Source organism: Aeromonas sp. 601039 (genome assembly GCF_049174415.1).
Classification (GTDB): domain Bacteria; phylum Pseudomonadota; class Gammaproteobacteria; order Enterobacterales; family Aeromonadaceae; genus Aeromonas; species Aeromonas veronii_A.
In genome coordinates this window covers 1-56361 of sequence record NZ_JAAKTL010000026.1, presented here as the reverse complement: position 1 = coordinate 56361, position 56361 = coordinate 1, and the positions used below count along the sequence as shown (strand labels likewise).

At 57.6% G+C, this 56361-nt stretch carries 54 protein-coding genes and 2 tRNA genes (1 of these 56 only partly in view); 27 read left to right on the top strand and 29 right to left on the bottom strand.

What is annotated here, in order from left to right:
- Positions 1-3566, top strand: the 3' portion of a protein-coding gene (locus tag G5195_RS17710; RefSeq protein ID WP_421236350.1) for a type I secretion C-terminal target domain-containing protein. Its footprint begins 1963 nt before the window's first position; 3566 of the gene's 5529 nt are visible here — the last part of the coding sequence; its start codon lies beyond the left edge, outside the window; the stop codon is at positions 3564-3566.
- A gap of 70 nt (positions 3567-3636) precedes the next feature.
- On the opposite strand, the gene G5195_RS17705 is transcribed toward G5195_RS17710, so the two are convergent.
- On the bottom strand, positions 3637-4131 hold the full coding sequence (locus G5195_RS17705; RefSeq protein ID WP_216952967.1) for a hypothetical protein: 495 nt from the start codon (positions 4129-4131) through the stop codon (positions 3637-3639).
- A 185-nt stretch (positions 4132-4316) separates the two neighbouring features.
- Between G5195_RS17705 and G5195_RS17700 the strand changes: the two genes are divergently transcribed.
- Entirely contained in the window at positions 4317-6269 is a 1953-nt protein-coding gene (locus G5195_RS17700; RefSeq protein WP_410489652.1) for a sensor domain-containing protein, read from the top strand.
- Positions 6270-6325: 56 nt separating this feature from the next.
- Here the strand turns inward: G5195_RS17700 and rraB are convergent, their stop codons facing one another.
- A complete protein-coding gene (gene rraB, locus G5195_RS17695; protein ID WP_421236351.1) occupies positions 6326-6661 on the bottom strand; it encodes a ribonuclease E inhibitor RraB in 336 nt (111 codons plus the stop codon).
- A gap of 265 nt (positions 6662-6926) precedes the next feature.
- Here rraB and G5195_RS17690 point away from each other — a divergent pair.
- The 4 genes from G5195_RS17690 to G5195_RS17675 all read left to right on the top strand — a co-directional run bounded on the left by G5195_RS17690 (position 6927) and on the right by G5195_RS17675 (position 9846).
- Positions 6927-7002: transfer RNA gene (locus G5195_RS17690), tRNA-Phe, on the top strand.
- Between the two features lie 4 nt (positions 7003-7006).
- A tRNA-Asn gene (locus G5195_RS17685) sits at positions 7007-7082 on the top strand.
- 426 nt (positions 7083-7508) lie between these two features.
- A complete protein-coding gene (locus tag G5195_RS17680; protein ID WP_421236349.1) occupies positions 7509-8783 on the top strand; it encodes an alpha/beta hydrolase in 1275 nt (424 codons plus the stop codon).
- 337 nt (positions 8784-9120) lie between these two features.
- Positions 9121-9846 (top strand): carbonic anhydrase, encoded by a 726-nt coding sequence (locus G5195_RS17675; protein ID WP_421236348.1) that lies wholly within the window; start codon positions 9121-9123, stop codon positions 9844-9846.
- 86 nt (positions 9847-9932) lie between these two features.
- Here the strand turns inward: G5195_RS17675 and G5195_RS17670 are convergent, their stop codons facing one another.
- The gene (locus tag G5195_RS17670; protein ID WP_421236347.1) at positions 9933-10841 is read right to left on the bottom strand and encodes a pseudouridine-5'-phosphate glycosidase; all 909 of its coding nucleotides are present in this window, start codon (positions 10839-10841) and stop codon (positions 9933-9935) included.
- The gene (locus G5195_RS17665; RefSeq protein WP_421236346.1) at positions 10835-11926 is read right to left on the bottom strand and encodes a PfkB family carbohydrate kinase; all 1092 of its coding nucleotides are present in this window, start codon (positions 11924-11926) and stop codon (positions 10835-10837) included. Before G5195_RS17665 ends, G5195_RS17670 begins: the two co-directional genes overlap by 7 nt.
- Before the next feature lie 204 nt (positions 11927-12130).
- On the opposite strand from G5195_RS17665, the gene G5195_RS17660 reads away from it, so the two are divergent.
- Positions 12131-12583, top strand: a complete 453-nt coding sequence (locus G5195_RS17660; protein WP_005348310.1) for an RNA methyltransferase — start codon at positions 12131-12133, stop codon at positions 12581-12583.
- 18 nt (positions 12584-12601) lie between these two features.
- On the opposite strand, the gene G5195_RS17655 is transcribed toward G5195_RS17660, so the two are convergent.
- Positions 12602-13351, bottom strand: a complete 750-nt coding sequence (locus G5195_RS17655; RefSeq protein WP_216952972.1) for a substrate-binding periplasmic protein — start codon at positions 13349-13351, stop codon at positions 12602-12604.
- A gap of 193 nt (positions 13352-13544) precedes the next feature.
- On the opposite strand from G5195_RS17655, the gene G5195_RS17650 reads away from it, so the two are divergent.
- Entirely contained in the window at positions 13545-13976 is a 432-nt protein-coding gene (locus tag G5195_RS17650; protein ID WP_216952973.1) for a universal stress protein, read from the top strand.
- Positions 13977-14052: 76 nt separating this feature from the next.
- On the opposite strand, the gene G5195_RS17645 is transcribed toward G5195_RS17650, so the two are convergent.
- The 4 genes from G5195_RS17645 to crp all read right to left on the bottom strand — a co-directional run bounded on the left by G5195_RS17645 (position 14053) and on the right by crp (position 17873).
- Complete coding sequence (locus G5195_RS17645; RefSeq protein ID WP_216952974.1) at positions 14053-14682, bottom strand: murein L,D-transpeptidase catalytic domain family protein; 630 nt, start codon at positions 14680-14682, stop codon at positions 14053-14055.
- Positions 14683-14858: 176 nt separating this feature from the next.
- Positions 14859-15965 (bottom strand): porin, encoded by a 1107-nt coding sequence (locus G5195_RS17640; protein WP_421236345.1) that lies wholly within the window; start codon positions 15963-15965, stop codon positions 14859-14861.
- A 343-nt stretch (positions 15966-16308) separates the two neighbouring features.
- Positions 16309-17109 carry a putative RNA methyltransferase gene (locus G5195_RS17635; RefSeq protein ID WP_247823346.1) on the bottom strand — a complete coding sequence of 267 codons (801 nt, stop codon included), beginning with the start codon at positions 17107-17109 and terminating at the stop codon, positions 16309-16311.
- 125 nt (positions 17110-17234) lie between these two features.
- On the bottom strand, positions 17235-17873 hold the full coding sequence (gene crp, locus G5195_RS17630) for a cAMP-activated global transcriptional regulator CRP (protein WP_005335304.1): 639 nt from the start codon (positions 17871-17873) through the stop codon (positions 17235-17237).
- 300 nt (positions 17874-18173) lie between these two features.
- Between crp and G5195_RS17625 the strand changes: the two genes are divergently transcribed.
- Positions 18174-18578: an OsmC family protein gene (locus G5195_RS17625; RefSeq protein ID WP_216952977.1), complete on the top strand. Its 405-nt coding sequence runs from the start codon at positions 18174-18176 to the stop codon at positions 18576-18578.
- 97 nt (positions 18579-18675) lie between these two features.
- On the top strand, positions 18676-18972 hold the full coding sequence (locus G5195_RS17620) for an MliC family protein (RefSeq protein WP_216952978.1): 297 nt from the start codon (positions 18676-18678) through the stop codon (positions 18970-18972).
- A gap of 159 nt (positions 18973-19131) precedes the next feature.
- Here G5195_RS17620 and G5195_RS17615 read toward each other — a convergent pair whose 3' ends face one another.
- Genes G5195_RS17615 through G5195_RS17605 form a run of 3 tightly spaced genes read right to left on the bottom strand, consistent with a single transcriptional unit; the run spans position 19132 to position 20827 of the window.
- Positions 19132-19665, bottom strand: a complete 534-nt coding sequence (locus tag G5195_RS17615; RefSeq protein WP_216952979.1) for a DUF4136 domain-containing protein — start codon at positions 19663-19665, stop codon at positions 19132-19134.
- 15 nt (positions 19666-19680) lie between these two features.
- On the bottom strand, positions 19681-20550 hold the full coding sequence (locus G5195_RS17610; RefSeq protein WP_157162054.1) for a phosphoribulokinase: 870 nt from the start codon (positions 20548-20550) through the stop codon (positions 19681-19683).
- 52 nt (positions 20551-20602) lie between these two features.
- A complete protein-coding gene (locus tag G5195_RS17605; RefSeq protein WP_216952980.1) occupies positions 20603-20827 on the bottom strand; it encodes a YheU family protein in 225 nt (74 codons plus the stop codon).
- A 145-nt stretch (positions 20828-20972) separates the two neighbouring features.
- Here G5195_RS17605 and G5195_RS17600 point away from each other — a divergent pair, with 145 nt between their 5' ends.
- Positions 20973-22076: a membrane-associated sensor domain-containing protein gene (locus tag G5195_RS17600; RefSeq protein WP_421221815.1), complete on the top strand. Its 1104-nt coding sequence runs from the start codon at positions 20973-20975 to the stop codon at positions 22074-22076.
- On the opposite strand, the gene G5195_RS17595 is transcribed toward G5195_RS17600, so the two are convergent.
- The 3 genes from G5195_RS17595 to G5195_RS17585 form a co-directional block, all read right to left on the bottom strand.
- A complete protein-coding gene (locus G5195_RS17595) occupies positions 22055-23041 on the bottom strand; it encodes a hydrolase (protein WP_421221817.1) in 987 nt (328 codons plus the stop codon). The genes G5195_RS17600 and G5195_RS17595 overlap by 22 nt on opposite strands.
- 64 nt (positions 23042-23105) lie before the next feature.
- The gene (locus G5195_RS17590) at positions 23106-24005 is read right to left on the bottom strand and encodes a chemotaxis protein (protein WP_227342036.1); all 900 of its coding nucleotides are present in this window, start codon (positions 24003-24005) and stop codon (positions 23106-23108) included.
- A gap of 153 nt (positions 24006-24158) precedes the next feature.
- A complete protein-coding gene (locus tag G5195_RS17585; RefSeq protein ID WP_421221819.1) occupies positions 24159-24818 on the bottom strand; it encodes a hypothetical protein in 660 nt (219 codons plus the stop codon).
- Between the two features lie 39 nt (positions 24819-24857).
- Here G5195_RS17585 and G5195_RS17580 point away from each other — a divergent pair, with 39 nt between their 5' ends.
- Positions 24858-25061: a YheV family putative zinc ribbon protein gene (locus tag G5195_RS17580; protein ID WP_005335287.1), complete on the top strand. Its 204-nt coding sequence runs from the start codon at positions 24858-24860 to the stop codon at positions 25059-25061.
- Positions 25062-25204: 143 nt separating this feature from the next.
- Entirely contained in the window at positions 25205-25876 is a 672-nt protein-coding gene (gene slyD / locus G5195_RS17575; protein ID WP_100645229.1) for a peptidylprolyl isomerase, read from the top strand.
- 100 nt (positions 25877-25976) lie between these two features.
- Here slyD and G5195_RS17570 read toward each other — a convergent pair whose 3' ends face one another.
- Both G5195_RS17570 and G5195_RS17565 read right to left on the bottom strand, forming a co-directional pair.
- The gene (locus G5195_RS17570) at positions 25977-26192 is read right to left on the bottom strand and encodes a SlyX family protein (RefSeq protein WP_158111350.1); all 216 of its coding nucleotides are present in this window, start codon (positions 26190-26192) and stop codon (positions 25977-25979) included.
- 14 nt (positions 26193-26206) lie between these two features.
- On the bottom strand, positions 26207-27175 hold the full coding sequence (locus tag G5195_RS17565; RefSeq protein WP_421221822.1) for a hypothetical protein: 969 nt from the start codon (positions 27173-27175) through the stop codon (positions 26207-26209).
- A 118-nt stretch (positions 27176-27293) separates the two neighbouring features.
- On the opposite strand from G5195_RS17565, the gene fkpA reads away from it, so the two are divergent.
- Together fkpA and G5195_RS17555 are read left to right on the top strand one after the other, a co-directional pair.
- Positions 27294-28097: an FKBP-type peptidyl-prolyl cis-trans isomerase gene (fkpA, locus tag G5195_RS17560; RefSeq protein ID WP_005335283.1), complete on the top strand. Its 804-nt coding sequence runs from the start codon at positions 27294-27296 to the stop codon at positions 28095-28097.
- Between the two features lie 151 nt (positions 28098-28248).
- The gene (locus G5195_RS17555) at positions 28249-29655 is read left to right on the top strand and encodes a sigma-54-dependent transcriptional regulator (RefSeq protein WP_076494970.1); all 1407 of its coding nucleotides are present in this window, start codon (positions 28249-28251) and stop codon (positions 29653-29655) included.
- 54 nt (positions 29656-29709) lie between these two features.
- Here G5195_RS17555 and G5195_RS17550 read toward each other — a convergent pair whose 3' ends face one another.
- The 3 genes from G5195_RS17550 to G5195_RS17540 all read right to left on the bottom strand — a co-directional run bounded on the left by G5195_RS17550 (position 29710) and on the right by G5195_RS17540 (position 31513).
- Positions 29710-30576 carry a hypothetical protein gene (locus tag G5195_RS17550; RefSeq protein WP_421236344.1) on the bottom strand — a complete coding sequence of 289 codons (867 nt, stop codon included), beginning with the start codon at positions 30574-30576 and terminating at the stop codon, positions 29710-29712.
- A 113-nt stretch (positions 30577-30689) separates the two neighbouring features.
- On the bottom strand, positions 30690-31025 hold the full coding sequence (locus G5195_RS17545; protein ID WP_005358483.1) for a hypothetical protein: 336 nt from the start codon (positions 31023-31025) through the stop codon (positions 30690-30692).
- Positions 31026-31168: 143 nt separating this feature from the next.
- Complete coding sequence (locus G5195_RS17540) at positions 31169-31513, bottom strand: DUF2956 domain-containing protein (RefSeq protein ID WP_167556727.1); 345 nt, start codon at positions 31511-31513, stop codon at positions 31169-31171.
- A 267-nt stretch (positions 31514-31780) separates the two neighbouring features.
- Between G5195_RS17540 and ushA the strand changes: the two genes are divergently transcribed.
- Positions 31781-33505: a bifunctional UDP-sugar hydrolase/5'-nucleotidase UshA gene (gene ushA, locus G5195_RS17535; protein ID WP_158114150.1), complete on the top strand. Its 1725-nt coding sequence runs from the start codon at positions 31781-31783 to the stop codon at positions 33503-33505.
- Positions 33506-33719: 214 nt separating this feature from the next.
- Here ushA and G5195_RS17530 read toward each other — a convergent pair whose 3' ends face one another.
- Positions 33720-34580: a Tim44 domain-containing protein gene (locus G5195_RS17530; RefSeq protein ID WP_005335275.1), complete on the bottom strand. Its 861-nt coding sequence runs from the start codon at positions 34578-34580 to the stop codon at positions 33720-33722.
- A 363-nt stretch (positions 34581-34943) separates the two neighbouring features.
- Between G5195_RS17530 and dnaB the strand changes: the two genes are divergently transcribed.
- From dnaB to G5195_RS17515, 3 genes are all read left to right on the top strand, one after another.
- On the top strand, positions 34944-36338 hold the full coding sequence (gene dnaB, locus G5195_RS17525; protein ID WP_421221829.1) for a replicative DNA helicase: 1395 nt from the start codon (positions 34944-34946) through the stop codon (positions 36336-36338).
- Positions 36339-36537: 199 nt separating this feature from the next.
- On the top strand, positions 36538-37611 hold the full coding sequence (gene alr, locus G5195_RS17520) for an alanine racemase (protein WP_185228398.1): 1074 nt from the start codon (positions 36538-36540) through the stop codon (positions 37609-37611).
- Complete coding sequence (locus G5195_RS17515) at positions 37611-38030, top strand: secondary thiamine-phosphate synthase enzyme YjbQ (protein ID WP_216950245.1); 420 nt, start codon at positions 37611-37613, stop codon at positions 38028-38030. Before alr ends, G5195_RS17515 begins: the two co-directional genes overlap by 1 nt.
- Before the next feature lie 123 nt (positions 38031-38153).
- Here the strand turns inward: G5195_RS17515 and pepE are convergent, their stop codons facing one another.
- The 5 genes from pepE to G5195_RS17490 form a co-directional block, all read right to left on the bottom strand.
- Positions 38154-38891, bottom strand: a complete 738-nt coding sequence (gene pepE, locus G5195_RS17510) for a dipeptidase PepE (RefSeq protein ID WP_421236343.1) — start codon at positions 38889-38891, stop codon at positions 38154-38156.
- Positions 38892-39134: 243 nt separating this feature from the next.
- On the bottom strand, positions 39135-40496 hold the full coding sequence (locus G5195_RS17505; protein WP_421236342.1) for an endonuclease/exonuclease/phosphatase family protein: 1362 nt from the start codon (positions 40494-40496) through the stop codon (positions 39135-39137).
- Positions 40497-40726: 230 nt separating this feature from the next.
- Positions 40727-41539 (bottom strand): heme ABC transporter ATP-binding protein, encoded by an 813-nt coding sequence (locus G5195_RS17500; protein ID WP_268012483.1) that lies wholly within the window; start codon positions 41537-41539, stop codon positions 40727-40729.
- 11 nt (positions 41540-41550) lie between these two features.
- The gene (locus tag G5195_RS17495; protein ID WP_005335261.1) at positions 41551-42582 is read right to left on the bottom strand and encodes a FecCD family ABC transporter permease; all 1032 of its coding nucleotides are present in this window, start codon (positions 42580-42582) and stop codon (positions 41551-41553) included.
- A complete protein-coding gene (locus tag G5195_RS17490; protein ID WP_040066746.1) occupies positions 42579-43430 on the bottom strand; it encodes a heme/hemin ABC transporter substrate-binding protein in 852 nt (283 codons plus the stop codon). The genes G5195_RS17495 and G5195_RS17490 overlap by 4 nt, the downstream gene beginning before the upstream one ends.
- A gap of 170 nt (positions 43431-43600) precedes the next feature.
- Here G5195_RS17490 and hutX point away from each other — a divergent pair, with 170 nt between their 5' ends.
- Both hutX and hutZ read left to right on the top strand, forming a co-directional pair.
- Positions 43601-44113, top strand: a complete 513-nt coding sequence (gene hutX / locus G5195_RS17485) for a heme utilization cystosolic carrier protein HutX (protein WP_040066748.1) — start codon at positions 43601-43603, stop codon at positions 44111-44113.
- The gene (gene hutZ, locus G5195_RS17480) at positions 44110-44667 is read left to right on the top strand and encodes a heme utilization protein HutZ (protein WP_005335257.1); all 558 of its coding nucleotides are present in this window, start codon (positions 44110-44112) and stop codon (positions 44665-44667) included. Before hutX ends, hutZ begins: the two co-directional genes overlap by 4 nt.
- 86 nt (positions 44668-44753) lie before the next feature.
- Here hutZ and G5195_RS17475 read toward each other — a convergent pair whose 3' ends face one another.
- The 3 genes from G5195_RS17475 to G5195_RS17465 are packed head-to-tail and all read right to left on the bottom strand — an operon-like array spanning position 44754 to position 46726.
- Complete coding sequence (locus G5195_RS17475; protein WP_005335256.1) at positions 44754-45137, bottom strand: hypothetical protein; 384 nt, start codon at positions 45135-45137, stop codon at positions 44754-44756.
- Between the two features lie 37 nt (positions 45138-45174).
- On the bottom strand, positions 45175-45729 hold the full coding sequence (locus G5195_RS17470; RefSeq protein WP_005348211.1) for a cysteine hydrolase family protein: 555 nt from the start codon (positions 45727-45729) through the stop codon (positions 45175-45177).
- 25 nt (positions 45730-45754) lie between these two features.
- Positions 45755-46726, bottom strand: a complete 972-nt coding sequence (locus G5195_RS17465) for a ChaN family lipoprotein (RefSeq protein ID WP_227274221.1) — start codon at positions 46724-46726, stop codon at positions 45755-45757.
- A gap of 192 nt (positions 46727-46918) precedes the next feature.
- Here G5195_RS17465 and G5195_RS17460 point away from each other — a divergent pair, with 192 nt between their 5' ends.
- From G5195_RS17460 to G5195_RS17435, 6 genes are all read left to right on the top strand, one after another.
- Positions 46919-49024, top strand: coding sequence for a TonB-dependent hemoglobin/transferrin/lactoferrin family receptor (locus tag G5195_RS17460; protein ID WP_421205053.1), 2106 nt, complete (start codon positions 46919-46921; stop codon positions 49022-49024).
- A gap of 306 nt (positions 49025-49330) precedes the next feature.
- Complete coding sequence (locus tag G5195_RS17455) at positions 49331-50041, top strand: LuxR family transcriptional regulator (protein WP_421236341.1); 711 nt, start codon at positions 49331-49333, stop codon at positions 50039-50041.
- 229 nt (positions 50042-50270) lie between these two features.
- Complete coding sequence (gene hcp1 / locus G5195_RS17450; RefSeq protein WP_010634242.1) at positions 50271-50789, top strand: type VI secretion system effector Hcp1; 519 nt, start codon at positions 50271-50273, stop codon at positions 50787-50789.
- A gap of 362 nt (positions 50790-51151) precedes the next feature.
- Positions 51152-53233: a type VI secretion system tip protein TssI/VgrG gene (tssI, locus tag G5195_RS17445; RefSeq protein ID WP_421236340.1), complete on the top strand. Its 2082-nt coding sequence runs from the start codon at positions 51152-51154 to the stop codon at positions 53231-53233.
- Between the two features lie 9 nt (positions 53234-53242).
- Positions 53243-55732 carry an N-acetylmuramidase family protein gene (locus G5195_RS17440; RefSeq protein ID WP_421236339.1) on the top strand — a complete coding sequence of 830 codons (2490 nt, stop codon included), beginning with the start codon at positions 53243-53245 and terminating at the stop codon, positions 55730-55732.
- Entirely contained in the window at positions 55722-56171 is a 450-nt protein-coding gene (locus tag G5195_RS17435; RefSeq protein ID WP_421236338.1) for a hypothetical protein, read from the top strand. The genes G5195_RS17440 and G5195_RS17435 overlap by 11 nt, the downstream gene beginning before the upstream one ends.
- Positions 56172-56361: the final 190 nt, after the last annotated feature.

Sequence of the window (56361 nt, the reverse complement as noted above, 5' to 3'; positions counted from 1 at the left end):
CTAATACCCTGGTCGGGAAGGATGCGGACGGCAACCTCATCTTCAAGCTGGAGTTTACGCCGGCCACAGGCAAGTGGGAGTTCTTCCAGTATCAGCGCATGTCCAAACCTCTGGGTGATGGCGACATCGACTTCCAGGTCCGGGTGGTGGATGGTGACGGCGACGCCAGCATTGGCTCCTTTGCAACCAAGCCTCTCTTCACGCCGCTGGTTCAGGGAGTCTCCAGTGAGAGCGTAACCGAAGGGGGCAATCTGCTGCACAAAGTCACCCTGTCAGATGCGACCCAGGAAGCGACTGAATACGATTTCGCCATTCGTGGTTCGGGCAACAACCCCGCCTCCAACCAGGATTGGGGCAATGCCCAGTTCAGCAATGGTGTGACCTATAACAGCACTACCGGCAAGATCACGGTACCAGCCGGCGTGTCGGACTTTACTGTGACCATCCCGACGGTGAACGATCGCTTGGTCGAAACGAACGAGACCCTCTCGGTGACCATCGGTGGGCAGAGCGGGACCGGCACCATAGTGGACAACGATCGGGCGCCGGTGACCACGGGTGGCTACAGTGCCGGCAAGGAGGACGCGCCACTGGTGCTGAAGTGGGCCCAGTTTGGTGCCAGCGATGATCAGGCCGCTTCTGACCTGAGCGTGCAGATCAACACCCTGCCGCTGAGCGGCAAGCTGGAATACCTGAACGCTGCTGGTCAGTGGATTGCAGTGAAGGTGGGGGATCTTGTCTCCTACGCCGATATCGACAGCGGCCATCTGCGCTTTGTGCCTAGTCTCAATGAATCCAGCAGCAATGCCCTCAATGGTGGCGGTACGACGACGGGCAACCAGCAAGGGGACTACGCCACTCTGGGTTACCAGATCAGCGATGGTGCCAACCTGAGTAACTCAGGCAAGCTGGTGATCGATATCACGGCGGTCGCGGACAAGCCGGTGGTCGACATCAGCCTGACCGGCAACGGCGTCCCGCTTTATACCCAGTACCCGTCGTCCGGCATCTCCACCGGGGCGTTCCAGAGCAGCAACTTCAACAAGGGCAACTTTGGCATCACCAATAGTCTGACCGACAGCACCACCAGTCAGGATCAAGTGGTGGGCGGCAACGGCAATGACTATATCGTCAGCGTGAAGGGCGGCGGCGATTACTTCGTCGGCGGTGCTGGCAATGACGTGCTGGTCGGTGGCAACTCCACCTCAGGTGACACCCTCGACGGCGGTACCGGCAACGATATCCTGGTGGCCGGATTGGGTGGCGACACCCTGTTTGGCGGCGCCGGTACCGACCTGGCCGTACTGATGGGCTCGCGTGCCAACTATGTCATCGAGCGCAGAAGTGACGGCGGTTTCAACTTCCTGGTGAAGGAGAACGGCGTCACCATCAGCAAGTCGCTCTACGACATCGAGTTGGTGCAGTTTGATGACGGCATTTACCAGTTCAACCAGACCGACGGCACCCTGACGGCGGTACAGCCGAGTGTGGTGGATTACCCGCTCGAGATCACTGCTTCCCTGACCGACCGTGATGGTAGCGAGCAGTTCGACAGCCTGGTGCTGACCGGCATGCCGACGGGGTCGACCCTCTATCAGGGCTCCACCGTGCTAGGTACCGTGGGGGCCGATGGCACGCTGACGCTGACCGGTCTGTGGAACCAGAGCGCGTTGGACGTCAAACTGACCGGTCTGACCCTGCGGGTGCCGGGCAGCAGTGCCGGCCAGTTCGACCTCAAGGTAGAAGCCATTGCCAAGGAAGTGGCGACCGATCAGACCAGCAGTGCATCGGATCAGGATTCGATCCGCATGAGCTACTTCCTTTCCACCGAAGGGGAGCCGGGCGATCAGAACCGCACCTATGGCAACGAGCACAATATCGTGGTCGGGGATCTGGATGGCAGCGTGGTACTGCCGGGCCAGAACTACAACATCGCCTTTATGGTCGACAGCTCGGGCAGTATCGGCACCAGCGCCATGAACACCATCAAGAGCCAGTTGGCACAGATCTTCGCCAGCCTCAAAGCGAGCGCAGGTAGCGAAGGGGCTGGTACAGTCAACATCATGCTGGTTGACTTTGATGCTCTGTCGAATGCCAGTATTAGTGTGAACCTGAAAGACAGCAATGCCTTGAATCAGCTGCAGGCTGTAATCGATTCCATGAGTAGCGGAGGGGGGACCAACTATGAAGATGTGTTCAAGACGGTTGCTAACTGGTTCAGTAGTTCTACGGCTCAAAGTAACAGTAATGCCAAGAATCTGTCCTATTTCATTACCGATGGTCAGCCAACTTATTACCTCGGTAACGAAGGCTCCAACCCGAGGGTATTGAATTTCTCAGGTAGCAGCTATGACGTCTATCTCAACAGTCTGCTTGGTGGCACCTATATTCCGGGTCGGGTATATAGCTCCAATGGCTACACCATCATCGACAGCGCTGGCCGAGTGTATGCCGATGGTAGATACAGCAACCCGATCGGTTTTATGCGTCCGGATGGTAGGGGGGGATATACCTACTCAACACTGGATGGTGATGGCGGCACTACCTCCAGCTCAACTATCAATAACTCGGTAGCAGGTTTTGGGCTGCTTACTGGGATGGGGGTTACGGTAGAAGCGATCGGACTGGGGGCCAACATCTCCTACAACGATCTCAAGTCCTATGACTCTGACGGCGTCATCATGACCGGCGTCAACGCCAGCGATTTGGCCAACGCCATCTTGGGCACCTCGGTGAATAACCTGCCGGGCAGTGACCGGATCGACGGCGGTGCTGGCGACGACATCCTGTTCGGGGATGCCATCCACTTCGCCGGTATCAACGGTGAAGGCTACGCGGCCATCAAGCAGTATGTGGCCGGCAAGCTGGGCGCAGGCTCGGTGACCGATGCCCAGGTCCATGACTACATCACGGACCATGCCAGCGAGTTCGATCAGTCCTCCAGCAATGACAAGGCGGACGTGCTGATTGGCGGGGATGGCAACGACATCCTGTTCGGTCAGGGTGGCGATGACTTCCTGTTCGGTGGTGCCGGCAACGACATCCTGTTCGGTGGTGCCGGCAACGACACCCTGTATGGCGAGAGCGGCAACGATACCCTGTACGGTGGCAGCGGCAACGATACCCTGTTTGGTGGTATTGGCGACGATAACCTGATCGGTGGTCTGGGCAATGACATCCTGGTTGGCGGGCTTGGCAATGACATTCTCAAGGGGGATAGCGGTGCCGATACCTTCACCTGGCTGCAGGGCGATACCGCCGCAGGCAGCGTTGCCAAGGATTACGTGGTCGACTTCTCCAAGGCGGAAGGTGACAAGCTGGATCTGAGCGACCTGTTGGATCACGACGGTTCTCGTAACCAGAACGATCTGAAGAGCCTGCTGTCGGTGTTCCAGGACAATGAAGGGGTACATCTACAGGTCAAGGAGAGCAGTACTGCGTCGGTGACTCAGGAAATAGTGCTGATGAACCATACTTTCGATAGTCTGACGGGGGGGGCAGGTACTACTGCCAACCAAGTGATCGATTACATGTTGACCAACAACATGCTCGATATCGACAAGTAAGCCCAACTCGGGACAGTAAAAAAGCGGCAGAGCAATCTGCCGCTTTTTTTATCTTGGCAGGGAGGCGAAATTAGTTGCCGAGTGTGGCAAACAGGCTCTGCTCAAGGGTGCCGCGGGAGACGCAGACCGGCTTGATGGACGGGGCTGATACGCGCTCGCCTGAGGATTCCACAAAGAACAGCTCGGTGTTGCCTTTGACGTTGACGGTGGCCACGCTGCTGTTGCCGCTCTGGGTGATGATCAGGTTGATCTGCAGGTCAGGGTTGCCCAGTGCTACTTTGGAACCCATGGTGCCGCAGTCCAGCCACTCAAGTCCGTCGGCCGACTGGTTGACATTGGCGGTCATCAGGCCGGCACCGCGCTGACTGTTTTCGATGGTGAGGCCGTGGTCGGTGAACCACTTTTCGGCGCGAGCCCACACCAGATCCACCGGGATCGCCATCTCCTGGGTATTGTTGGTCGCCTTGGCGACCGGCGGGTTGTAGCGATACTCCTCACCACCGTTATTGTCGCCAGCACAACCTGCCAGCAGCAGCGCCAATGCGCACCCCATCATCTTTTTCATCTTGCTTCTCTCGTCCATTTATCAGGCCATTGGCCAACCGGTGCCTATTATCACCTGAGCGACAACCTCTGTCAGCATGCGTGCTGCATCGGTGTAAACGGAGGGGTTACCGGGGGTGCTTTACAAAATTGGTTTGCTATCATAGATTTGCTCGAAATTCCTCCATAAGCGCCCCTGTGACCAACATGCTTACCCCGGATCTGCTTCAGCAGATCATCGACCAGTTGCCAATGAGTATCTTCTGTCGTGATAGGCATGGTCGCTACCTGTTTGCCAATCGTGAATTTGCCATTGAGGCCAAGCTGGGTTCACCCGCCGAGGTGGTCGGCAAGAGTGATGCAGAGATGCCATGGGGCGATGTATTTCGTACCGAGGACGCACAGTTGCTGACGGGGGGCGTTCCCTTGCTTCATCAACAGTTGCACTGTAATCGGGGCGGTGAGACCTGCTGGATGGAGGTGCACAAGATCCCGCTTTACACGGCTCAGGGTGAGCCATATGCCGTATTCGGAATGGTCAACGAGATTGCCCAGCGCAAGCACTTGGAACAGACGGTCAAAAAACAGCAGGTGTTGCAGCGTTTTCTGCTCGATGCCATCCCTGACCTGATCCGTTTCGATGATCACAACGGTGTGTTGCTGGAGTGCAACCAGGCGTTTCTCGACTTTATTGGTCAGGGGGCGGATGAGGTGCTGGGTCAGCAGCTGCCGTTCCGGCTGGCGGCACCCCAAGGGATGGGCCACGGCGAATGTTGTCTGCTGGATGCCAGAGGGCAGGGACGGCATATGGAGATCACCCGGGTCGATGTCCCCGATGGGGATGGTCACTCCCTCGGGATCCTGACGCTGGGGCGCGATATCACTGGCTTGCGCACCACTCAGGCACAGTTGCAGCAGGAGCAGCACTACGACAGCCTCACCGGGCTGCTCAAACTCTCCCGTTTCTTGCAGACCAGCCGCCATTTGGGGGGCCGCAGCGCCACACTGGTGCTGGTCGATCTGCACCACTTTCGTGAGGTTAACGATCGCTTCGGGATCCGGATTGCTGATCGCCTGCTGAGCCAGGTGGCCAAGCGACTACAGCAATTGGTTCCGCCGCGAACCTTGCTCTGCCGGGTGGCTGCCGATGACTTCTGTCTGTTACTCCCCGATTTCAACGAGCCGTTGCAGGAGTGGAACCAGCATCTGCAGCAGCAGTTGATGGAGTACTATCAGGTGGAAGAGCATCGTATCCAGATCCCGGTGTTTCTGGGGCTGGCTCAGGGTCGGGCAAGCGATGCCGAGCGGTTGCTCAGCCATGCTGAAGCGGCGCTGGCGCAGGGCAAGCGGCAGCAGCAGTACTGCACTCTGTTTGATCCGGCGCTGCACGCCCGGCTCAAGCGGCGTCAACTGATCGCCGCCCAGTTACCGCTCGCCATCAAGTCATCCCAGCTGGTTGCCGTCTACCAACCCATTATCAGCAGCACAACCCATCAGCTTTGTGGTGCAGAATTGCTTTGCCGCTGGCCGCATCCTGAACTTGGCATGATCTCGCCGGAAGAATTTATTCCACTGGCCGAAGAGATGGGGATCATCGGCCAACTTGGTCAACTGATGCTGGAGTTGGGGTGTGCTCAGTTGGCCCAGTGGCAAACCGATCAGCCGGATATGGTACTCTCCATCAACCTTTCGCCGTTGCAGTTTCGTGATCCGGCGCTCTGCAAGCAGGTGCAGGGCTGCATTGCCCGTCATGGTCTGAATGCAGGCCAGCTGGAGCTGGAGATCACTGAAGGAGTCTTGATGGAGAATGCCGATGAGATCGAGACCAACCTGGATAACCTGATCGCCGCCGGTTTTCAACTGGCCATCGATGATTTCGGTACCGGGTATTGCTCGCTGGCCTATCTGCCAAGGCTCAAGGTCGCCACGCTCAAGCTGGATCGCAGCTTCACCCAGGGGTTGGTCAGCAACAGTGCCACCACCGCCATCGTGAGATCGGTCATCGGACTTGGCCATGAGCTGGGGATCTGCATTACTGCAGAAGGGGTGGAAACCGTCGAGCAACAGTTGTGGCTGACCCAGGCGGGGTGTGATCGGCTACAGGGTTATCTGTTCAGCCCCCCGTTGCCGCCCGAGCAGTTTGCCGCCAGTTATTTGTGACAGTCTGCAATAACAGAGAGGCCACCCGCAGGTGGCCTCTCTGTTTGTGGCAGGGATCAATCCTGAAAGTAGGTGCCCCAGCCATCGTAGTCCACCCCGTATTTTTCCAGGATGGGCAGCATCTTTTCGATATCGGCAACGATGGCTTCGACATCCAGCTTGCACTCGATGGTGGCATCGAAGCAGAAGATGGTGGCGCCGTCATCCAGTTCCATCTCTTCGGCATCGGTCACTTCAAAACCGGCCTTGAACAGGTCAACCGCTGCTTTTTCCAGACGGTCGAAATCCTGGCAGGCGAAGTGGTGCTCGATGTCGTAATCCGTATCGGGATTGCTGCCATCGGCCAGCAGTTCGTTGACGATCTCGGTGGTCTCTTCACGCCACTCTTGCATATTCAGACTCATGTTGCCTCCAGGCGGTATCATTGCGGCAAAGCATACTCGCAGAGTGGATTCGGCTCAATGTGGCAAAGCTATAGAGGCCGTGATTTCCCGCGGTTTGGTGATCATTCATATATGAGACGGGTCACGGTTAGGCAGATTTCTGCTCCGAAACGGCTAATAACCGTTCATTGCGTTCAGTTGTTGAGCGAACGTGCTTTTTATCGTGCCATCATGGTTGACACTCTGCGCTGGAAAGGGTTTAATGCGCGCCGTTGCCCAGATAGCTCAGTCGGTAGAGCAGGGGATTGAAAATCCCCGTGTCGGCGGTTCGATTCCGTCTCTGGGCACCACAATTCCTCCTTAGTTCAGTCGGTAGAACGGCGGACTGTTAATCCGTATGTCACTGGTTCAAGTCCAGTAGGAGGAGCCAAATTCGAAAAGCCCGCTCAATTGAGCGGGCTTTTTCATTTCTAGTTGCTGTTGCATGCTGCCAAAAAGAGCGTCGCGCTACAGGTGGCACTGAACAGCAGCATTCCGGTCTGCAGCATGCTGCCAGGGCATGGCTTCTTCTCTCTTTTTCTGGCCCTGATCCACTTCGGTTTCATCACATTCCCTTATCTATTTTGTCGGCCTGAATGGCTGCACTCCTGTGCAGGCGAGCCATCTTTGTTGAATGGCGCCATGGCGTCAATCTCCCCCGCAAAACAATTAATTCAGCACCGTTGAAGAGCTGCTTGTCTGGTGATGTTTCGACCTTTAAGCCATTGTTAACATTTTGGAAAACCGGAGTGACCCTGTGGCTGGGCGAGGATATGATGGGGTCAATGATGTTCCCATCCTGACGGAGAGATCCCAGATGAACAGCCCCTTGAGCTATGTACTGGACGGCATTCATTGCGAGCCGCACTTTTTTACCGTTCCCCTCGATCATGATGAGCCGGATGGTGACAGCATTACCCTGTTTGCCCGCACCCTCTGCTGCAAAGACAAACTCGATGACAAGCTCCCTTGGCTGCTGTTTCTGCAAGGGGGGCCGGGATTCGGGGCGCCGCGCCCGACGGCTAACAGTGGTTGGCTCAAGCGGGCGTTGCAGGAGTTCAGAGTGCTGCTGCTGGATCAGCGTGGCACCGGGATGTCGAGCCCCATCCATGGGCATATTCTGGCCAAAATGACACCGACCGAGCAGGCGGAGTATCTCAGCCATTTTCGCGCCGACAGCATAGTGCAAGATGCTGAGTTCATCCGGCAGGAGCTCAGCCCCAAGCATCGCTGGAGCCTGCTGGGGCAAAGTTTTGGCGGTTTTTGCTGCCTGACCTATCTCTCGCTCTTCCCCGATAGCCTGCGGGAGGTCTATATCACCGGCGGTATCGCGCCGATCAGCCGCAGTGCCGAGGAGGTTTACCGTGCCACCTACCAGAGGGTGGCTGACAAGAACCGTGCCTTCTTCGCCCGCTTCCCCCACGCTCAGGGGATTTCCAACCGGCTGGCCAACCATCTGCACCATCACGATGTGCGGCTGCCCAACGGCCAGCGCCTGACGGTGGAGCAGTTCCAGCAGCAAGGGCTGGATCTCGGCGCTACGGGTGCTTTCGAGGAGCTTTATTACCTGCTGGAGGAGGCCTTTATCGGTGACAAGCTGAGCCCGGCCTTTCTCTATCAGGTGCAGAGCATGCAGCCATTCAATACCAACCCGCTGTTTGCCATCCTGCACGAGGCTATCTACGCCGAAGGGGAGGCGACTCGCTGGGCGGCGGATCGGGTCAGAGGGGAGTTTCCTGCGGTGAACTGGGCGCCTGGCAAGGATTTCGCCTTCACCGGCGAGATGGTTTACCCCTGGATGTTCGAGCAGTTCCGCGAGTTGCTGCCCCTGAAAGAGGCGGCCCATCTGCTGGCCAACAAGGCGGACTGGGGGGCGCTCTATGACCCGGCACAACTTGCCCGCAACAAGGTGCCGGTAGCCTGCGCCGTCTATGCCGAGGATATGTATGTGGAGTTTGACTACAGTCGCGAAACTCTGCGTGGCCTTGGCAACTGTCGCGCCTGGATCACCAATGAGTATGAGCACAACGGTTTGCGTGCCGATGGTGAAGCGATTCTTGATCGTCTGATCGCGTTGAATCGCGACCGTTAATTGCCGTTATCGTCAACCATCGCGGGAGCCCGGATTCTCGCGATGGTTGTTATGAAAGCGTGACACTCTGAACCTTGACCCGTATCCGCCAGACGATGAGTGGATAGCCGGCTGATTAATTTCCCCCTCTTTCACTGTCTCTGTCGATCCCTCACCATATACTTGCCAAACGACTCTGTATTGAGCCGCGGTCAAACCGATTGACCAACCCGTGCTCGTTACCATTAGAAAGTCGCTCCGATGCACTGTATTCCGCGTATCTGATATGCCATCTCTGCATGCCCCGCTATCCGGGGGAGGGGATGGTCGTGCTTTTCAATCAAGATAAGGATGTATGATGAGAAAGTCTCTATTGGCCTGCTCCCTGTTGCTGTGCCCTGTCGTGTTTGCTGCCACCCCCCATTGGGAATATAGCGGTGAGGCTGGGCCTGCCCACTGGGCCAAGCTGACCCCGGAGTTTGGTCAGTGTGCGGGCAGCAATCAGTCGCCGGTTGACCTGAACGGATTGGTCGAGGCCAAACTGGCCCCGCTGGTACTCCACTATCTGGCGGGTGGCAACACAGTGGTCAACAACGGTCATACCGTGCAGGTCGGTTATGCTCCGGGTAGCACCTTGCAACTCGATGGCACCAGGTTTGAACTCAAGCAGTTCCACTTCCACGCCCCGAGTGAAAACCTCATCGAGGGCAAATCCTATCCGCTGGAAGGGCATCTGGTGCACGCCAGTGACAAGGGAGAGATCGCCGTGGTGGCGGTGATGTTCGAGGCTGGCAAGGTCAATCCGGTGCTGGCGGCTGCCTGGGGTGAACTACCTGCCAAGGTGGGCGAGATCCACCCCCTCAAGGCGCCGCTCTCTGCTGAGCAACTGCTGCCCGAGAATCGTGACTACTATCGCTTCAGCGGTTCCCTTACTACGCCTCCTTGCTCGGAAGGAGTGCGCTGGCTAGTGATGAAGCAGCCGGTCGAGGTCAGTCAGGCCCAGATCGACGCCTTCAAGGCGGTGATGCACCACCCCAACAACCGGCCGGTGCAGCCCCTCAATGGGCGCGTGGTACTGCAATAACATAGCGTTGCAATAGCGCTGCAGATAGCAAAAACAACAAGAGGGCCGCGATGCCCTCTTTTACATGGCGAGGTATCGGTGTGCAATTAAAGCGCGGCGGCGATGCGGGCGCCAAGTGCCGCGTTGTTCAGTACCAGCTGGATGTTGGCGGCGAGCGAGTTGCCGCCAGTCAGCTCGCAGACGCGTGCCAGCAGGAAGGGGGTAGAGGCCTTGCCCTTGATCCCCTGCTCATCGGCTTCACGCAGCGCTTGGGCAATGGCTGCGTCGATATCGGCTTTCGGCATGGCGTGTGCGATCGGGATGGGGTTGGCCACCACGGCGCCGCCCGCCAGTCCCAGCTCCCACTTGAGGCGCAGCGCCTCGGCGATGGCTGCCGGACTCTCCAGTCGATAATCAACCTTGAAGCCGCTCTCGCGGGTGTAGAAGGCGGGCAACTCTTCGGTCTGATAGCCGATCACCGGCACCCCCTGGGTCTCCAGATACTCCAGCGTCAGGCCGATATCGAGAATTGATTTGGCCCCTGCACAGACTACGGCCACCGGCGTTTGTGCCAACTCCTGCAGATCGGCGGAGATATCGAAGGTCTCCTGCGCCCCGCGATGTACCCCGCCAATGCCGCCGGTGGCAAAGACCCGGATCCCCGCCATGGCGGCGATGATCATGGTCGAGGCGACCGTGGTGGCCCCCATACCCTTGCGCGCCAGTACGAACGGAATGTCGCGGCGGCTGCACTTGGTCACGTCGTGGCCAGCCCGGCCCAGCGCTTCCAGCGCCCCCGAATCGAGACCCACTTTGAGGCGGCCGTCGAGGATGGCGATGGTCGCCGGAATGGCGCCGTTATCGCGCACCACCTGCTCCACCTGACGGGCCGTCTCCACGTTTTGCGGATAGGGCATGCCGTGGGAGATGATGGTGGATTCGAGGGCAACGACCGGTTTGCCGGCGGCCAGTGCGGCAGCCACTTCCGGTTGGATATCGAGGTAAGCGTTCAGCATGAGTACTCCTCCAGTATGCGGTCAACGGCGGTCTTGCTCAGACCGGAAAAAACGGTATCGGAACAATTGACGGTGAGGGCGGCGCAGCCCAGGGCAAAGCGGGTGGTCTGGGCAATGTCGAGCTGTTGCAGCCAGGCGTGGGCGAGGCCAGCCATAAAGGCATCCCCGCCGCCGGTGACGTTGAGTACCGGACTACCCAGTATCGGCAGGTGACCCTGCTGCTCGCCATCGCTGTAGAAGATCCCCTGTTCACCCAGACTGAGGAACAGTCGTTTGACCCCGGCGCGGTGGAACCAGGCGGCCACCATGGGCCAGGTTTCGGGCCCGGCGATGGTCATGCCGCACAGCTGCTCGGCTTCACTGCGATTGGGTTTGAGGGTATGGATCTTGCCGAGCCAGGGGCGGATCTTCTCCACCTTGGCCACCGAGACGGTATCGACAAAAATGGCGTGCTCCCCCTGTCGTTCGAACAGCCAGTCGAGGGTGTGGATGGCAAGATTGGTGTCGAGCACCCAAAGCCGGGCACCGCCGAGAAAGCCTGCGAGGGGGGTCAGGCGGGCAGGGGTGAGCTGCTCTATGATGGCCATGTCATTGATAGCGCAGCTCATTTCGCCGCTGCCATCATGCAGGCTGAGATAGCAGGAGGTGGCGTGACCATCGAGCACCAGAGTCTGGCGCACATCGACGCCGGCCCGCTGGCTCACTTCCAATAGATGGTGGCCATACTGGTCGTTGCCTACCGCTGTCAGCAGCCGGGTGTCGCTGCTGAGCCGCGCCAGATTCTCAGCGATATTGCGGCCGACACCGCCTGCCGAGGTGCGCACCTTGCCCGGGTTGGAGTCGCCGAGCAGCAGGTTGTCATGGCTGGTGCCGCAAATATCCATATTGGCACCGCCGATCACCACTACGTAGGGGCCTTCTCGCAGTACATAACCTCTGCCTTGCACATATCCCTGCCGGATCAGGCTGGAGATGTGGCTGGCCAGCGCGGAGCGGCTGATGCCGAGGCGATCGGCCAGCTCCTGCTGGGCAATCATGGGATCCTGACGCAGCAGGGCGAGGATCTCTTGTTCACGCTCAGTCATAGACAAACATCCATTTACAAACGTTTGTCTATTATTGCTGGGAAACGTTTGCTGGTCATCAGCTTGTACAAAATTTGTCGGCTTGCGCACAAAAAATCGACATTCAAAGCTGGGTTGGCAAGCGGTTTAGCCGGGGAGGGGACTTTTAACGGGTCGGTGGCCCTGCAACGGCTTATAATGGTCGCCGCAAGATGAGGAGAGATGATGGAAAAGAGTGCATTCTGCTGCGTGGGGCTGGTCAATCCCAAGTCCCCGGAAAATGTCGGCTCCGTGATGCGGGCTGCGGGCTGTTACGGGGTAGACGAGGTCTACTACACCGGCAACCGCTTCGAGTTGGCGCGCCGCTTTGCCACAGATACCAAGCAGATGGTGGAGAAGATCCCGCTGCTCGGGGTGGATGACCTGATGGCATTTATCCCGCAGGGATGCGTGCCCGTGGTGGTCGATTTGATCGACGGCGCTACACCGCTCCCCGACTATGTCCATCCGGAGCGCGCCTTCTATATCTTCGGACCGGAGGATGGCACTCTCGATCCCGCCCTCTATGGCGCGGTGAAAGATGTGGTCTATGTGCCGACTCGGGGCTGCATGAATCTGGCCGCCTCGGTCAATGTGATCCTCTACGACCGCTTGGCCAAGGGAATGAGGGGAGAGTAATTAGCGCAACGTTATCATTCAGTCTGCAGGACTGGCAGCCACTTTCTGTTCCAGTTCTTCGATAAAACCCTGATAGTAGTCATAGAGCTGATAGTGCTTATAGATCTCTGCCAGACCCCCGCTGCGGATCAACTCAACCATTCCCTTATCCCAGAGCTGTAACATCCGGTTGCCTTGCTGGGTATCGGCAAAAATGGGATAGGTCGGGATCCAGCGCAGGAAGACGCGATGCAGCTCGGGAGGGATAGCCTCATCCACATAGAGCACGCCGGCAGTGAGGTAATAGCGATATCGCTCTTTACCAAGCAGTTGCAGGGCCAGCTCATCGCTGTCAATTTCATGCCACTGCATGGTGACCGCAATGTACTTGTCGAATGCCCAGCCCCGCCGCCATATCACGGTTTGCCCTTCCAGACTTTTCTCCCCTTGCCACTGGGGTTGCCATTTCTTGAGCATGAACACGGTCAGGTCATCCGCTGATGCCGGATAGCGAGATTGCTGGACGCCGGAGACTTCATCGCGATATACCCCCATGGCGATATCTCCCCCTTTTTTTGCAATGACAGCGAGAGCGCGCTTATAGGGCACAATATGGGGGGTTACCTGATAGCCGTGAGGCTGGTAGATGGCTCGCACCAGATCCAGATAGAGGCCTTTGCCATCCTTTTGACAAAAACCGGGCCAATCATCGCAATAAACGTCAATAGACTCTGCCCGGCAATTCGCCGCAGTGAACAGACAACAGAGCAACAGACAGATGCGTAGCATGGTCAGAGCTGGCCTCGCTGGGGCAGAGGAAAAAACACTGATACCCTACTTTATACCATGGCATTGATGGCGACGGCGTACAGAAAAAATCCCTGATGTTCATTTTGCGACAGGGTCGAGAGTTATTTTCAATCTGATGGTTATGATGAACTCAAGATTCAATAGTACCCCAATCAGTAGAGGAGACTGCATTATGCCATCGATCAAAACTCTGCTTTGTCCTGTCGATTTTTCCCAAATGTCCCGGGCGGTACTCGACTATGCCGTATTCATGGCGCAGAGCCATGAGGCCCAGCTCAAGCTGATCCATGTCGTAGACCAACTGCACGGCTTTGACAGTTACAAAATTCTTCATATGACAGCCGTTGAGATCACTCACGAAATGGAGCGTCAGGCCAGAGCCCAACTCAAAGAGCTGATTGCCACCCTGCCTATTCCGGCAACGTTTGATATTCGCTTTGGCAGGGCAGCGGATGAAATCATTATCCAGGCCAAGGAAGACGAGGTTGAACTGATCGTTATGGGGAGTCACGGCCGCTCCGGCATCAGCCATCTGCTGGTAGGCAGCGTTGCCGAATCCGTGGTGCGTCATGCTCCGTGCCCGGTCCTGGTGGTGCGCCAATAACTCGTCCCGTTTAGTGTGAGAGCGTGACAAACAAGGCCAGCGATTGCTGGCCTTGTGTTTTATGGTGTTGTGCCCGTTAGCCGTGGGCGTAGATGACACTGCCCCCTTTTATGGTATCTATGATGGCCCTGGCTTGTTCCTTTGGCAGGGCGGGACAGCCCCAGCTGCGGCCCAGTTTGTCATATTTGCGCAGATGGTTTGGGCTGGCATAGGCGGCGCCATGCACCACGATGGCACGTTTGCGGGCATTGCAGTTTTTGCCGGGGCTGAGCCCATCCAGCCGCAGGGAGTAGCCATGCTTGCCCAAGTAGGTTTCTGCGGTACGATAGACGCCGAGGGAGCTTTGTCGGGAGTTGAGCTGGTTGGAAAAGCGCTCTGCGGCTAGTTCACCTGAGTTGCGGCCATGGCTTACCCAGGTGTGATAAAGCAGTTTGTGACGTTTCATGTCGATGACGAACAGCCTGCGCTGAGTCGAAGGCTTGCTGTAATCAATGATGGTCAGGATGGATTTTTGCTTGCTGCGTACGCTTTGATAGCTGACAAGGGCTTTTTGAAAGGTTTGTCTGTCGAGTTTGCCGGCCAGCCCAAGCTGCTGATAGAGGTTGCGCTCACTACTGGCGGCGCTATTCCCGCTCCAGCCGATGCTCACCAGCAACAGTAACACTGGCCACAGTGGCCCCCACCGTTTTCCGAGTAACTCTGTCATCCCTGCACCCCTCTTTGCGCATCCTTGCTTGTCCAACGGGCTGAAATTACAGCTATCCGCTCGATAGTTATATGCAAGGTGCTGAAAACGCGCAATAAAAAACCGGCCGCAGAGCGGCCGGAAGAAATTCAAACAGTAGACATTGGTTTCACAGGGTATAACCGACAGTCAACCTTTTAGAAGTTGTACTGCAGGGCGACAGCAACAACGTCGTCGGTGTTCTTGCCCAGAGAGTTGGTGGACTTGCCATCAACAGAGTCAAGCAGGTTCAGCTTGTAGTCAACGTAGGCGTTGAAGTTCTCGGTAAAGTTGTACCAGGCACCGATGGATACGTACTCGGTGTAGGTGTCGTCAATGCCGTGGGCAGTATCTTTGACGTCAGTGCGCAGGTAAGCCAGAGAAGGCTTGAACTTGCCGATGGTGTACTGGGCAACGGCTTCGTAACCATCCATCTTCTCGGCGTAGCCGTTGTTGACGAACAGGTGGTTCTCACCGTGGGAATAGGTTGCCGCCAGATAGAGGTCGCCTGCAGCATATTTGGCACCGAAGCCCATCAGCTTGGCATCTTTCTCGCCGCCAAAGGCTGCGTAGCGGGCCTGTTCGGCAGTTTTGCCAGCCTGGTTGTATGCAACGCCCAGGCTCAGACCCATATCGAAGTCATAGTTGGCAGAGAAGGCAAAGCCCTCTTTGGAACCAGTGCTGTTCCAGCTCTCACCGTTGTAGAGGTTACCGTTGAAGGACTCGGCAATGGCGCTGCGGCCAGCATTTTGCGGGGTATTGTTACCAGTGAACTGGGCACCCAGAGTCAGACCTTCGTAGTTGAAGATGTACTGAGCCAGACCGTTGGTACGGCCGGTACCGAATACTTCGGTATCTTTGCCCAGGCCATCACCACCCCATTCGGGCAGTACGTCGGTATAGTTGTTTACGGCCTTGGTGAACAGACCATCCTGACGGCCATAACTGAAGGCACCGAAGCGATCGTGCTGGATGCCGGCATAGGCGTAACGCAGTTCATCGTTGTCAGAACCGGAGGTCGGCAGGTTGTATTCGGCAAAGCCGAATGCCTTCATCTCGGGAGCGATCTTGGTCTCGCCAGCAACGTGCAGACGGAAGTAGCTCTGATCTCCTTCGGCGCTGTTGTTGTCAGTGCCGTAGTAGGCACCCTGGGCACGGCCACCGATATCCAGCTTGGTGTCGTTCTGGTTGTAAACGGTAGCAGCGTGGGCGCCACTGGCCAGCAGCAAGCTGGAGATGGCCATAGTCAGTGCAGACTTTTTCATATCCTTATTTCCTCTGATGTAAACACTTCCGAACCTGTGGTCGGTTCTATGGAAATCGGAAAGGGTCCGATAGCCACACGGTAGGCGCTTGAACCTTGACTGGGCCTGAATCTGTCGTCGTTTAATTTGGTGCTGAAGGGCGCTGTTGATACTGGATATGACGTTTTTTGACAGGTTAAAAAGAGATTAAATTCAATGAATTATTCTCTATTGGCTGTTTTGACATTAAAGCTGGCCTGACCAATAAGGTCGATGACTCAAGTTGTGAGGCGAATCACGAAGGGGGAGAAGAGTGGCGGGAGGAAAATGGGACAGGAGCACTTGCCGTGCTCCTGTCAGGCGGTCAGCTTGCTTTTTGCCACAGTGTCATCAGCAAATCCTGTTCCAGCTGTGCCGGACCTTGCTGGATAAAGGCATGGCGCTGTTCGCCGTTGGCGCGCCAGCCGAGACGGCTTGTCTCCAGAATAAAGGCGCGCATGGTCTGATCCATAGAGATAGGGAACTGGCAGCGCTCCTGGCTTACCAGTCGGAGACCGGCAAGCGAGGGCCAGCTTAAAGGGTGTTCCATACTCACCGGATTGAGGCTGACCCGCAGTTGCCACTGATGACGGGGGCCCGGCTGCAGATAGAGCAGATAGCCACCGGGGGCCAGCCAGCTGACCAGCTGCTCGGTCTTGACCTTGAGATCGTTGACCAGCAGCACCTGAGCAGAGCCCGGTTGCAGCGGTGCACGGGCGGGATCGGCAATGACAAACTGGCCGTCCGGCTGCGCTTTTTTGGCGGCAAAGATGGTGTTCTTGGCGATATCAACCCCAGCAAACTGCCAGCCGGGCAGGCGCTCTGCCAGCGCGCGGCAGTAGTAGCCTTCACCACATCCCAGATGAACCAGCTCTTGCGGGGCCAGCGGAGCGAGTAGAGCGGCCATGGCCTCAACCAGCGGCAGTTGGTGGCCGGCTTCTAGGAAATGGTGTTTGGCGCGCATCAGGGCGCGGCTGTCGCTGTCTTTGGGGTTTTTCTTGCCGGGGATGAGATCCAGATAACCTTCCGGTGCCGGATCGAAGTGATGCTTGTTGTCGCAATAGCGCCCCTGGGAGGCTTCATGAAGATGGAGCGGACTGCGGCAGCGGGGACATTGAAGATGCATAGTAACTCTCTGGGCGAATGCCGGAACAGTGAAGGGCGTTCGGGATTATAGGGGAGAGGATCGAAAAAGGCTGCCGTAGCAGCCTTTTTTATCCCAAGGCCTCAGTTAGGCCTGTTGATGGGGCATCAGCGAGTACCAAATACCACAATGGTCTTGCCGTGAGCGGAGATGAGCTCCTGCTCTTCCAGCATCTTGAGGATGCGGCCCACGGTTTCACGGGAACAGCCGACGATCTGGCCGATCTCCTGACGGGTGATCTTGATCTGCATGCCATCCGGGTGGGTCATGGCATCTGGCTGCTTGGCCAGGTTGAGCAGGGTCTGGGCGATCCGGCCGGTCACATCCAGGAAGGCGAGATTACCCACTTTCTGGCTGGTGTGCTGCAGGCGCTTGGCCATCTGGCCAGAGAGACGCATCAGGATGTCCGGGTTGACCTGGATCAGCTGGCGGAACTTCTTGTAGGAGATCTCTGCCACTTCGCAAGAGCCTTTGGCGCGAACCCAGGCGGAGCGCTCGGGATTCTCGTTCTCCTCAAACATCCCCATCTCGCCCAGGAAGTCACCCTGGTTCAGATAGGAGAGGATCATCTCTTTGCCCTCATCGTCCTTGATCAAGACGGCCACAGTGCCCTTGACGATGTAGTAGAGGGTCTCCGCTTTTTCACCCGCATGGATCAGGGTGCTCTTCGCGGGATACTTATGAATGTGGCAGTGCGACAAGAACCATTCCAGGGTGGGATCGCTTTGCGGTTTGCCAATAACCATGAGAATTCCTCTGTAGTGTCTTTTTATGGACTTGTGCGTCCGGGCAAGCTGCCAATCTTGCCATTCCTTGTATTAGTCGCAGTAGGATAAGAGCCTTTGTCTGTGCTGACAAGGCTTTGCGCCCTTTTGCAAGAGCCCTTTGGGTAATGCCTGCTGCGCTGCTTCGGCCATTCTAGGGAAGATAGAGGTCGGAGATGTTGATTTTGATCTATTTCCATCCCAACTCCCCCTGTTCGGCAGAGATAAGCGACTGGGTTATGCTAGGGATCCATCATCACGATTAACAGGAGAGAGTGCGAGATGAAAGCCAAGGTCAGCTGGGTGGAAGGGATGAAGTTTGTGGGTGAGAGTGAATCCGGTCACAAGGTGATCCTGGATGGAGCCAACCCCGGTGAGGGGGCCAGCCCGATGGAGATGATCTTGCTGGCGGTCGGTGGCTGCAGCTCTATTGATGTGGTCTCCATCCTAGAAAAAGCGCGCCAGTCGGTGACCGCTTGTCATGTCGAGGTCAGTGGCGAACGGGTTGATAGCGTGCCCCGGGTTTTCGAGAAGATTAATCTGCACTTCGTGGTGACAGGCAAGGGATTGGCAGAGAAACAGGTGGCCAGAGCGGTCGATCTGTCGATGGAAAAATACTGTTCTGTTTCCCTGATGTTGGAAAAAGCGGTACAAATTACCCATAGTTATCAAATTGTTGAAGCTTGATAACTGACGATTGTTTCGTTGGTACCCTGGCATAAGGCCGTCACATGAGGCCTCTGCACAAGGCCATTACATAAGGCCATCACATAAGGAAAGTGCAATGAAAAAATTGATCGCTCTGCTTCCCCTGTTGGGTCTGGCGGCGTGCAGCAGCCCGCAACCTACCCAGTATCAATACAGCCAATACCAGTGTGGCGAAGAGATGCTGGCCATTACCTATGATGCCCAGGCTGACATGGTGCAGTTCCCCTATGCCGGGGTTTACCACAAACTGGCGCGTGTGGAGTCAGAGTCTGGCGCCAAATATTCTGACGGCCTGACCACCTTCTGGAATCAGGAGAAACAGGCGCTCCTCACCCAGAAAGGGGTTACGCTGCTGACCTGTACGCTCAAATAAGTGACCACAGATATCTGAAGGCGTGCAGCTTCGTGTCCCAGTCTGGCCAAGACCAGACTGGGACAAAACTGTGAGACAACTGTGAGACCACAAAAAACGGCTTGCCGGGAGGCAAGCCGTTTTTCTATCCATCCCTTTTCAATAAGCCAGCATTAACTGTTAATTGGTCGGGACGCTATGAAGCAGTTCGGCAGCGAGCTGCTGGCTGAGCGCCTGACGTTGGCTATCAGCAATGCTTACATCGCTGGTCAGCTGGATGATGCTGCTCCAGACTGCTTTCTGGGTTTTGCGATCGAGCAGCACTATGGCCAGCGAGCCTTTGCGCTGGTTGGCCGAGGCATAGACCCCGGGCGTCATGCCGAGGCGGGCGAAAATCTCGCCATCGCTCATATCCTTGCCGCCCGCGACGCCTATGGCGACCCACAGATCCGCCTCGTCGAGCGGCGCACTCTGCCACCCCTTGCCATTGAGCTCCCGGCTCACCGCCTGCTGCATCGGCTCCAGCCACCCTTCCGCCAGCTCACCGGCGAATTGATACTGCTCGGCCAGGGCGTAGCGCGGGGTTGCGCCATAGGTCCAGTTGCCAATCGGACGAACCAGCATGGTGCCGGACTCCAGCGTGGGGGCCGTCGGCCCGCTGCTGCAGCCGCCAAGCAGGGCGGCCAATACCACAGAGATAAACGCTAACCGCATTGTGAACTCCTTGGCTTAAGTGATCTTGCCGGTTTCAAGTAGTTGCTGGATGAGTGGCTTAAGGATCAACTCCATGGCAAACCCCATCTTGCCACCCGGCACGACGATGGTATTCATTCGTGACATGAATGAGCCGTCGATCATCGACAACAGATAGGGAAAATCGACCTGTTTTATGCCGCGAAACCGGATCACCAGCATACTCTCGTCCAGACTCGGGATCACCTTGGCACTGAAGGGATTGGAGGTGTCCACTGTCGGCACCCGTTGGAAGTTGATATGGGTGCGCGAGAACTGCGGGGTGATGAAGTTGATGTAATCATCCATGGAGCGGACTATGGAGTCGGTTACGGCCTCACGGGAGTGGCCGCGCTCCGAGGTATCGCGGATCAGCTTCTGGATCCACTCCAGGTTGACGATGGGCACCACGCCGATGAGAAAGTCCACGTGGCGGGCTACGTTGTGATCCTCAGTGACCACACCACCGTGCAGCCCTTCATAAAACAGCAGGTCAGTGTCGCTCGGCAGATGCTGCCAGGGGGTGAAGGTGCCGGGCATCTGGTTGAAGGGGACCGCCTCGTCAAAGCTGTGCAGATAGCGGCGATACTGGCCGGTGCCATCCTGGCCATAGCCCTGAAAAAAGCTCTCCAGCAAGCCGAAGTCATTGGCCTCGGGGCCAAAATAGCTGATGTGGCGTCCTTGTTCACGCGCCTTGCGGATTGCCACATCCATCTCGGGGCGGGTGTAGCGGTGAAAACTGTCACCTTCCACCACGGCTGCCTGATAACCCAATTGGTGGAACATGGATCGAAAGGCGATGGTGGAGGTAGAGGTACCGGCACCGGACGACCCGGTGACGGCGATAATGGGATGCTTGGCCGACATAGAATGCTCTCTTCCTTGGGAGTTTCGTTATACGGGCGTGAACCCGAGATGGTCAAGACGGCTCGTTGAAACGATCGCGTGGCACAATATTGACCGATTCATGCAACTCGCTATAGACGATCACGGCGATGCCTTGCTGTAATTGAGTCCTTACCATAGCGACTTTGGCTTCAAGCGAAACATCATGCTCGCCATATTCGGTGCCTTCTTGCAGCACAAACTGTTCGATCAGGTTGGTCAGGGTATCGGCATCCAACGCTTGCCAGGGGATTATCATGAAGGGATCTCGATGCAAAAGGGTATAACCGTCAGCTATTGTTGTGCGCAATAAAATGAGTGCAACCTCTTTTTACGCGTTTCGTGGAGTGTGAGACATGTTGTCTGAAGAGCAACGCCGGGCCCCCTCAACGATATCGGCTCACATGGATCTTGCTCGTCGCCAGGCCATCAGTCGCGGCATGGTCTGGTTCTGGTTGCTGAACTGGCTGGTTGTGCTGTTTCTGGCGATACGCTACCAGGTCTACAGCCAGGCAGGCCTGGCCAGTGACGGTACTCTGCCATGGCGCTTTCAGAGTGAGCTGGGCTTTGTCATGGTCGTGCTGCTGCTGCTGCCGGTTGCAGCCCTGCTCTGCAATCATTTGCAGGATCGAGTCTGGCTATGGTGCGCATTGGTCGTAATGCTGGTCTGGGGGGGCGTCTGGACGCTGCATATCTTCACCATTGGTGAAGTTGAGCTGCGGGGAGGGGCAAGCTATGCCAACGGGATCATGCGCCTCAATTTACTGGCTGCGCTGATCGCGTTTTATCCCGACCGACGCGTGTTGTATGCCTATCTCAGTGTACCGTTGCTATTTGGCGTTGCGCGTTTGTGGTGGCTGGAGGTGGATTTTCCGCAGCTTTATCTGCTTGAGGTGGTATGTACCATAATGGCGCTGGAGGTTGGTCGCCGGATGCTGCATCGCTGGTTTGAATTGGCCGTGATGCGTGAGCATGACAATCTGGCCCTGTTGCGGCGCCTCGATGCACTGGCCAAGCAGGATCCACTGACTGGTCTTGCCAATCGGCGCCACTTCAGTCAGGAGCTCGAACGCTGCAAAGCCCATAGTCAGTCGAGCAGCGCCCCGCTTGCCCTTATCCTCATCGATGTGGACTACTTCAAGCGCTTTAACGATCACTATGGCCATCAGGCGGGGGATGTCTGCCTGCGGGAGGTGGCGCAGTTGATGATGCGTTCGGTGCGCAGTGAGGCGGATCTGGCTGCCCGTTATGGCGGCGAGGAGTTTGTGTTGCTACTGCCCGATGCCGACAGTCAGAGCGCCGCTGCGGTAGCGCGGCGGCTGCAGGATGGGCTGGCCGAATTGCAGCTTGAGCATCTGGCATCCGATGTTGCCAGTCGGGTGACCATCAGTCAGGGGATCGCGACACTGGAAGGCGGGGAGAGTGGTGAGCAGCTACTGGCGCGGGCCGACCAGGCCCTCTACATGGCCAAGGCTGGGGGTCGCAATCAGTTCTGCACCGCACCCTGAGTCTGTTCGGCAATCCAGTGACTGATCCGCTCATCCAGCCAGAACTTTGGCCGCCAGGGGGTGCCGTGCAGAAAACCGACATGGCCGCCGCGCTGGCTCAGCTCATAGCGCACCGTGGGCGAGAGTTGATCCGGCCGGGGAATGACCGCGTGTGACATAAAGGGATCGTCGGCGGCGTGCAGGATAAGGGTCGGGATGGGGATTTGAGCCAGCAGCGGTAGTCCCGAGCAGCCCTGGTAGTAGTGGCTGGCACTGTGAAAGCCGTGCAGCGGAGCGGTGACCAGTTCGTCAAAATCGCGCAGGGTGGCAATCTGCTCCACTTGCCGGGGCTGCCAGCGTTCACTCGCTTTCTGCTGTTGGCTGATCTTGCTGAGCAAATTGCGGCGCATGGTACGCAGCAGATAGTTCTGATAGACCTTTGAGAAACCCTGATTGACCCGTTCGGCACAGCTGGCCAGTTGCAGCGGGGCCGAGACTACCACTGCCGCTTTCAATGCCGCAGGACAGGCCCGTGCCAGCAAGTTGACCAGCATATTGCCACCCAGTGAAAAGCCGATGGCGATCAGCGGTTTGCCCGGGAAGCGTTGGCTCAGCTCGGCAATCAGCTCCTGCGCATCACCGATGGCGCCGGAGTGATAGGCATGCAGGTGGCGATTGGGCTCGCCGCTGCAGCCACGAAAGTGCATCAGCACGGCCTCTCTGCCCTCTTGCTGCAGATGGGTGAATAATCCCTTGGCATAGTGGGAGTGAATGCTCCCCTCCAGCCCGTGAAAGACCACCACCAGTGGTCGCGAATCTGTCGTGATCTCGCCGCTCCAGGCGAGATCGACAAAATCCCCGTCAGTCAATTCGAAGCGCTCGGCCACAAATCGGGCCGGAGTCCGGCGCAGCCATTTGGGCAATATGGTCTGCAGATGAGGATTGCGGGCCCACCAGGGGGCGTGGAAGTGGCTTTCGGTCAGCATGGCGTCGTCGGTCTGGGTCGAAGATAGAGGGGCGAGAGGTGTTCAGCTCCCGCCAGTCATTGGCTTATTTCAGCAGGCGATCGTGATGTTCGGCACCGCGCAACATCGCCTGGATCAGCTCGTTGGCCTCGAACTTGGTCAGCGCCTCATGGGCGCCCACCTGATGGGCCCGCTCCACACTGATCTCGCTGGAGAGGGAGGTGTGCAGGATGATGTAGGCCCCCGCCAGTTTGCTGTCGCTCTGTACCTCGAAGGCCAGCTCGTAGCCATCGAGCCCAGGCATCTCGATATCGCTCACCAGAATATCGATGGGGGTCTGCTGGCTGGCACGTTGTTGCATCAGGGTCAGTGCGTCCTTGCCATTGGTACAGACCTCATAAGGGATATTGATGTAATCGAGGGCTGCCATCAGCTGGCGACGGGCGACCGAGGAGTCATCAACCAACAGGATCCGCATCGGCTTGATCCGCTCCCGCTGCACATCGGTCAGCACCGGATAGAGGTGGCTCGGATCGTCCGGATAGACCCGGGAGAGGATCAGCTCCACATCCAGCAGCTGGATCAGCTGGTCATTGACCCGGGTGACACCAGTCACAAACACATTGTGGCCGAGGGCGGCGGGAGGTGACTCGATATCGCGCCAGTTGCACTCGGTGATCTTGTCGATGCCTCGCACCAGAAAGCCCACCAGGGTGCGGCGGCAATCGGTGATGATGATAAAGCAGTGGGGCATCTCCTCCTTGCTGATGGGGCGATAACCCACCGCCATTGCCATGTCGATCACCGGAATGGTGGCGCCGCGCATATTGGCGGCCCCCAGCACGGTCGGATGCGAGTGCGGCATGGCGGTCAGCTGGGTGTAAGGGACTATCTCCTTTACCTTGAGGGTGCCTATGGCAAAGGATTGCTGGGCTGAAAGGTGAAACAGCAACATGCCCTGGGATTGATTGGCTTTGCTCGTCATGGCAGATGTCCTGTTGGTCGAAAGGTTGGCAGTCACTTCAGGCCTTTAGCATAAAGGATTACGGGGGGGATGGCCCTTCCTTGTTAACGACCATCTGGCAAAAAACTGGACTCGTTCAGCCAATTTAGTTGGCGCATTCATACCTGTGTCCGGTTATTGAGCTCCATCTTCGCCAACACCCCACAGCTGGCAGGTCGCTTGCAATGCGGCCTCATCGGCATAACCCAGCTTGCTGGCCACCTGCGCGGGTTTGCTGCCGCCCTTGAGCAATCTGAGCGCCTGCAGCAGTTGCCACTGTTGTTGCAATTCACTCCCTTCCACCGGCGCATCGGCTTGTTGTGCCCACAGTTGCAGAGACTCCGGCTGGCCATTGGCCAGCGCTTGCCAACAGGCTTGCAGCTTACCGTAACCCTGCTGGCTGATGGCGCACTGTTGCAGCTCATCCAGGATCACCTGCAGTCGCTGACCGTAGGCCCCTTGCCACTCTTTCGGACGTTGCCACCGGGCCAGAGAGTCGAGCAGGGCATCGAGCAGCGGAGTGGCTTGTAGCCAGCCTGCCTGCTGCGGCTGAGCCACGCGCAAAGAGACGCTCAGCTGATCGTACTCGCAACCGCTGAGGGGGCTGAAGGCCGCGAGGGCATCGGCGCAGAGCCAGAAGCTGCTGCCTGCCGGCAGCAACAGCTCATGTTGGCCCAGTCTCAGCAGCGCGGCGCCCCGGGTGATCCGCAACAGCTGCCCGACCGGGGTCCGTTTGCGGTTGCCGGCGTGCAATCCCTCACAGGAAAAATGGTGGTATTCGATGGCGTGATGCATGTAAAAACCCTGATATGATGCTGCCTGGAGGTAACAAATATGGAAACCAGACGTAAAAAACGCTTCATTGCCGGTGCGGTTTGCCCGGCGTGCGGCAAGTTGGACAACATGATGCTGTATCTGGAGCATGGAGTCGAGAAGGTGACCTGCGTCGCCTGTGGCGATACCCAGGTACAAACGCCTGCCGAGGTCGACAAGCAGACTCGCGAGGCGGAAGAGGTGATCGGGGTGTTTCGCCCCTGATGTGGCAACGGCGGGTGGAGTGCGGGTCTCCTCGCTGACGCTGTTGCCGTTTTTTTCGTCACTCCGTGGCGCCGCACGGCATATGCGCGGCCCGCTTTTTAGGGTATTCTGAGCCCGTTTTTTTCTATCCGCAGGATCCTGACATGAAAGTAGCTCCTCTGAGCGTGGTTACGCTGGAATACACAGTCACCGACGAGCACGGTGAAGTCATCGACAGCACTGTCGGCAAAGAGCCGCTGGTCTATCTGCACGGCACCCGTTACCTGGTCTCTGGCCTGGAAGCCGAGCTGGAAGGTCGCGCGGTAGGTGAAGCCTTCGAAGTGACTCTGGCACCGAGCCAGGCCTACGGCGAATATGACGAGACTCTGGTGCAAGAAGTACCGGGCGAGCTGTTCGACGGCATGGAAGTCTCCGAAGGGGATACTTTTGTGGCTGAAACCGACGATGGCCACCGTCCGGTGACCGTGGTTGAAGTGTCCGAAGAGTTCGTCAAAGTGGATGGCAACCATCCGCTGGCTGGTGTGACTCTGGGCTTCAAGGTCGAGATCAAGGACGTGCGCGCTGCCACTGCCGAAGAGCTGGCCCACGGCCACGTTCACGGTGCCGGTGGTTGCGGTCACGATCACGGTCATGACCACGATCACGGCGGCTGCTGTGGCGGTCATGGTCACGACCACGATGAGGATCACGGCCACGGCGGCTGCTGCGGTGGTGCTGGCCACGGTCACGATCATGGCCACGATCACGGCGACGACCATGGTCATGGCGGCTGCTGCGGTGGTGGCGGTTGTGGTGGCAAGGGCCATCACCACTGATCACGGCCAGGCCGATGATAAAAAACCCGCGATAATCGCGGGTTTTTTATTGGCTGACAGTGGTGCCAAGCCATATTGCCTGAGCTGAGATGGCGCCGGTTCAGTAGTGCGGCGGAGGGGTCTCTTCGGCCATGCTGGCAATCTGGCTGGGTTGTACGCTTTGCAGTTTATCGATCAGCAGCTGGATCTGGTATTTGAGTCGATCGAGTTCACGGCCCTGGGTGGTCACTTCGTCATTGAGCTGCTCTATGGTGTACTCCGCGTAGGCGAGACGGGTTTCCAGGGTTTCGATGCGTTCGTTTAAATGCTGACTCATGGGCCTTCGGGTCCTTACTTGATTGTCCAGATTTCGGCCAGACCACTGGAGCTGGCACTGACAAGGTGGCTATTGTCGCGCAAAGCAACGCCGTAGACCACTGCGCTGGGCGGTTTCACCTTGGGTTGCGGCGAGACGCGCCAGCTCTGCAGCAGGGCACCATCGCTCACTTGCCATAGGGAGAGTTGACGGGAAGGGGCGCCGGTGATGAGCCACTTGCCATCGTTGGCAAAGCGGGCGCTGGTGTAGACCTCGAAGCGGTGATCATATTGCAGCTGACTCACCTCTTTGCCGGTTTTCAGATCCCAGATGCTGGCCCGGCTGCTGTCGGCGGTGAAGGCGTAGCGGCCGCTCGGCTCCAGTCGAGCCATCACGACCCGGCCACCATGGTTGAAGCGCCAGATCACCTGCCCGCTGCGGGTATCCCACAGATAGGCGCTGTAGTCATTGCCGCCGGTCAGGGCGTAGCGACCGTTGGCGGAGAGATCCACCGTATTGATCTGTTCGGTGTGCCCCAGAAACTGCAGGCGCCGCCCGCTTCGGGTATCGAGCCACTCTGCCTTGCCATCTTCCCGCCCGATCAGCACATTACGGCCATCCGCCGAGAGGGCAATATCCCTCAGCCTGGATTCAGGAAGCGAGTAGTAGCCTTGTGACTGCCCGTCCTGAAGCCGCCAGGTGGCAAAGGTGGTCGCCGTGGCGGTAACGGCGAAACCATCTCCTTGGGCAAAACGGACGATGGAGACTAGATCATCCGGTGAATCGGACTGTTTCCAGCGCCAGCGCTGGCGGTTTTGTGCCAAGTCCCAGACGATGATGCCCTGACCGATGCTGGAGACGATGGCCTGCTGGCCATCACTGGAGAGATCTGCGGTTAGCAGACTGGTGCTGGCGAGGGGCATTTGCTGGCTGGGTTGGGAGCTCTGCTCGCAACCGGTGAGCATTAAACAGAGGCTCACCAGATAAATGGCACTTTTTATCATTTTTGCGGTCTCACGCTTTTGTTACCTGCGATCACGGCGTTAGTATAAGGCGCTTATCACGATAAACCTCTCATTTCACGATGGAACCGAGAGCGGTATTTGGAGTTTGGAGAAACTGATGAACAAATTTCTGAAGGTGTCCCTGTTGGCGGCGGCTGTAGCCGTCGGTCTGACTGCTTGCCAAAAAGACGAGAAGCCTGCTGCGGCCAATACCGCCGAAGTGAAGGCAGAAGCCAGCAAGCCGGCAGAGGCGACCAAGGCCGAAGCCAAGAGCTTTGAAGAGCAATCTGGCTACGCAATTGGCCTCTCCATGGGTCGTTACATCGCCAACACCCTGGAGCGTCAGCAGGAACTGGGCATCAAACTGGACAACGCCGTGATCCTGAAAGGGGTGACTGACGGTCTGGGCAAAGAAGCCAAGATGACTGATGAAGAGATCCAGAAGGTACTGCAGGATTACGACGCCAAGATCAACGAGTTGACCAAGGCCAAGGCCGAGAAAGACGCCGTTGAGAATCTGAAGAAGGGCGAAGAGTTCCTGGCTGCCAACGCCAAGAAAGAGGGTGTGAAGAGCACTGAATCCGGCCTGCAATACGTGGTCGAGAAGATGGGCACTGGCGCCAAGCCGAAATCTACCGATATCGTCAAGGTGCACTACACCGGTACCCTGACCGACGGCACCAAGTTCGACAGCTCCGTCGATCGCGGCGAGCCGGCTACCTTCCCGCTCAATCAGGTTATCCCGGGTTGGACTGAAGGTGTTCAGCTGATGCCGGTTGGCTCCAAGTTCAAGTTCTTCCTGCCGTCCAAGCTGGCCTATGGCGAGCACGGTGCAGGCTCTATCCCGGCGAACGCCGTGCTGGTGTTTGACGTTGAGCTGCTGGCTATCGAGAAGCCGACTGCTGACGACGCCAAGAAGTAATCCCTTCTTGTAGTTAAAAACGGCTCCTTAAGGAGCCGTTTTTACTTGTGTATTCCCTGCAATCGCGGGATAACAGAGCTGTCTTGGCGTTGGGTTTGCGCGCGAAAATAAGGCAAAATAGATCGCAGAATCAAATACAAGGATGAGTCCAGTGGCTGAAAATAAATCGCGTGTCCTGCTGGTGGAAGATACCCGTAGTCTGGCGGTGGTCTATGAACAGTACCTGCGCCAGGAGGGGTATGAGGTGGTGCTGGCCGACTGTGGCCAGCAAGCGTTGGCGCAGTTGCTGGCAAGTCCTCCCCCCGTGGTGCTGCTGGATCTGGAGCTGCCGGATATGTCCGGTATGGATATTCTGCAGATGATCACCGAACAGCAGTTGCCCTGCTCTGTGGTGGTGATCACCGCCCACGGCTCGGTGGATGTGGCGGTGGAGGCGATGCGCCTCGGTGCCTTCGATTTTCTGACCAAGCCGTTTGACAGCAAGCGGCTCTGCGCCACCGTTCGCAATGCCTTGAAACACCAGCAGTTGAGCTCGCTGGTTGCCCACTATCGGGAGAACTTCGAGCGCAGCTCCTTCTTCGGTTTTATCGGTGCCTCCATGGCGATGCAGGCGGTCTATCGCATCATCGAGAGCGCGGCGCCCAGCAAGGCGACCGTCTTTATCACTGGCGAGAGCGGCACCGGCAAAGAGGTGTGTGCCGAGGCGATTCACCAGTGCAGTCCCCGCAGCGAGCAGCCCTTTATTGCCCTCAACTGCGCCGCCATTCCCCACGATTTGATGGAGAGCGAGATCTTCGGTCATGTGAAGGGCTCTTTTACCGGCGCCCAGGGGGATCGCAAGGGGGCAGCCAGTCTGGCTGATGGCGGTACCCTGTTTCTCGACGAGATCTGCGAGATGGACCTGGATCTGCAGAGCAAGTTGCTGCGCTTCATCCAGACCGGCACAGTGCAGCGGGTCGGCAGCGGCAAGCTCGAGACGGTGGATGTGCGCTTTATCTGCGCCACCAACCGGGATCCGCTGGTGGAGGTGAAAGCGGGCCGTTTTCGCGAGGATCTCTACTATCGGCTCCACGTCATTCCGCTTACCCTGCCGCCACTGCGGGAGCGGGGTGAGGATATCCTGCTGCTGGCGCGCACCCTGCTGCAAAGCTACGCCAAGGAGGAGAACAAACGCTTCAAGGATTTCGATGTCGAGGCGGCGCGAGTGCTGCTTGACTACCCCTGGCCTGGCAACGTACGCGAGCTGCAAAACGTGGTGCGCAATATCGTGGTGCTCAATGACAAGGAGCTGGTGAGCCCGGATATTCTGCCGCCACCGCTCAATGGGGTGCGCCCCCAACTACCGGCTGCGATTGCGGCAGCGGTGGCATCGGCTCCGGCAGCCACCGGCGTGGCCAACGGGCCAATTCGTCCGCTCTGGTTGGTGGAGAAAGAGGTGATCGAACAGGCCATCGCCAGCTGTGACGGCAACATTCCCAAGGCGGCGGCCCTGCTCGAGATCAGCCCCTCTACCATTTACCGTAAAAAGCAGGGGTGGGAGGAGTCCAATCGGGCCTGAACCATCTTGCCAGCAGAAAGGGCGGCTAGCGTGCCGCCCTTGCTATTTTGGGGGTCAGAGTTTGGCGAGGCGCTTGAGGCGGGCCAGTCGCTCCCCCTCGTTGGCGCTGAACCAGCGGTCCTGTGACAGCAGAAACCAGGCGCGGGAGAAGTATTCCGCGGCCAGCGGATCGTCCAGCACCAAGGCATTCTCCCCCAGCTCCTCGAACAGATAACCATCCTCAGGTTCGCCAGCCTCGGCCATATCGGCCTTGAGCTGGTGCAGCTCTGCCAGCGCCTGCTGGTGCTGACCCTGGGCCCGAGTCAGGCGAGCCAGACTCCAGCGGGCGATAAACACCTTGGCCGGCTGGTTATGTTGCAGATGCCAGGCCAGGCACTTCTGTTGCTGGATTTTCGCCTCCTCGAAGCGGCCCAGTTCGAACAGGGTCCAGCCCTGATTGTTGTAAAGGGGGGCCAGCCAGCCGCGCACCTTCTCGTCACTGCTGCGTTCCGCCAGCTCCATCGCCAGTTGATGCCAGCGGCTCTGCTCTTCCAGCGGTGCGGCGATGGCGATCATGTGGGCGGCGTCGATAGCAAGATAGGTCTCCTTCTCCTTGAGCCCCCATTGCCAAGCTTGTTCAAACAGCGGTTTGGCACTGGCTTTGTCGCCCGCCGAGTTAAAGGTGCGGCCTCGCTCCAGCAGGGCCCGGATCCGTGCTCTGGGGGTTTGATCGGTGAGGCGAGGCTCTATCTCGTCGAGTTGCTGGTGGGCTTCGGCAAACTGGCGCTGCAGCGAATGGGTACGGGCAATTTGGGTCAGCAACTCCAGTTCGAGTTGCAGGTCGGCGGCGCGCGCTTCGGGAAGAAGGGTATGAAAACGCAGGGCGCTGGCGGCGGGATCCTGATAATCCCACAGCGCCATGAAATCGGGCGGATTGTCCATCTGGCCTCCTTGCTGGTTATCCTGTCACCAAGATGCCTGCTGGCCATTATTTGTACAAGGGGCGCCCGTCACAGAGCGCCCCTTGAGTCATGTTAACGGCTGTGGCCAGTTGGTCAGTAGACCATGGCCAGGCTCATCAGCATCAGACCGAGGGCGGCAAAGGCCCCCTCCTTGATGGCGAGCCGTGGCACCAGCGCCTTGGGCAGGGCCGGAAACAGGCTCAGGGCAAAGCCAAGGCCCGGCATCAACCAGTGGAATGCCGGATCGCGCAGGGCGGGATCGGCGGCTCCATTGATGATGATCAGCAAAATAAACAGGGTGAAGGCCGGCAGGATAAACCAGCGTACCCCACCGGCGGCGACCGCCCGCAGCGGCGAAATGCGATAGAGCAGCATGGTCACAAGAAACAGAACAAAAGGGGCCAGCAGATAGAGCGGAGCGGGGTTCATAACATCTTTCCTGAAAACTGATCGTCAAAAAACCGGTTGTCCGGTGCAAGAGGCGCGGGATTTAACCACTCTTCGCAGGTAATCACCAGCAGCCCGGGCCCGGGCTGTGAAGAGGATCCCGGATAAAGGTTTGCTAGCACGTCTTAGTGCAACCAGAACCAGGCTGCTGCAAATCCCAGCCAGCTCAGCACCAGCAAGATCCAGGGAAGGGGATGCTGATGGCTTACTTCAACCAGTTCAAGCTGATCGTCTTGCTCTTCGGTTTGTGGCGCGTCCTGTGGTTGCCTGGCTTTGGCCTGCATTTTTTTCTGGCGGCTCGCTTCGCGGGCCCGCGCCTTCATCTGCTTCTTGTATTCGTCGATGCCTTTCTGGATCCCTTGCGCAATAAGCTGGGTCTGCTCTTTGGTCTGCCCCGGCTTCTGGTTGGCACGGGCAATTTTCATCGCCTCCTGCTGGGTCTCGGGGGAAATCTTGTCGTACTTGGCCATCAACTCTCTCCTCGGGCATGGTTGGCTGGGGAGTATGCCATAAAGGGGCGTATACGTGGCGCCACCTTGATAACAAGGCGTTGCAAGTGAGTGACATCTCAACGAAAAACTCTAGAAATCAATAAGAAGCTCTATGTTGGGGTGAAGATCACAATTAACGGAATTTGTGAGTCATCGATGAAAAACGGTCATCTGTTGTTTGTTATATTGGCGCCCGACCGGCTGGATAAGGTCATTAAATAACAAAACAATCAAGGTGATATGGATATGAATAATAACTTCATCAAAGGCGGCGTGGCACTGGCCGTGCTTGCTGCACTGACTGGCTGTAATACCTCGAGCAATGACACCGTTGCACCCTGCACCGAAAATGTCTGCAAACTGACCATACTGCACACCAACGATACCCACGGCCGTTTCTGGCACAACGCCGAAAATGAGTATGGTATGGCTGCCCAGAAGACTCTGGTCGAGCAACTGCGTAGCGAGGCCAAGGCTGCTGGCAGCGAGGTGTTGGTGCTCTCCGGTGGTGATGTGAATACCGGGGTGCCGGAGTCCGATCTGCAGGATGCCGAGCCTGACTTCGTCGGCATGAACAGCATTCGCTACGATGCGATGGCGGTGGGCAACCATGAATTCGACAACCCCCTCAGCGTGCTGGAAAAGCAGCGCAAGTGGGCTCAGTTCCCCATGCTCTCGGCCAACATCTATGACAAGGCCAGCGGTAAACACTACTTTGACCCCTACAAGGTGTTCAAGCTGGAGAGCGGCCTCAAGGTCGCCGTGCTGGGGCTGACTACCGAGGATACCGCCCAGCTGGTGGATCCCAACAACGTGCAGACCCTGGAGTTCCGCGATCCGACCAGCGAGGCGGCCAAGCTGGGCAAACAGATCCGTGACAACAAGGAGGCCAATCTGGTCTTTGCCATCACCCACATGGGCCACTATGCCGATGGTCAGCACGGTAGCAACGCGCCGGGCGATGTAGAGATGGCTCGTGCGCTGCCGGCAGGGACTCTGGATGCCATCATTGGTGGTCACTCCCAGAATCCGGTCTGTATGGAACCGGGCACCACCAACAAGTACGCCAATTTCAAACCGGGTGATAACTGCCAGCCAGATCAGCAAAACGGTACCTGGATCATGCAGGCTCACGAGTGGGGCAAGTATGTGGGCCGCGCCCAGTTTGACTACCAGAATGGCAAGCTGACCCTGACCAGCTATGACCTGATCCCGGTCAACCTGATCAAGCGCAATGCCAAGGGCGAGGCGATCGATGCCAACGGTGCCGTGACCAAGGACCCGGCCAACATGGTGTTGATCCAGGATGAGATCACCAAGGACCCCGAGCTGTATAACACCCTGCTGGGTTATCAGGAGAAAGGTCAGCAAGAGCTGAATGTCGTCATTGGCTCGGCAGATGGCTTGCTGGTTGGTGATCGCAACTCGGTTCGCAACAAACAGACCAACCTGGGTCGTCTCATCACCACGGCGACCAGCAGCAAGCTGGGGGTCGACTTTGGTATCGTCAATTCAGGTGGTGTGCGTGACAGCATCCCGGCCGGTGATATCACCTACCGCAGCGTGCTGCTGGTGCACCCGTTTGGCAACACGGTCAACAAGGCGGCCATGAAGGGGAGTGATCTGGCGACCTATCTGGGCCAGGTGGCAACCAAGACCCGCAATACCGGTGGTTATGCCCAGTTTGGCGGTATCAACATGGCGGTGGATTGCCAAGCCAAGAGCGTCAATATCACCAGTATCGGTGGCAAGGCGTTTGATCCGGCAGCAACCTACAGCTTCGCGATCCCGAGCTTCAGCGCCTCCGGTGGTGACGGCTATCCGAAGATCGATACCATCAATGCCGGGTTGGTCGATGCTGCCGTGCTGAAAGAGTTCATCGAAATCAAGAAGACCATCAACGTGGCCGATTATCAGCCAGGCAATGAGGTGAGCTATCTGAACTCAACGTCTACCGAAGGGTGTAACTGATTCGTCAGCGGGGCGCATAGCCCCAGATGTGATCCCAAAGGGCAGCCGGTGGCTGCCCTTTGTCGTTATGTGCGTGGTGACATGTCATCTTGGGATTGGTCACAACTCTTCAATTATCAATGACGATAGCCATCGCCTGTAGGAGGTCAGGTGAGGGGATGAAATGAAAAGAGGCGGCCTATGGGCCGCCTCTTGCGCAGTGACAATCTAAACCTTACAGCTGCTCGATCCCGACGATATGCCAAGGGGCATTGTTCTTGGCCAGATCGCGTTCGAGGTGCCACACCTCTTTGATGTCTTCTTCGACCTGCTCCTGACGGTCCATGTAGCGGCCGCTGAAGCGCACGCTCACCTGGGCCCAGTCGCTGCCATAGTCAGCACGTACCAGCTGGGTATCAACGTACATCACTTCTGTGTGCTGGTCGCCAGTCAGTTCGGCGCGCTCGGCTTTGAGCTGCTCAAACAGCTCGGGGCTGACGTACTCGCGCACCTTTTCCAGATCGTTCTTGTTCCACGCCTCTTGCAGGGTGCGATAGTGATCGCGGGCACCGGCCAGGAAGCTGTTCATGTCAAAGCCCGGCGGCAGGCGGAACGGCACGTCGCTGTCGGCAAAGCCGGTGGCTTGCGGTGCGCTGTTGCTCTGCTCAAACTGCTGCGGGGCAGCAGATTGCGGCGGCTGATAGCCCGCATAGGCGGCCTGTTGTGGCTGTGGCGTCGCGACCTTGCCCTTGCGCAGGGTACGGATCAGGAAGACGGCACCCAGCGCCAGCAGGGCGATCAGCAGGAAGTCCATTCCTTGCAGACCTTCAAAGGCACCGCTGCCCAGCAGGTAGGCAAACAGGCCACCGGCCAGCAGGCCGCCCAGCAGGCCGCCCATCATGCCGCTCTTTTTCGGCGGGGTCTGGGCATTCAGTGTCGGATTCTTGTTGTCGACCGGTTTGGCCGCAGGCTGGGCCGGCGCAGTTTTGTAACTTTTACCAAAGGATTTGCCGCCGCCAAATTTCTTGGCTTCGGCGTGAGGTGCCCCCAGGCCAATGGCCAGGATCACGGCAAACAGGGTCAGCATCTTTTTCATTTTGACTCTTTTCACTCTCGTCTGTGGGTGGGGCATGCTCCGCTTTGGCAAGCTCAGCAAGGCGCATGGCAGGCTGCCTGTCCCTAATTGTGTCGCAGCTTGTATTCATCAATATCACCTCTGGCATGAATTATTCATGAACGAGGTAGCCGCGATGCGGCGTCAAACAAGAGGAGTAAACCGGATGAAAAGCAGAAGATTGAGTCGCAAGGAGCGCAAAATGCGAAGCAAAATCAAAATGGTCAAGGTAGAGCAGACTCTGGTTTGGCCCTTTATGATGGTATGAGCCGCCAGATAGGGCTCGCCGTAGTTGGCTTTCTTTTGTAAAATTCCCGTCCCCTTCCCGCTGCGGTTTTTATGTGTATGGCAGAGCAAGTGACGGCGAAAAAAGACGCCAAGACACAACAGCTGAAAGTTCCTCCCCACTCTTTTGAGGCCGAACAGTCCGTACTGGGCGGCCTGATGCTGGATAACGATGCCTGGGATCGGGTTGTCGAACGGGTTATCGATCAGGATTTCTACAGCCGTCCGCACCGGTTGATCTTCCAGGCCATGACCCGCCTCTCCAACGCGGGCAACCCCATCGACCTCATCACCCTGCAGGAGGAGCTGGAACGCTCCGAACAGCTGGAAGAGGCGGGTGGCTTCGCCTACCTGGTGGAGATCGCCAAGAACACCCCGAGTGCCGCCAACATCAACGCCTACGCCGAAATCGTGCGCGAGCGGGCGGTGGTGCGGGAGATGATCTCGGTCGCCAACGAGATAGTCGAAGCAGGCTACGAGCCACAGGGCCGTACCTCCGGCGATCTGCTGGATCTTGCCGAGAGCAAGGTATTCAAGATTGCCGAGCAGCGCACCAGCGCCAACGAGGGGCCCCAGCCCCTGAAGCTCATCCTCGAGCAGACCGTCGACAAGATTGAAGAGCTGTTCAAGACCCCGCACAACGGGGTGACCGGGGTATCTAGCGGTTACAACGATCTGGACAAGATGACCGCCGGTTTGCAGCGTTCGGACTTGATCATCGTGGCGGCCCGTCCCTCAATGGGCAAGACCACCTTTGCCATGAACCTCTGTGAGCATGCGGCCCTCACCGCCGACAAGCCGGTGCTTATCTTCTCGCTGGAGATGCCCTCCGAGCAGATCATCATGCGTATGCTCGCCTCGGTCGGTCGTATCGATCAGACCAAGGTGCGTACCGGTCAGCTCGACGACGAGGATTGGGCCCGTCTCTCCTCCACCATGGGTCTGCTGCTCGAGAAGGGCAAGATGTATATCGATGACGCCTCCGGCCTCACCCCGACCGATGTGCGCTCGCGCGCTCGTCGGGTGGCGCGCGAGCATGGTGGCCTCTCGATGATCATGGTGGACTACCTGCAGCTGATGCGGGTACCGGCGCTCTCCGATAACCGTACCCTGGAGATCGGTGAAATCTCCCGCTCCCTCAAGGCCTTGGCGAAAGAGCTGCAGTGCCCTGTGGTGGCGCTCTCCCAGCTCAACCGAAGCCTGGAACAGCGGGCCGACAAGCGCCCGGTCAACTCGGATCTTCGTGAATCGGGCTCCATCGAGCAGGATGCGGATTTGATCATGTTTATCTATCGTGATGAGGTTTATCACGATGACAGCCCGGACAAGGGGATTGCCGAGATCATCATCGGCAAGCAGCGTAACGGCCCTATCGGAAGAGTGCGTCTCACCTTCCAGGGTCAGTTCTCCCGGTTCGACAACTACGCCGGTCCGGCGTTTGACGACGATTATTGATAAGTAACAATCATGGCAATCCTGTGGTCAGGATTGCCACCACCGCTCTGACCCGCTTGCCATTCACTGCAAGGCAGCCCGTCAGAGCCTGTTTTCCCGGTTCGACAATTATGCCGGTCCGGCCTTCGACGACGATAAGTGAGTGGCGGTCTTCTGCCCGATGAGGGGGAGACCATTTGTGCCCTCGTAAGGGAAAACCATGAAAGCGGCTACTGCCCAAATCAACACTGCGGCCTTGCGCCACAACCTCGCCGTGGTCAAGCGCCACGCTCCCGCTTGCAAGATCATCGCTGTGGTCAAGGCCAACGCCTATGGCCACGGACTGCTGCCGGTCGCCCGCACTCTGGTGGATGCGGATGCCTACGCGGTGGCCCGTATCGAAGAGGCGCTGATGCTGCGCTCCTGCGCTGTGGTCAAGCCCATCGTGCTGCTGGAGGGCTTCTTCTCCGCCGACGATCTGCCGGTGCTGGCGGCCAACAATCTGCAGACGGCGGTCCACACCTGGGAGCAGCTCGAAGCGCTGGAGCAGGCCGAGCTGCCAGCCCCCGTGGTGGCCTGGCTCAAACTCGACACCGGCATGCACCGGCTCGGGGTGCGGGCTGACGAGATGCCCGCCTTTATCGAGCGCCTCGGCAAGTGCAAGAACGTGGTGCAGCCGTTCAACATCATGACTCACTTCAGCCGCTCCGATGAGCTGGAGCAGCCCACCACCCGCGAGCAGATCGACTTGTTCAGCAAGTTGACCGCGCCGCTCCTGGGTGAGCGAGCCATGGCCAACTCGGCGGGCATTCTGGCCTGGCCGGACTCCCACTGCGACTGGGTGCGCCCCGGTGTCATCCTCTATGGCGTGTCGCCCTTCCCCAACACGGTGGCGGCCGATTACGACCTGCAGCCGGTGATGACCTTGAAGACCCAGCTGATTGCGGTGCGGGATCACAAGGCGGGCGAGCCGGTGGGCTACGGCGCCAACTGGGTGGCGGATCGTGACACTCGCCTTGGCGTGATTGCCATCGGCTACGGTGACGGCTATCCGCGCATGGCGCCCAACGGCACTTCCGTGTTGGTCAACGGCCGCATCGTGCCGCTGGTGGGGCGTGTCTCCATGGATATGAGCACCGTCGATCTGGGCCCGGGCGCGACAGACAAGCCCGGCGACGAGGCGGTACTGTGGGGCGAGGGGCTGCCGGTGGAGCGGGTGGCCGACGAGATTGGCACCATCCCCTACGAGCTCATCACCAAGCTCACCTCCCGCGTCTTTATGGAGTACGTCTGATGTGGCAGCAGTGCCTGCTGACGTTGAAGCCCCGTTCGCGGGGCTTTCATCTGGTGACGGACGAGCTGGTGGCCAAACTGCCGATGCTGGCGGATTACCGGATCGGCATGGCCCACCTGCTGCTGCAACACACCTCCGCCTCGCTCACCCTCAACGAGAACTGCGACCCCAGCGTGCGCAGCGATATGGAGGCCCATCTGCACCGGTTGGCGCCGGAGGATGCCCCCTACTATCGCCACACCTATGAGGGGGCGGATGACATGCCCGCCCACATCAAATCCTCCCTGCTCGGGGTGAGCCTGCTGCTGCCAGTTCGCGATGGTCAGCTGGCGCTCGGCACCTGGCAGGGGATCTGGCTTGGCGAACATCGCGTCGATGGCGGTGCCCGCAAGGTGCTGGTGACCCTGCAGGGTGAGTAATCAGGCTGCAACCAGCTGAAAGATGACGATAAAAAAAAGGGATGGCATTGAGCCATCCCTCTTTTTTCGTTTTTGCGGTTTCGCGAGCTATCCGCCTGCCAGTGGTGAAGCGCTCTTCGTAGCTCAGCCGACCTTGAAGGGGGTCAGCTCGGCCAGCGGGGCGGCGTCCATAAAGGCTTGCGGCTCCTGGCCATGTTTGAAGATCTTGAAGTCCTGCTCGCGGGCGCTCCAGTACTCCAGACGCTCGCTGCCGTTATCTCCGGTGATTTGCAGCAGACTAGCTTCGCGCAGGGCCAGCACATATTCGCTCGGGTTGATGGCGCAGAATTCGGCCAGACGCTCGTCGCGGGTCTCGCCCATGTGGCCGCTGATGCTGGCGTCCAGATAGTGCGGGTTGATCTGCAGCGGAAACAGGCCCAGCGCGGGCAGCACGGCGGCGTTGCAGACCGGCATGTCGTTGGTGGTGCGGATGCTCGGGGTCGCCACGTTGCAACCGGCGCTCCAGCCCACATAGGGGACGCCCCGCTCACGCACGGCACGCTGGATCGGCACGATCAGGCCATTTTCATGCAGCAGCTGATTCAGGCGCCAGGTGTTGCCGCCGCTGATAAAGATGGCGTCGGCCTGATTGACGGCCGCGACCGGATCGTCGAAGTGGTGAATGCTGATGGTCTCGATCCCGAGGCTCTCGGTAAGTTCGTTGGCACGGGCATCCCAGTCGCTGCGGATCACCGCATAGGGGATGAGCAGAATGCGCTTGACCTGTTTGCGAGCCAGCAGGCTTTGAACCCGGTCACGGGCCCAGCCGAGCAGACCCGGAAATTCGTTGGCTTTACCGTTGCTAAGCAGAAGCAGTTCCATCAAATCGTTCCTCAAAAAGTGAAAGCGGAGGAGGGGGGCCACCGGATCCGCCGTGCGGCCGGATGGCAAGAGCAGGCATGCTACCACCATTGGCGCGGCGGTTCTGTGATCGCGAGGCCCATTCAGCGGCTATGGATGAGTTATGGATGGATAACTCAATGCCAAGCGGTGGATTAATGAGCCGTGGTCAACTCGCCAGTCATCGCCAATAAAAGACCCCGCCGCAGCGGGGTCATGGCAGAGTTAGTCGAGTTTGAGATCGACCCATACCATGCGGTGATCCGAACTGACTCCCTTGGCGATGCCGAGTTTCGCATCATAGACCAGGTGATAACCGGCCTCGAAGCTGGCAGGCCAGAAGACGCCGCTCTTGACCGCGTTGAGGTTGGCGGAGGGGATGACGTGATCCAGCTGCAGCACGCTGGAGTTGGTGATGCGTTCCGGGTTGGGGCGAGTGAGGTTGCGTTTGCAGTCGGCCCCCTTGCTGACACACTCCGGGCCCCCTTCGCTGACCGGGATCAGGGTGCCATTGGTGATGGCCTGATTCATCAGCGGGTTGTTTAGCAGATCCTGAATGGCGGTCAGGTCACCGTCACCGGTGAGCGGATCGGCGTTGAGATCACCCGCGATAACGAACTTGGCGTTTTTGGCCAGCCCACCCTTGGTGCCCTTGTCATCGGTCATGTAGTTGAGACCCTTGACGTAATCATTCCAGAAGGCGATCTCGGCGCGGTTGTGCTTGACGGTGTGACGCGCCGCATTGGCAAAGATCGGCGGGGTCGGGTGGGAGATCAGGAAGTGGATCACCTCTTCCCCCTTCTCGGTCTTGATCCGTACCGGCACATCGGCGTGGTTCTTGGAGGAGAGCGGGTACTGCTGCCAGGCTGCGTCTGAATACCAGGCATCACCACACTGGCGGCTGGCCGGGATCTTGACCTTGGGATTGTTGCAGTCATCGATGATGGGGTTCTGCTCGCCCGGCATATCCTTCCACTTGAAGTTCTGGAAGGTGCGGATCTGCTTGGTGTCAATGGGATATTTGGACATCACCGCAAAGGCGTACTGGCCGTGATAGTTGCCAAAGCCCCAGGCATCGTCGGGGCCGCTGTTGACCTTGCCATCCAGATTGAGGTCATAACCGCTCATCAGGCCGGTGTTGGTGGCGAAGTGCTGCATCACCGGATAGCTGATGGCCGTCACCTCTGCGTGCTGGGCGTGAGCCAGATAGTTGTCGTTGAAGGCTTTCAGGTCGGCGGTGCTCTCGCCTTTGCCGTCGTTGTCGAACTCGTTGAGCAGGAACACATCCGGGCGGGTGCGCTGGATGATCTCCGCCACGTTGCGGATCTGCTGCACGTTCTTGGCTTTGGTTTCCGTGGCGCCGCTCAGGCTCCCTTCGGCGAGGCGGGCCAGCAGGGCATCCTGCTCGGTGCGGGTCAGTGCCAGCTCACCGGTCAGCATACCGGCGGCAGTGCGGTCAAAAGAGAGGTTGAAGGTGGCAAAACGAACCATGGGATCAGCTGCCTTTGAGTCGTTGTCGCTGTTGCAGCCTGCCAGCATCCCGAGAGAGATGGCGGCAGCCAGTAGGGTCTTGTTGATATTTTTCATTGTAATTGTTCCGTAGCATCAATGAGTTATGCCTTCTGTGAGGCGGCGCCATTATAAGTAGACGGCGATGCTGCGGGGATTTTGCCTGAGTAAAGTGTGAGGATATTCACACCATATAGCTGGCGATGATGAATGTTAGCAGGGCGATATGGGGTGTGAAAAACCGGTTTATACGCTGCAGTTTTCGTGATGAATAGCGCGCTTCCTGCCGTTACCGCACTCTGAATTTGTCACACTACCATAGGCAGGCCGCTCTCGGGGTGATGGATCACCTGTGCCGGATAATCATAGAGACGGGCGATCAGCTCAGGGGTCAGCACTTCGGCTGGTGTGCCATCGGCCATCAGTTTGCCCCGCTCCAGCATCACCAGCCGATCGGCATAGCGCGCCGCCAGATTGAGGTCGTGCAGCACCACCAGCACGGCGGTGTTGCGACTGGCCAGCGCCCGGGCCATAGCCAGCAGTTGGTGCTGATATTTCAGATCGAGGGCCGAGGTGGGTTCGTCGAGCAGCAGCAGGCGGGGTTGCTCGGCTTGCTCGGTCGGGGAGGGGGCCTGCCAGATCTGCGCCAGCACCCGGGCAAACTGCACCCGCTGCCGCTCGCCGCCGGAGAGCCCCGGATAGAGCCGCTTGGCCAGATGCTCGACCCCGGCATGGGTCATGGCCGCTGCCACAATCTCGTCACGCCGCGCCGCCGGTTCACTGTGGGGCAAGCGCCCCATGGCGACCACTTCCTCGCAGAGAAAGGGGAAGTTGAGAGAGGAGCTTTGCGGCAATACCCCGAGCCGGTGGGCCAGCTGGCTGCTGTCCCACTGCTGGCGATCCGCGCCAAACAGGGTGATGGAACCCTCATATTCCAGCTCGCCGGTCAGGCACTTGAGCAGCGAGCTCTTGCCCGCCCCGTTGGGGCCGAGCAGCGCGGTGAGGGTGCCGCTCTCGAGACTAAGATCGAGCCCATCCAGGATCAGGCGCTGGCCACGGCGCAGGCTGAGTCGGGTGCAGCTCAACAGGGGGGAGGAGAGTGAGGATGAGAGTGGTTGCATAACAGTCCGTATCACAGGGCGCGGCGGCCTTTTACCAGCAGCCAGATGAAGAAGGGGGCGCCGAGCAGGGCGGTGATGATGCCCACCGGCAGCTCGGCCGGGGCCAGCAGGGTGCGTGCCAGCATGTCGGCCGCCAGCAGCAGGGCGGCGCCAAGCAGGGCCGAGAGCGGCAGCAACCTGACGTGGTTGGGGCCCGCCAGCAGGCGCACCAGATGGGGCACCACCAGCCCGACGAAGCCGATCATCCCCGATACCGCCACCGCCACCCCGACGCCCGCGGCGGTGAGCAGAATCAGGCGGCGCTTGAGGGATTGCACATTGACTCCCAGATGACGAGCCTCTCCTTCACCCAGCAGCAGGGCGTTGAGGGGATTGGCATCGCGCATAAAGAGCCACAGCAGGGCCGCCAGAGTGAGCAGGGCCAGCGCCACATCGGCCGGTTTGCCTGCCGCCAGCGTTCCCATCTGCCACAGGCTCAGGTTGCGCAGCATCTGATCGTCCGCCAGATAGGTGAGCAGGCCGATCACCGCGCCGGAGAGCGCCGTGATGGCGACCCCGGCCAGTAGCATGACGGTGACCGAGGTGCCCCCCTCACGGGTGCCGAGCAGATAGACCAGGGTGGTGGTGAGCGCGCCGCCGAGAAAGGCGAGCAGCGGCAGCAGACCAACCCCGATGGTGGCTTGCAGCTGCTGGCCGAGGGGGGCCAGCAGCACGATGGCGAGCGCCGCACCGAGTGCCGCACCGCCGGAGACACCTATGATGCCGGGGTCAGCCAGGGGGTTGCGAAACAGCCCCTGCATCACGGCGCCACAGAGCCCGAGGATCCCCCCCACTGCGATGCAGAGCAGGGTACGAGGCAGGCGAATTTCCTGCACGATCAGCAGTTTGTGCGACTCTATCCCGCTCTCCTGCCCGGCAAACAGCGCCCGTAGACTCTCGCCCAGGGTGAGGGTCATGGGGCCGGTTGCCAGCGAACCGAGCAGCAACAGCGCCAGTGCGGCCGTGGTGAAGGCCAGCAGCCAGGAGAGGGGTAACCGCATCATGACCCCTGCTTGATCCACTGGGCGATCTGGTTCGCCTGTTGCAGGGAGTTGAGGCTCAGGCCCCCTTGCAGGGCGTGGCCGTCGATGGCGTGAATGGCGTTACGCTTACCAGCCGGGGTGGCGGCCAGGGCGGGCACTTCTGCCAGCACCTTGGCCGGGTCGGCATATTGCTGCCAGTCACGACCGCTGACCAGTACCAGATCGGGCTGCATCTCGATGAGGGATTCGGCGGATACCGGCTTGTAGTTGCGCAACTCGGCGACCGGATTGATGCCGCCTGCCAGCGAAATCAGCGCGCTGGCGGTGGTGTCCCCCCCGGCGATGCTGGTGGGTTGCCCCTTGTGCAGCAGCAGGAAGGCGACCTTGAGCGGCTTGTTCTGTTTGGCTTGCGCCGCCAGCTGATCGGTCTGAGCCTGGATCTCTGCCTTCAGGCGATCGCCAGCGGCTTTGTCGCCCAGCAGGCTGGCGAGGGTGTCGATACGCTGGTTGAGGTTGGCGAGGGTCGGCGCGGTATCCAGCACCTCCACCTTGACCCCGGCACGACGTAGCTGATCCAGGGTCGGGGCCGGGCCCATCTCGTCGCTGCCCACCAGTCGGGTGGGGGAGAGGCTCAGGATCCCTTCGGCGGCCAGCGCCCGGTGATAGCCCACCTTGGGCAACCCTTTTGGCAAGGGGCTGCTGACATCGGTGGCGATCAGGCTCGATTCACCGCCAAGGGCCAGAATGAGTTCTGTGGTGGCCGGGCCGATACTGACGATACGCTCTTTCTGTCCGTCGGCGGCAACGGCAGAGAAGGGGGATAGTGAACTGCAGAGCAGGGTGATGGCGAGGGCAAGACGACGGCCCATGCTAACCTCCGAAGGGGTGAATGAAACGGGTGTGCCGCCGAGAATATCAAGGCTTTAGAAAAAATGCACTGATAATGATAGCAATTATCAATTGCATTGATTCCGGTGCTTTATTAGAGTAGCCGCCATGATAAACAGCGGGACGACCTGGTCCCGCAGAGGGAGAAAACATGAGCATTGCACAACGCATTCACGCGCTGCTGGAGCAGGATCCCGGCGCTCATCCGTCCACCCTGGCGGCCCAGCTTGCCATCAGCGAATGGGAGGTGGTTCGCCATCTGCCCGCCGAGCTGGTGACCCTGCTGTCCGCCGATCGCGCACAAGGTCTGCTGGAAGATCTGGCCGACTGGGGCCCGGTGACCACCATCGTCGAATCTGAAGGCTCCATCTTCGAGGTAAAAGCCCCCTTCCCGAAAGGCAAGGACGCACGCGGCTACTACAACCTGATGGGCCGCGACGGTGAGCTGCATGGTCACCTCAAGCTCGACAACGTGGCGGGGATTGCGCTGGTCAGCAAGCTGTTCATGGGCAAGGAGGGGCACTCCTTCCAGTTCTTCGGTCACTCCGGCCGCTGCATTTTCAAGGTCTATCTGGGTCGCGACGAGAAACGCCAGCTGCTGGCCGATCAGGTTACCCGTTTCATGGCGCTGCGCCACAACTCTCAAGAGGAAGTCAAAGCATGAGTGAACGTCAGGAGCGTCTGCAGAACCGCCTGCAACCGGAGATCCGCGAGTTTCGCGACAGCTGCCGTACCCTGCAGCTCGCCACCGTCGATGGCGAAGGCAATCCCAACGCCAGCTATGCCCCGTTTGTGCTGCAGGAAGATGGCTACTATGTGCTGATCTCCGAGATCGCTCGCCACGCCCGCAACCTGCAACAGGTGCCGCGAGTATCCCTGATGCTGATCGAGGATGAGAGCGGTGCCCGCGAGCTGTTTGCCCGCAAGCGCTTGACCTTCGATGCGGTAGCCGAAGTGGTGGCCCGTGACGACGCTCGCTGGAGCAAGGCGGTCGCAGCACTGGAGGGGCGTTTTGGCGAGATCATCAAGGGTCTCTCCAACCTCAAGGATTTCAAACTGTTCCGCCTCAAGCCGGAGCAGGGGCTGTTCGTCAAGGGCTTCGGCCAGGCGTTCGCGGTCTCCGGTGACGAGCTGGTGGATTTCGTCCATCTGGTGGAAGGGCACAAGCGCATCGACAACGGTGCCGAGCTCACCAGCCCGGCCGATGCGCCGGTCTGATAATCCCTGTCGACCACGACAGCCGTTATAACAAAACGGGCAGCCACTGGGCTGCCCGTTTTTATTGCGTTATCTTATCCGCCAGTTCAATCCTGCCAGCTGGCCTTGTTGGGAAAAGCGCGACGATCGGCGTCGGTGGCCGTTTCGTTGCACTCCCCCCGCACCTTCCAGGAGGTCTGGCTCAGCACTATGTAGCCCTGGCGGCAATACTGCTTGGTCGCCAGGGTCTCGGTCAGCAGGTTCTCCTGCAACGCCTCCCGCTGCTCCAGCAGGCGCTGGCTCTGGGCCGCCGAGAGGCCGCGCGGCAAGGTGTCGTTGGGGGCTGCTTCAAAGGTGAACCGCTTGCTCCCCTCCTCGTTGATGTGGGTCAGAAACAGAGGTTCCGGCCCGTCATACTTCTGTCCGGGCAAGCTGGAGCAGGCCGACAGCAGGGGAACAATCAACAACAGGGTGGCAGACAACAGGCGCACGACAGACTCCAGTGAGAAACGAGGCGAGGCTCGCAGATTAGCATGGCTGCAGGGCGGGTGTTACTGCCAGCAGCTCGTCGGTGGTGAGCAGGGTCACACTGCGCCCCTCCGGCAGGCTGAGGTGGCGCCACATCCAGTGATGGTGCTCGGTGATCTGGGCTGCGCTCAGGTGGGGGCGATCGGCGGTGGTGTGACCATCGCTTAATACCAGCACCTCGTACCCATGGGAGGCGGCACTGCGCACCGTGGTGTCGACGCAAAAATCGGTGGCGCAGCCACAGAGGATCAGTCGATCGACCGGCTGCTCGGCCAGCAGGAAGGCAAGCTCGGTATCGAGAAAGCTGTCACAGGCCGTTTTGCGCACCCGGCTCTCTCCCTTGGCCGGTTGCAGCGCACTGTGCAACTGCCAACCCGGGGTGCCCGGTTCCAGTTCGGTACCGGGGGGCGAGTCATGCTGGATATAGATGACCCGTCCCTGTTGCTGCCTGACATGGGCCGCAGCCCGATTGATATTGGCCAGCACCTGCTCCTGGCGGTAACGGGGCTCGTTGAACAAGCCTTGCTGCACATCGATGATCAGTAACACATCCATATTTTACCCGCCGTTTCCTGGAAGATTAGGGTTGCAGCCACTGGCTGCAGTCACGACTGCGGGATTGATGCAGCGCGCCCATATCTTGCTTCATCTCGTCACTGTTTTGCCAGCGCTTAGGCAGCGGCATGATGGTTACCTGCACATCGGCTGCGGGATCTGCAACAGAGGTCTCATCTGTACGGGGGACGACCAGCGCTACCTTGAGGGCCGGATTGCGGCTGGCGATGCGACTGGCGAGCCCAAGCCCCCCCTCGACGTGGAAATTGCCGGCGATATGCATGATCTGCTGGCCCGGGTGCTTGGCGAGATAATCCACCATGCTCTCGGCCATGGTGTCATCCCAGCTGGTCTGGGCTGCGAAGCGGCGGGCGTTGCTGTCGGCATCGCCGTGGTGCATGGAGGCCATAAATTTCTGGCGATAGGGGTCATCCCCCAGCGTCAGCTGGCGGGCCAGCTGGCTGCGACGTGTGGCTGGCAGTTTGTCGAGCCACTCAGCCCCCTCCTGACCGACACAGCTCACCAGCGGCTTGGGGGCGTTGGCGGCGATCACCGGCATCTGGTGCGCTTTGGCAAACTCTACCAGCGGGCGGTAGTCGCTCGGATAGTTGGGCCAGGCGTTGCCTTCGCGGATCAAGGCCGCTTCACCAATCTGATTCGCCAGATAGGCATCCAGCGTCTTCTGATCGGCGCGGCTGAACTGCTCCATGGAGAGGGCCAATGGCCGACCGTGCTGCTGACCTGCGGTGTAGAGCCCGCTCAGCAGGCGCGATTGCAACAGATGCACGGCAGGATGGCTGTGCAGCTCGCCCACCAGAATGATGTCGGCGTCGGCAATGCGCGCGATTGCTTGCTCCAGCGTCAGGTCTGCATCTCCCTCGCTACTTAGCCGGTAGTCATAGAGCGTCTGCAACTGTGATGACACGTTTGGCTGGGTTGGGGTGGCACAGGCTGCCAGTAGCAGCGGCAGGGCGAGCAGGGGAAGTCGTCTAATCATGGGATCTCACGGCTGATATGCCCGGATGCCGGTGCATCTCGGGGGCTAATAGAGAATAAGGGCAACACAGGGCGACAGTGTAAAACCAATTTGGTTCAAAACAAATGAGAATGATTTCGTTTCTTGTTGATCTTTGTCGAGAGCCGGGTAATATGCGGCCTGTTTGATAACAGTTCTCAATAAGGATTCGCTGTGACCCATCATAACGCACTCTCTCTGGTTGCCCTCGCCGTGGCGGCCGGTCTCTCCTCCCAGGTCTTTGCTGCCACCCAGAAGGCGGATGAAGTCGTGGTCGTCAGCGGCTCACGGATGGAGCAAAAACTGGAAGATGTCTCCGGCCCCATCTCGGTGATCACCGCCAAGCAGATTGAAGAGCAGGTCGTCACCAACGTCGCCGACCTGTTCCGCTACGAACCCGGTGTGACCGTGCTCGGCGGTCAGGGGGATGCGCAGACCTTCATCATCCGCGGCATGGGTGAAAACCGGGTCAAGGTGGTGCGCGACGGTGTGCGCCAGAACGATGCTTACAGCAAGGGCGGTGTTGGCCAGAGCTACTTCGATACCGACATGATCAAGCAGGTAGAAGTGGCAAAGGGGCCGGCGTCTGCCGCCTACGGCTCCGATGCGCTGGGTGGCGTGATTGCCATCACCACCAAGGATGCCAGCGACTTCCTCAAGGGCAAGGATAGTTATCTGGATGTGACCAGCGGTTACGCCTCCAGCAGCCACCAGAAGATGGCGGGCTTTACCGGCGCCTTGCGCACTGGTGAAGTGGAGAACCTGCTGCGCTACACCTGGCGCGATGGCGGTGTGACCCAGAATTTCGACTCCACCAAAAACGACTTCGATATCGGTACCCACGCCCTGCTGCTCAAGAGCAAGTGGAACCTCTCCGATGAGCAGTTCCTCAAGCTGACCGTTGACTACCTGACCGATGGCGAGGAGCCGGATGCGGTCAAGCTCAACAAGGTCGGTACCGGTACTGCCCGTGTCTTTGATCAGCCCATCACCGACAAGCAGACCGACAACCTCTCTTTGGTGCTGGATCACGGCATCGCGCTGAATCAAGGCTGGGCTGATCGGATGGATAGCAAGGTCTACTTCGCCCGCACCAAACAGACGCTGGATCAGTACGCCTCATCCAAGTATCCGGTCAGCCCCGGCAACCCCTATGTGACCAAAAACTCGCTGGATCACAACGTGTTCGATCAGAAGAACATCGGCGCCCAGCTGCAGTTCCACAAGGCGGTCGCCAACCACCGCCTGGCCTGGGGGGCTGAATACGAGCACACCGACAACGAACGTACCCGTTACAAGGGGCCGACGACCCCCGGTGATTTTGTCGGCTACAACGAGCTGAGTTTCCCGGCTACCACCAGCGAGCGCAGCGCCCTGTGGGCCTTTGACGAGATCAAGTTTGGCGAGCGCTGGGTGCTGACCCCAGGTGCCCGTTATGACTACTACCGGATGACTCCGGACAACGATCCGGCCTACACAGGCGACAAGCTGCACAAGTTCTCGGAAGGGGAGTTGTCACCCAAGCTGGGTCTGGTGTTCAAGGCCCACGAGGCGGCCAACCTGTTCGCCCAGTACAGCCACGGCTTCAAGGCCCCCATGTATGACAGCGCCTTCTCCACCCTGAACCATCAGGCTTACGGCTATCGCATCGAGCCCAACCCGAACCTCAATCCGGAGAGCAGCGACGGCATCGATCTTGGCGTGCGTGGCAGCAGCAACGGCTTCAGCTATGAAGTAGCCAGCTTCTACAACAAGTTCGAAGACTTCATCGAGATGGTGGAAGTGGGCAAAGAGGGGCGCACCGCCGTCTACCAGTACCAGAACCTGAGCAAGGCGACCACCAAAGGGGTCGAAGCCAAGGCGGATTACTGGCTCAACGACATCGTCAATGTCTGGGGCAACCTCGCCTACATCGAAGGCAAGGATGGGGATGGCAACTACATCAACAGCCTGAGCCCGCTCAACGGCTCGGTCGGTGTGCGTCTGGAACAGTCCCAGTGGAACTTCAATACCGCGCTGCGCTTTGCTGACGACATGGACAAAGTCCGTAAAGACAGCAAAGGCAACGATTACGTGAAGAGCGCCGGTTGGGGTGTGGTGGATATGTACGCCCAGTTCAACCCGATGACCGACCTGCAGCTCAACGTCGGGGTCTTCAACCTGTTTGACAAGGAGTACACCAGCTACGAGCGCATCGCCGGTCGTGCCGAGGGCTCCGATAACAGCATGATGACCGAACCGGGCCGCAACCTGAGTGCACGGGTCAAATACGTATTCTAAAAAGACAACACACGCAGTGATCTCGGGCTGTTGCCCGCACCGGATCCCCGCCCTGACAGGCGGGGATTTTTTATACATGTAGCCAGGTGTGAGGTGACCCGCTCACACCATGTTATTCATTGGCTTCGCCTTTTTCTTTGTGTTGGCGAGATATTATGCTATTTGATTTATTGTTAATGACATTTAGTAATTCTTTACAACGGGTGTGCCTAGCTTTTGACTTCGACATCGAACTTTTTCCTCGACACCGCCGACGCTCTTGAGCTGATTACCCGCTTCAATGAGGCCTCTGACGAGCAGACCATAGTGGCCCTGCTGCGTACCCTTAGCCAGCAGATGGGTTTTGACCACTTCCGGCTGGGATTCATCTTTCCCAGTTCGATTCAGCGACCTGACGTGAGGATTTTCAACGGCTGTCCTGCCGAATGGGTACAGACCTATGACAAAAAGCGTTTCTTTACGGTAGATCCCGTTGTACGCAAAGGGATGAGCCAGAGTACCCCTATCCTCTGGGCCAACCTGATCACCGAGTGTTGCGATCAACAAGATATGGCGGGGCTTGAGGTGATGTTGCAGGCCCATGAGATGGGATTGCGCGACGGGATCACGATTCCCTGGCACGGGCCGAATGGCCATGTTGGCTTGTTGTCATTGATCACACGCACTACACGAACTGAGCATCAGTGGCTGACGGCTGCTCCCTTTTTAAGCTGGCTGGCGGTGCATGTCTTCGAGGCTGTGGCCCGTGTTTGTCTTGCCGTGAAGCTTCCTCAGGAAGAACTGACCCTACGGGAGCTGGAGGTGTGCCAGTGGGCTGCCGAAGGCAAGCAAGTGAGTGATATTGCCCAGATCCTGGGGATCAAGCCCAGAACCGTCACTTTCCATCTTGAACGGATAGCGGAGAAGCTGGGGGCAAGCAGCAAAAATCAGGCGATATCATGGGCGCTGATGCAGGGTATTGTCAGACTGAACATTGACACGGCACAGATTGAAAATGTGGATGATGACAGTGCATGATGCTGTCTAACGCAAAAAATTGCTCATTACACAGATAAAATCACTTAAAATGACAGTTTTGCCAGTGAGTTTGATGATGTTGCGCAATTTATTGCATATGAAGGAATCGTGCGAGAATTGTCTTTTATTTAACTAATTGAAAAATAAGAATAAAAATAAGTGGCATGGTCGCTGCTAAAGGGTTGGTTGAGTGCTATCTCGTTTAACCAACTTATTTAGGAGCATACCCATGCCAACTCCATGTTATATCAGCATCGAAGGTAAAACCCAGGGCAATATCACCGCCGGAGCCTTCACCTCTGACTCAGTCGGCAACATCTTCGTGCAAGGCCACGAAGACGAGATGCTGGTACAAGAGTTCCAGCACGTTGTCACCGTCCCGACCGACCCGCAATCCGGTCAGCCTGCCGGTCAGCGTGTCCACAAGCCGTTCAAGTTCACCGTCGCCCTGAACAAAGCCGTGCCGCTGATGTACAACGCGCTGGCTTCCGGCGAAATGCTGCCGAAAGTGACCCTGAAGTGGTATCGCACCTCCGTTGAGGGCAAGCAGGAGCACTTCTTCTCTACCGTGCTGACCGATGCCACTATCGTTGACATCGACTGCCAGATGCCCCACTGCCAGGACCCGGCGAAGTCTGACTTCACCCAGCTTATCCAGGTCTCCATGGCTTACCGCAAGATTGACTGGGAGCACACCGTTGCCGGTACTTCCGGTGCGGACGACTGGCGCGCCCCCATCGAGGCGTAAGCCTTGCTTCGGTACTTTGGTATTCCTTGTAAGTAGTAATGTGTCTTTGAGCCGGTTGTTCAACCGGCTTCTTGTACTATGCATTTTCTCCAGCCTGGCCAACGGGTTGGCTGGAGCTTTTCTGTTTTGCCATCCCCCTGCTGGGGTTTTATGCCCTGCGAGTGAGCGCGGAGGGATGGCAAAGCACTAAAGGGTGTCCTGTGATGCAGACCCGAACCGCTCGTAACCTGTTAACCCCCTTGTCTTTGGTGCCCTTGCGGCACCTGAGAGGGCGGTAGCGTGGCTGCGCGGCGAGGGCGTGTATGGGCGCGAGAGTTGGCAAGGGCTCAGGCACAGCTTGGCCGTGACAAGAGGGGAAAGCCATGGCTAATCAAACCGGATTGCAATTTACCGTCAAGGTGGGGGAGTTGCCCGAGAGCACCTTCGTGGTGGCCAGTTTCCAGCTGGATGAGGGGCTGAATCGGCCGTTCAATCTGCAGCTGGAGGTGGCAAGTAGCCAGCCTGATGTCGACTTTGGCGCCGTGCTGGACCAGCCGTGCGAGCTGCTGGTGTGGTACAACGGCGAGTTGCAGCGTCGGGTCTGCGGGGTAGTGAGCGAGTTTGCCCAAGGGGACAGCGGCTTTCGCCGTACCCGCTATCAGCTGCAAGTCAAACCTGCCCTGTGGCGATTGGGGCTGCGCCAGAACTCACGCATCTTTCAGGCGCAAAAGCCCGATGAAATCCTCAGTATCCTGCTGCAAGAACACGGCATCACCGATTACGCCTTTGCGCTCAAGAACGAGCACGCCCAGCGGGAATATTGCGTGCAGTATCGCGAGACCGACCTCGATTTCGTGAACCGCCTCGCTGCCGAAGAGGGCTTGTTCTACTTCCACGAATTTGAGCAAGGCAAACACCGCATCGTCTTTGCTGACGATGCTGCCGCCCTGACCGCTGGCCCCGAGCTTTTCTTCAACCTCGGCAACCGCTCGCTGGAACAAGGTCCTTACGTGCGCCAGTTCCACTACCGTGAGGCGGTACGGCCAAGCGATGTAGAGCTCAAGGACTACAGCTTCAAGACGCCGGCTTATGGCCTCTCCCACAAAAAGCAGGGCGCAGAGCTCGAGCATCAACGGGATACCTATCAGCATTTTGACTACCCGGGTCGCTACAAGCAGGACGGCAGCGGCAAGGCCTTTGCCCAGCACCGGCTCGATGCCCTGCGCAACGATGCAGTGGCGGGCAGCGGCAAATCCAACAGCGCCGCCTTGTTGCCGGGCCAGCACTTCTCACTCACCGAACATCCGAACGCCAGCCTCAACACCGACTGGCAAATCGTTCATATCCGCCACACCGGGGAGCAACCCCAGGCCCTGGAAGAAGAGGGCGGCAGCGGTCCCACCGTCTACCACAACGAATTTGGCGTAGTGAAGGCGAGCACCACCTGGCGCGCCCGCATCGGCAGCCCCGAGGCACCCTACAAGCCGATGGTGGATGGCCCGCAAATCGCTATCGTGGTGGGCCCCGACGGGGAGGAGATTTACTGCGACGAGCATGGCCGGGTGAAACTGCAATTCCCGTGGGACCGCTACGGCAGCTCTAACGACCAGAGCTCCTGCTGGGTACGAGTATCGCAAGGTTGGGCCGGTGGCCAATACGGCATGATGGCCATCCCGCGTATCGGCCACGAGGTGATTGTCGAGTTCTTGGAAGGTGACCCCGACCAGCCTATCGTGACGGGTCGTACCTACCACGCCACCAACCGGCCACCTTACGACTTACCGGCCAACAAGACCCGCACCGTGCTACGCACCGAAACTCACAAGGGCGAGGGCTTTAACGAGCTGCGTTTTGAAGACCAGGCGGGGCAGGAAGAGATTTACATCCACGGTCAGAAAGACCTGAACGTGCTTATCGAAAACGATGCCGCTTGGCGCATCAAGCACGACCAGCACACCGACATCGACTTTGATCGGGTAACCCGCATCAGAAAGGTGCCGGGCAAGGATGGCGCTCCGCCCAGCCTCGGTAATGACCACCTGACAGTCGAAGGCGAAAAACGCGACCATATCAAGGCGGACTATTCGCTGACAGTTGATACCTCCATGCACCAGAAGCTGGGTCAATCCCTCTTGGTGGATGCGGGTGAAGAGGTGCATATCAAGGTGGGTGACAAGCTGGTGCTGGAGGCGGGCTCAGAGATCACCCTCAAGGGCGGTGGCAGCTTTGTGAAGGTTGACCCGAGTGGCATCAAGCTGGTCGGCCCCGCCATCAAACTCAATGCCGGCGGCAGTCCGGGAGCAGGTTCTGGCTGGGCTGGTCAGGCTCCCGTTACTCCCAAAGGGGTTGAGGTGGTCAAAGCTCCTGAACTGGTTGAACTGGTCAAGGCGATTGCCACCGAGAAGGCGATGGAGGCGCTCTTGAAAGAAGAGAAGCCCGCTGCGTTCTACCTCTTTTCTGAATAAGGAGAAAGCATGAAGTTTGCATTTCCCATCCTCACTGCTAAAGGTGAAGAATTCAAGGATGTCAAAGCGCTGACTGCACTTATTAATGGCGAAAAATCCGGTCATTATCTCCTTGGCAATCACAACAAATGGCACGGTGGTATTCATATCAGCGACCAGAGTGCCCCCTGGTGCAAGGATAAATATCCTGTCCGAGCCATTGCTGACGGCAAAGTCGTGGCTTTTCGGATGATGAAGGATTATCTGACCTCTGAATTTCAGGGGGAGTCACTGCGTTATTCCAACTGCTTCTGCCTGGTCCAACACGAATATTGTGAAATCAATGCAGAAACAAAAGCTAAAAACGAGTTCACCTTTTATTCGCTCTATATGCACCTGTTGCCTTGGGATAAGTACCAAAGTACCGAGAAGCTGGTGTTGAAAAAGGGTTGGAATGCTCGCAATTCTGTCCCCCATAGGAATCCCAATGCAGAGCAGCAGCGTGCCGATGCTGCCTTACCCCGTTTCACTTTGCCTAAGGATACCGAACTGGAGATGGATAGCAGCATTCCCCCCAAAAAGGGGAGTGTTGGGGGCAAGGAGTATGATTTCATCAAGGTAAAGATCAAGAGCAAGCTGTCCAATGCCCAGATAAAAGAGGCTGAAAAGGCGGGGGTATTAGTCAGTGAAGGGAGTTCAGTCTGGATCGCCAATAGCCCGGATGCCGTGACCTTTATCAAGCCCAATGTGCCAACCTGGCTATTCGATCAGATAGATGCAGAGCTATTGAAGGATATGGCTGGGCGTGCAGATCCTGTCTTGGATGATAAAAGTGGTCGCTTGATGGCTGGCAGTGGCAATGTCTCACTGCCAGCTGGCACCAAGTTGCAGTATGATGCCCACCAACTCGAATTCCATTGGATTGGTGATAAAGCGCGCAAGATGGCCAGATGCAAATATGTCATGCCGAGTGGGAGTGACGCTCAGGGGAATTGTGGTCTCGCCTGGGTGTGCGTTGAAGATGAATTTATCAAAGCTAAAAGGCTTCCCCCTTCCCATCTCGACGAGCTATATGTGCTGCCATCTCCCGTGGTAATTGCTGCGGGTGAAACCATAGGCTATCTCGGCTTGGTGGAAACACCGGGGTCCCTGATTGGGGGCAAACAGAGCAAGCATCAGGTTCATCTTGAGGTGTTTACTCAAGATCCCCGTCTGGATGATGTTCTGGCCAACAAGGCGGGAACGCAAGGTGGTGCAATCTATGCCAAAGTGCCTGCCGATTTGATTCTCCATGAGAAGAAGAGTGAGGCAGGCAAATCCAAGTGGGTAGCAACCAAGGACAAAAGTCAGGAAGCGCTGGTTGAAGCACCCAAGCTGGAAAAGGATGCTGCCAAGCAGGAGTGGATTTGTGTCTCATCAGATAAATATGTCAAGAAAGAGCAAGTTGATTTATTGAGTCAGCATGACTGGTTGAAGAGCGGTTTTAAAAAGGTCGATGGCTCAGGCTCTGACGGCTATCTGGATCCTGACGCGCCCTCCACCTTCTTTACCGAATTGGTAAAGAGTTTCGATAGTGATAAGAGTGGTAAGCTTAGTAGCGAAGAAATACAGGCTGCCCTGCAAAACAGCAGCAATGCTGAGCAACTTCACAAGCTTATCGTCAAGCACCCCAGCGAATGGTATGAAAAATCGTCAGCCAGTAGTTATCAATGGCTGGATAAACTTATGACCAAAATTGGTCTGCCTGATTTTGACCAGTTGGTGGATCATGAGAAACAGCGAATTGATAAGCTGGAGTGGATGCAGAGTGCAACTAAGTTAACACTTGAGAAAGATAGCTGGCACTTTTCGCCTGTCGGAATTATGGCGTTAGCAATAAAGGCCAGAAATGGGCACCCTAAAACATATATAGGTGATAATTTAAATGAAATTGAGTTTTTGTCTTTCTATAATGGTGAGGTAGTTGAAGAGTCAGATTATGTCAATGCTGCTTCTGAGCTTGGTTGTGAGGTAAATGCTATAAAAGCAGTAGCGTTAACTGAAACCGGTAGTACAGGCAGTTATTATAAGTTCTCAGATCAGGATGATGCAGTGCTTTCTATTTTGTTTGAAAGGCATAAATTTAGTAATATGACGAATGGGAAATATGATAAGTCTCACCCTGAAATATCTAACCCTGTGGGGGGCGGATATGGGAAATATAAAGTTCAGTATAGGAAACTTATGCTGGCCTACTCATTGGATAAGGATGCTGCACTAAAAGCAGCATCTTGGGGGAAGTTCCAGATATTAGGTTCCAACCACTTGAGTTCTGGATATAAAGATGTAAATGAATTCGTTAGTTCGCTCAGTAGTTCAGAAAAAAACCATCTTAAAGCTTTTGTTAATTTTATAAAATCTGATAATAGATTGCTCAAAGCTATTCGAGCAAAAGATTGGTTAGCATTTGCACTAGTGTACAATGGTCCTAGGCAGAAAGGATATGATATAAAAATGAAGGATAATTACAATGCGCTCTAATATTTATGTTTTCATGTTGCTTTATTTAATTTCAGCTTCTTCGTATAGCGGCGAAAACGTGTATTTTTCTTGTGAGACTGATAAAGGTGATGTTAAGTTATTCGTTGATGGAAATATATTGAATTATGAATTCTCGAAAGGTGATAAGACTGAGCTTTCTTATCACTCATTGGGAGATGATTTTAGTGGATTCAGTCATAATTATTACTATAGATACCAGACTGAATATGGAAAGGTTTCTTTCAGTAAAGGGAAATACAAGTATTCGATTTTTAGTAACTACGAAGGAAATGAAGAAATGTCAGGTGTAATAGTAACTATATCCGAAAAAGAATATAACATCCCTTGCAGAAAAACAATTAAAAACAAACTTGTTGATCTTATCCCTTTACTACAATGTGATAAAGAAGATGCATTGGGATGTTATCCTGAAAGATAATATCTTTAATATTTTTTTCTGGTAAGATGTACAGATCTAGTTATTACCTGACACCGACCTCAAACCAGAGTCTTTTTTACGCCACTTTAGTATGCATTTCCTTTTAGGTTAGCTATGTAGTGGTCAACTAAATCCGGACACTTGGTTAGGCCGATCTTCGGCTTTTGCTGGCGGTATCCCATTATTGTGG

Excerpts from the sequence above, each read along its gene's own strand:
- rraB (WP_421236351.1), bottom strand. The coding sequence starts at position 6,661 with ATGCAAGAGTGGCGTGAAGAGACCACCGAGATCGTCAACGAACTGCTG.
- G5195_RS17565 (WP_421221822.1), bottom strand. The coding sequence starts at position 27,175 with ATGATAAAAAGTGCCATTTATCTGGTGAGCCTCTGTTTAATGCTCACC.
- G5195_RS17515 (WP_216950245.1), top strand. The coding sequence starts at position 37,611 with ATGTGGCAGCAGTGCCTGCTGACGTTGAAGCCCCGTTCGCGGGGCTTT.
- G5195_RS17675 (WP_421236348.1), top strand. The coding sequence starts at position 9,121 with ATGAGAAAGTCTCTATTGGCCTGCTCCCTGTTGCTGTGCCCTGTCGTG.
- G5195_RS17610 (WP_157162054.1), bottom strand. The coding sequence starts at position 20,550 with ATGTCGGCCAAGCATCCCATTATCGCCGTCACCGGGTCGTCCGGTGCC.
- fkpA (WP_005335283.1), top strand. The coding sequence starts at position 27,294 with ATGAACAAATTTCTGAAGGTGTCCCTGTTGGCGGCGGCTGTAGCCGTC.
- tssI (WP_421236340.1), top strand. The coding sequence starts at position 51,152 with ATGGCTAATCAAACCGGATTGCAATTTACCGTCAAGGTGGGGGAGTTG.
- G5195_RS17670 (WP_421236347.1), bottom strand. The coding sequence starts at position 10,841 with ATGCTGAACGCTTACCTCGATATCCAACCGGAAGTGGCTGCCGCACTG.
- G5195_RS17615 (WP_216952979.1), bottom strand. The coding sequence starts at position 19,665 with ATGCGGTTAGCGTTTATCTCTGTGGTATTGGCCGCCCTGCTTGGCGGC.
- G5195_RS17660 (WP_005348310.1), top strand. The coding sequence starts at position 12,131 with ATGGAAAAGAGTGCATTCTGCTGCGTGGGGCTGGTCAATCCCAAGTCC.
- G5195_RS17490 (WP_040066746.1), bottom strand. The coding sequence starts at position 43,430 with ATGGGCCGTCGTCTTGCCCTCGCCATCACCCTGCTCTGCAGTTCACTA.
- G5195_RS17640 (WP_421236345.1), bottom strand. The coding sequence starts at position 15,965 with ATGAAAAAGTCTGCACTGACTATGGCCATCTCCAGCTTGCTGCTGGCC.
- G5195_RS17620 (WP_216952978.1), top strand. The coding sequence starts at position 18,676 with ATGAAAAAATTGATCGCTCTGCTTCCCCTGTTGGGTCTGGCGGCGTGC.
- pepE (WP_421236343.1), bottom strand. The coding sequence starts at position 38,891 with ATGGAACTGCTTCTGCTTAGCAACGGTAAAGCCAACGAATTTCCGGGT.
- G5195_RS17500 (WP_268012483.1), bottom strand. The coding sequence starts at position 41,539 with ATGCAACCACTCTCATCCTCACTCTCCTCCCCCCTGTTGAGCTGCACC.
- crp (WP_005335304.1), bottom strand. The coding sequence starts at position 17,873 with ATGGTTATTGGCAAACCGCAAAGCGATCCCACCCTGGAATGGTTCTTG.
- G5195_RS17570 (WP_158111350.1), bottom strand. The coding sequence starts at position 26,192 with ATGAGTCAGCATTTAAACGAACGCATCGAAACCCTGGAAACCCGTCTC.
- G5195_RS17650 (WP_216952973.1), top strand. The coding sequence starts at position 13,545 with ATGCCATCGATCAAAACTCTGCTTTGTCCTGTCGATTTTTCCCAAATG.
- G5195_RS17595 (WP_421221817.1), bottom strand. The coding sequence starts at position 23,041 with ATGCTGACCGAAAGCCACTTCCACGCCCCCTGGTGGGCCCGCAATCCT.
- G5195_RS17635 (WP_247823346.1), bottom strand. The coding sequence starts at position 17,109 with ATGCATCTTCAATGTCCCCGCTGCCGCAGTCCGCTCCATCTTCATGAA.
- G5195_RS17605 (WP_216952980.1), bottom strand. The coding sequence starts at position 20,827 with ATGATAATCCCCTGGCAAGCGTTGGATGCCGATACCCTGACCAACCTG.
- G5195_RS17505 (WP_421236342.1), bottom strand. The coding sequence starts at position 40,496 with ATGAAAAATATCAACAAGACCCTACTGGCTGCCGCCATCTCTCTCGGG.
- ushA (WP_158114150.1), top strand. The coding sequence starts at position 31,781 with ATGAATAATAACTTCATCAAAGGCGGCGTGGCACTGGCCGTGCTTGCT.
- G5195_RS17585 (WP_421221819.1), bottom strand. The coding sequence starts at position 24,818 with ATGCATCACGCCATCGAATACCACCATTTTTCCTGTGAGGGATTGCAC.
- G5195_RS17665 (WP_421236346.1), bottom strand. The coding sequence starts at position 11,926 with ATGACTGAGCGTGAACAAGAGATCCTCGCCCTGCTGCGTCAGGATCCC.
- G5195_RS17530 (WP_005335275.1), bottom strand. The coding sequence starts at position 34,580 with ATGAAAAAGATGCTGACCCTGTTTGCCGTGATCCTGGCCATTGGCCTG.
- G5195_RS17590 (WP_227342036.1), bottom strand. The coding sequence starts at position 24,005 with ATGACGAGCAAAGCCAATCAATCCCAGGGCATGTTGCTGTTTCACCTT.
- G5195_RS17470 (WP_005348211.1), bottom strand. The coding sequence starts at position 45,729 with ATGGATGTGTTACTGATCATCGATGTGCAGCAAGGCTTGTTCAACGAG.
- dnaB (WP_421221829.1), top strand. The coding sequence starts at position 34,944 with ATGGCAGAGCAAGTGACGGCGAAAAAAGACGCCAAGACACAACAGCTG.
- G5195_RS17655 (WP_216952972.1), bottom strand. The coding sequence starts at position 13,351 with ATGCTACGCATCTGTCTGTTGCTCTGTTGTCTGTTCACTGCGGCGAAT.
- hcp1 (WP_010634242.1), top strand. The coding sequence starts at position 50,271 with ATGCCAACTCCATGTTATATCAGCATCGAAGGTAAAACCCAGGGCAAT.
- G5195_RS17550 (WP_421236344.1), bottom strand. The coding sequence starts at position 30,576 with ATGGACAATCCGCCCGATTTCATGGCGCTGTGGGATTATCAGGATCCC.
- slyD (WP_100645229.1), top strand. The coding sequence starts at position 25,205 with ATGAAAGTAGCTCCTCTGAGCGTGGTTACGCTGGAATACACAGTCACC.
- G5195_RS17435 (WP_421236338.1), top strand. The coding sequence starts at position 55,722 with ATGCGCTCTAATATTTATGTTTTCATGTTGCTTTATTTAATTTCAGCT.
- G5195_RS17495 (WP_005335261.1), bottom strand. The coding sequence starts at position 42,582 with ATGATGCGGTTACCCCTCTCCTGGCTGCTGGCCTTCACCACGGCCGCA.
- alr (WP_185228398.1), top strand. The coding sequence starts at position 36,538 with ATGAAAGCGGCTACTGCCCAAATCAACACTGCGGCCTTGCGCCACAAC.
- G5195_RS17680 (WP_421236349.1), top strand. The coding sequence starts at position 7,509 with ATGAACAGCCCCTTGAGCTATGTACTGGACGGCATTCATTGCGAGCCG.
- G5195_RS17545 (WP_005358483.1), bottom strand. The coding sequence starts at position 31,025 with ATGAACCCCGCTCCGCTCTATCTGCTGGCCCCTTTTGTTCTGTTTCTT.
- G5195_RS17440 (WP_421236339.1), top strand. The coding sequence starts at position 53,243 with ATGAAGTTTGCATTTCCCATCCTCACTGCTAAAGGTGAAGAATTCAAG.
- hutX (WP_040066748.1), top strand. The coding sequence starts at position 43,601 with ATGAGCATTGCACAACGCATTCACGCGCTGCTGGAGCAGGATCCCGGC.
- G5195_RS17540 (WP_167556727.1), bottom strand. The coding sequence starts at position 31,513 with ATGGCCAAGTACGACAAGATTTCCCCCGAGACCCAGCAGGAGGCGATG.
- G5195_RS17465 (WP_227274221.1), bottom strand. The coding sequence starts at position 46,726 with ATGATTAGACGACTTCCCCTGCTCGCCCTGCCGCTGCTACTGGCAGCC.
- G5195_RS17705 (WP_216952967.1), bottom strand. The coding sequence starts at position 4,131 with ATGAAAAAGATGATGGGGTGCGCATTGGCGCTGCTGCTGGCAGGTTGT.
- hutZ (WP_005335257.1), top strand. The coding sequence starts at position 44,110 with ATGAGTGAACGTCAGGAGCGTCTGCAGAACCGCCTGCAACCGGAGATC.
- G5195_RS17580 (WP_005335287.1), top strand. The coding sequence starts at position 24,858 with ATGGAAACCAGACGTAAAAAACGCTTCATTGCCGGTGCGGTTTGCCCG.
- G5195_RS17700 (WP_410489652.1), top strand. The coding sequence starts at position 4,317 with ATGCTTACCCCGGATCTGCTTCAGCAGATCATCGACCAGTTGCCAATG.
- G5195_RS17625 (WP_216952977.1), top strand. The coding sequence starts at position 18,174 with ATGAAAGCCAAGGTCAGCTGGGTGGAAGGGATGAAGTTTGTGGGTGAG.
- G5195_RS17600 (WP_421221815.1), top strand. The coding sequence starts at position 20,973 with ATGGATCTTGCTCGTCGCCAGGCCATCAGTCGCGGCATGGTCTGGTTC.
- G5195_RS17645 (WP_216952974.1), bottom strand. The coding sequence starts at position 14,682 with ATGACAGAGTTACTCGGAAAACGGTGGGGGCCACTGTGGCCAGTGTTA.